Raw genomic sequence first — 56,804 nt, forward strand, 5'->3', positions numbered from 1 at the left:
GGTTTCTCGCCGCGTCTTCGCTGCCCTTCGACCGGGCGCTCGGCGACCGCAACTGCGACCAAGCACGGTACCGCTCCCGAGGTCAGATTTCGAACGGCACCCAACTTTGTGAGCCCACGCACTGACCTAGGAATGGTGATGGGGCTGTTTTGCTTGGCGGTGCGGGTGGCGGAACCTGAGCGGCTCCGTGGACTCCGTGCGCCGCTCCTTGAGTATTCGAATACGCGGCGTCCCGGCGTACTCGCCACGAAGTCGCTCAGAACCCGCGGCGGTGCCGGTTGCTCAGGTGGGTAAAGAGAAAGCACCTTCGGTGCTTGCCTGGCGGTTCTAGGCGTCGGGGTCGAGGCGGAGGGCGAGGTAGAAGTCCACTCGGGTGCCGAAGTCGGAGAGGTCGCGGCCGGTGAGCTCCTCGACCCGCTGGACGCGGTAACGCAGGGTGTTGACGTGCACGTGCAGCAGTTGGGCGCAGCGCGACCAGGAACCGTTGTTGTCCAGGAACACGCGCAGTGTTCGGACGAGTTCGGAGCCGTGCGCGGCGTCGTAGTCGATGACGGCGGAGAGCAGCCGGTCCCGGTAGGAGCGGCGCAGTTCGTCCGGCGCGGAGGCCAGCAGCACCTCGTGCGAGGCGAGTTCCACAGCGGCGGCGACCTCGGCTCGGCCGCGGCGCTGCTCGGCCAGCCTGCGGGCGTAGGCGGCCTCGTCGAGCGCGCCGCGCAGCGCGGTGGCGGCGGTGATGTCGCTGATGCCCATCGCCAGCCGCCGCTCCCCCAGCCCGGCTTCGGCGTCGGCGACGATGCACCGGAGCTGGTGCTCCAGGTCGGCGAGGTGTTCGGGGTCGTCGACGAACAGCGCGACGGCGCCGTCTCCCAGCGGGGCGGTCACCGAGGCCATGCCGGTGGCCGCCGCGATCTCGCGGAGCAGGGTCGTGGATTCGGCGGGATCTCCCACGCCCATCGCCACGGCGCGCAGCGGTTCGTCGGCCGGGAGGCCAGCGGTTTCGAGCCGGGCGGCGACCTCGGTCGGTGAGGAGCTGCCTTCGAGGAGCCTGCGCAGCGCGGCTTCGACGGAGCGGCCTGCGATGCGGCGGGCCTCGTCGACCCGGGCGCGCACCAGCGAGACGACGGTGCCCAGATCGGTGGCGACGGCTTCGCGGTGCTCGTCCCACTCCACGAGGTCGCCGCTGACCAGCGCGAACCACTGGGCCGCCGTCGGTTCGGCGCCGGTTTCGACCGGCCACAGCACGTGCGGCTCGCCCGCGCGCCAGGTGCGCGGCAACCGGCCGCGGGTGAACTCGGCGAGCGCGCCTCGGCGGGTCTGCTCGGGCAGTTCGGCGGTGCCGCCGACGACCCAGCCGGTGGCCGACAGGACCCAGCAGTCGGCTCCGAGGTCGTCGGCAGCCATCCGCAGCACCCGGTCGAGGTCGGCTCCGGCGGCGACCGCGGAGATCAGCTCTCGGCGAGGGGCGGCGCGCCACTGGATGCGTTCGGCGAGGGCGTTGAAGCTGACCGTGATCGGCACCTCGAACGCGGGCAGCCCGTGCTCGCGGCAGGCCGCCACCAGGTCGGGCGGGGCGTGGCCGAGCCGGGCCGTTCCGGCGGCCAGACCGGCGACTCCGGCGTCGACGAGGGCCCTGACGAACTGCTCGGAGTCCTCCGGCCCGCCGTGCCAGACCAGGCCGCTGAGCACCAGCTCGCCGCCGGTCAGGTAGCGGCGGGGGTCGATGAGGTCGGTGATGTAGACGCCGCGGACCGGCCGCTCCAGCGCATCCGCGTCGTTGAGCAGCACCAGGCCGAGCTCGTCGTCGGCGAGCAGATCCCGCAGGCGCACCCTCGCTCCTCCGTCAGGCGAGCGGCGGAGCCGCTCTCTCGTCACCCCACCCGAGCGAGGGGCACGCCGGAAGGGGGCCCAACCCGCACCGCCGAGTGGGGTGACCGCATTTGTAGGAACATACAACCGCACCCGTTCCGGCGGTAGTCATTTTCGGGGTTTCGCCCGCTAGCCAGGGGCTACTCGACGAATGTGTACTGGGCCACATCAGCGCACCGGCCGGTCGAGAAGGAGTACGACGTGGAATTCCTCCGCCCCGCCAGCTGGCGGGAAGCGCTCGAAGCCAAGGCCGCGCATCCGGACGCCACACCGATCGCGGGCGGGACCGACGTGATGGTCGAGCTGAACTTCGACCGGCACCGGCCCGAGGTCCTGCTCGACCTCACCACCGTGCCCGAGCTCGCCGAGTGGGCGCCGGACGGTGACGTGCTGCGCATCGGCGCGGGCGTCCCCTACGCGCGGCTCATCGAGGAGCTGGGCTCCCGAGTACCCGGTCTGGCGATGGCCAGCCGGACCGTGGGGTCCCCGCAGATCCGCAACCGCGGCACCGTCGCGGGCAACCTCGGCTCGGCCTCTCCTGCCGGAGACGCCCACCCACCGCTGCTGGCGGCCGGGGCGGGCGTCGAGGTCGAGTCCGTGCGCGGATCGCGGGTGATCCCCGTCGACGAGTTCTTCACCGGCCCGAAGCGCAACGTCCTGGAAGCCGACGAGCTGATCGCCGCCATCCGGATCGCGCCCGCCGCGGGCCCGCAGCAGTTCTCCAAGGTCGGCACCCGCAACGCGATGGTCATCGCGGTGTGCACCTTCGCGATCTCGCTGGACCCGGCGGGCAAGACCGTCGGCACCGGCATCGGCTCCGCCGCGCCCACCCCGATCCGGGCGCGGGAGGCCGAGGACTTCCTCGCCGCCGAACTCGACTGGGACGCCCCGCTGGAGGACTCCGTGGCGCGCCGGTTCGGCGAGCTCGTCGCACAGGCCGCGTCCCCGATCGACGACGTGCGCGGCAGCGCCGACTACCGCAGGCACGCCCTGGGCGTGCTGGCCCGCCGGACCCTGAACTGGACCTGGCACGAGCACCGCTCCGGGAGGCAGGAATGCGCCTGAAGTTCACCGTCAACGGACGCCGGCAGGAGGCCGACGACGTCTGGGAGGGCGAGTCCCTGCTGTACGTGCTGCGCGAGCGGCTCGGCCTGCCCGGTTCGAAGAACGCCTGCGAGCAGGGCGAATGCGGTTCGTGCACGGTCTACCTGGACGGCGTGCCCGCGTGCTCGTGCCTGGTCGCGGCCGGTCAGGCCGAGGGCCGCGAGGTGCGCACCGTGGAAGGGCTCGCCGACGAGGAGCAGCTGGACCCGGTGCAGCAGGCCTTCGTCGAGACCGGCGCCGTGCAGTGCGGGTTCTGCACGCCCGGCCTGCTGGTGCAGACCCACGACCTGCTGGAGCGCACCCCGAAGCCCTCGGACGCGGAGATCCGCGAGTCGCTGGCCGGGAACCTGTGCCGCTGCACCGGATACGAGAAGATCATGGACGCCGTCCGCCTCGCCGCGCAGCGGAGAACCGATGCCTGAGCGGATCGTCGTCGAAGGCGGATCGGTCGTGGCGGTCGATGACGCCGGGACCGAGTTCGCCGAGGGCCACGTGGTCGTCGAGGGCGACCGGATCGTCGCGGTCGGGTCGGGATCGGCTCCGCCGCAGGACGTCCCGGTGCGCCGCGTCGACGCCACCGGATGCCTGGTCACTCCCGGACTGGTCAACACCCACCACCACCTCTACCAGTGGGCGACGCGCGGTCACGCCGCCGACTCGACGCTGTTCGAGTGGCTGACCGAGCTCTACCCGGTGTGGGCGCGGATGGACGTCGAGACCGTCCACGCCGCCGCCTCGGCCGGGCTCGCGCAGCTGGCGCGGTCGGGCTGCACGACGGCCGCCGATCACCACTACGTGTTCCCGCGCGAGGGCGGCGACGTCTTCGGCGCGGTGGTCGCCGCCGCCGAGCGGATCGGCCTGCGGCTGCACGCGGTTCGCGGATCGATGGACCGGGGACGTTCCCGGGGCGGCCTGCCGCCGGACTCCGTCGTGGAGGACCGCGACGAGGCGCTGGCCGGAACGCAGCAGGCCATCGACGCCTTCCACGACCCCGCACCGGGCGCCCGCGTCCGGGTCGCGGTCGGCCCGTGCTCGCCGTTCTCGGTGAGCGCGGAGCTGATGCGGGAGGCCGCGGAACTGGCCCGGCGCAACGGGGTTCGGCTGCACACCCACCTCGCCGAGACCACCACCGAGGAGGAGCAATGCCGGGCCGAGTTCGACCGCACCCCGGTGGAGTACGCGGAGGACCTGGGCTGGCTCGGTCCGGACGTGTGGTTCGCGCACGCCGTGCACCTCTCGCCCACCGCGGTCCGGCGGCTCGCCGAGACCGGTACCGGTGCGGCGCACTGCCCCAGCTCCAACGGCCGGCTGGGCGCCGGGATCGCCCCCGTGCGAGCGCTTCTCAGCGCCGGTGCCCCCGTCGGACTGGGGGTCGACGGGGTCGCTTCCAACGAGTCCGGCGGGCTCGGCGAGGAGATGCGGCAGGCGCTGCTGCTCGCCCGCATCACCGGCGGTCCCCGGGCGATGTCGGTGCGCGAGGCGTTGTGGATGGCCACCCGGGGCGGGGCGCGCTGCATCGGCCGCGAGGACGAGATCGGTTCGCTGGAACCGGGCAAGCTCGCCGACCTCGCCGTGTGGCGTCTCGGCGGGCTCGACCACACCGGCATCGCCGACCCGGTCGCCGCGCTGGTGCTGGGCCGGTTGCCGCAGGTCGAGACGCTGCTGTGCGGCGGAAGAGAAGTGCTCACCGGAGAAGACGTCGTCGAAGAGCTGGACCGGGCGAGCGCCCGGCTGCGCCTGGTGGAGGTGTCGTGATCATGACCAACCGACCGAGTGCCCAGGCACCCACGCGGACGCCGCAGCGGCTCGACGACGCCATCGACGGCGGCATCGGGGAGTCCCCGCTGCGCCCCGACGGCGCGTTGAAGGTGCGCGGCGAGTTCGCCTACGCCTCCGACCTGTGGGCCGAGGACATGCTGTGGGGCGCGACGCTGCGCAGCCCGCACCCGCACGCGCGGATCCGCTCCATCGACGTCGGCGCCGCCATGGCCGTGGCCGGTGTGCACACGGTGCTGACCGCTGAGGACGTGCCGGGCGAGAACCTCTACGGCCTCAAGACCGTCGACCAGCCGGTGCTGGCCTCCGACGTGGTGCGCTACGTCGGCGAGGCGGTGGCGCTGGTGGCCGCCGACCACCCGGAGACCGCGCGGCGCGCGCTGGAGCGCATCGTCGTCGACTACGAGGTGCTGACCCCGGTGCTCGACGCCGAGCGGGCCGCGCACGACGAGGACCTGCCGAAGCTGCACCCGGACGGCAACGTGGTGCGCCACCAGCGGATCCTCAAGGGCGATCCGGACGCGACAGCCGAGGTCGTCGTCTCGGGCGTCTACACCGTCGGCATGCAGGACCAGGCGTTCCTCGGCCCGGAGTCCGGTCTGGCGATTCCCGCCGAGGACGGCGGCGTCGACCTGTACCTGGCGACCCAGGACCTGCACTCCGACCTCAAGCAGACCGCCCGCGCGCTGGGACTTCCGCCGGAGAAGGTGCGGATGACCATGTCCGGCGTCGGCGGTGCGTTCGGCGGTCGCGAGGACCTGTCGATCCAGGTTCACGTGTGCATGCTCGCGCTCCACGTCGGCAAGCCGGTGAAGATGGTCTACAGCCGCGAGGAGTCGTTCTACGGCCACGTGCACCGGCACCCGGCGAAGATGTACTACGAGCACGGCGCGAAGCGCGACGGAACGCTGGTGTACGTCAAGGCCACCCAGTACTTCGACGGCGGCGCGTACGCCTCGAAAACGCCCGTGGTGGTGGGCAACGCGACCACGCTGGGCGTCGGCCCGTACGTGGTGCCCAACGTGCGCATCGACGGCTGGGGGCTCTACACCAACAACCCGCCGTGCGGCGCGATGCGCGGACTGGGCGCCGTGCAGCCGACATTCGCCTACGAGTCGCAGATGGACAAGCTCGCCGCCGAGCTGGGCATGGACCCGGTGGAGCTTCGGGTGCGCAACGCGATCTCCCAGGGCGGGACCATTCCCACCGGCCAGGTGGTGGACTCCCCCGCGCCGGTCGCCGAGCTGCTGGAACGCGTCCGCGCGCTGCCGATGCCGGCCGAGCGCGACACCACCGACATCCGCGAGCTCCCGGGCGGGGCGTCCAACACCACGCACGGCGAAGGCGTGGTGCGCGGGATCGGCTACGGGGTGACGATCAAGAACATCTGCTACTCCGAGGGCGCCGACGACTTCTCCACGGCCCGGGTGCGGTTGCAGCTCCTCGGCGGCGAACCGGCCGCCATGGTGCACACCGCCGCGGCCGAGGTCGGGCAGGGCCTGGTGACCGTGCAGCAGCAGATCGCGCGCACCGAGCTGGGCGTGGAGCGGGTGACCATCCACCCCAACGACACCTCCGTCGGACCGGCCGGTTCCAGCTCCGCCTCCCGGCAGACCTACATCACCGGTGGCGCTGTGCAGGCCGCCTGCCAAGCCGTTCGCGAGGTGCTGTTCGACCGGGTCGTGGAGCGGTTCGGGACCGCGGTCGGGCTGTCGCTGCAGGGCGGCAAGGTCATCTCCGCCGAAGGCGTCGTCGCCGACCTCGCCGAGGTGCTGGGCGAGGACGTCATCGAGGAGACCCGCGAGTTCCACCACCGCCAGACCTCCCCGATGGACGCCGACGGGCGCAGCGATCTGGTGCAGGTGCAGCACGCGTTCTCCGCGCACCGCGCGGTCGTCGACGTCGACACCGAGCTGGGGCTGGTCAAGGTCGTGCAGCTCGCCTGCGCCCAGGACGTCGGCAAGGCCGTCAACCCGGAGGCCGTCCTCGGCCAGATCCAGGGCGGTTCCGCGCAGGGCCTCGGCCTGGCCGTGATGGAGGAGGTCCTGGTCAGCGACGGGAAGATCCGCAACCCCTCGTTCACCGACTACCTGATCCCCACCATCCTCGACATGCCACCGATGGAGATCGACGTCATCGAGCGCGGCGACGACAACGCGCCCTACGGGGTTCGCGGTGTCGGCGAGCCGCCGACGATCTCCACCACGCCCGCGGTCGTCGCGGCCATCCGCGCGGCCACCGGCAAGAACCTCACGCACACCCCGGTCGCTCCTGAGCACATCATCTGAGCACCGCCGAAAACCCTTGGAGTGAACCGATGTCCGTGGATGTCGCAACCCAGCAGGAGCAGACCTGGATGGCTCGGGCGATCGAGCTGGCCACCGCCAGCGTGCACAGCGGCGGCGGCCCGTTCGGCGCGGTGATCGTGCGCGACGGCGAGATCGTGGCCACGGGCGCCAACCGCGTCACCACCGACCTGGACCCGACCGCGCACGCCGAGGTCGTCGCGATTCGCAACGCCTGTCGCGAGCTCGACGCCTTCTCGCTGGCCGGCTGCGTGCTGGTGACCTCGTGCGAACCGTGCCCGATGTGCCTGGCCTCGTCGATGTGGGCCCGGGTGGACCGGATCCTGTTCGCCGCCGATCGCGACGACGCGGCAGCGGCCGGATTCGACGACCGCGCCTTCTACGACGCGATGACCGACCCCGCCAAGAACCCGACCGCCATCGCGCGGATCGAGATCCACAACCGAAACGAAGCGTTCGACGCCTGGCGAGCAAAGACCGACCGCGTCGACTACTGAGCGGACAATCCCGCGCACTGCACGGCGATGACCGGGTCGCCACCTAGAACGGATCGCGCACCAGCGGTCCGCATCAGCTAAAAACGCCCCGCACCAGGCATTCGGCGAATTCTCGCCGGGCTCAACCCTGCCCGGAAACCGACGTCCCGGGGGCGCCCACCGGCATGGGAGGACGCATGACCCAGCAGTTGACCACCAGACCCGACAGCGGTCTGGACCGAATCTTCCGGATATCCGAACGCGGTTCCACCCTCTCCCGCGAACTGCGCGGCGGCCTGACCACGTTCGTCGCGATGGCCTACATCGTGATGCTGAACCCGCTGATCCTCGGCTCCGGAACCGACGTCACCGGCGCGAAGCTCTCCCCCGAGCAGCTCACCACCGCCACGGCCGCCACCGCCGGTGTGATGACGATCGTGATGGGCCTGGTCGGCAACGCCCCGCTGGCCCTGGCGACCGGACTCGGCGTGAACGCGGTCGTCGCGTTCACCATCGCCCCCACCATGACCTGGGCCGAAGCGTTCGGGCTGGTGGTGCTCGAAGGCGTCGTGATCGTGGCGCTGGCGGTCAGCGGCGTCCGCGAGAAGATCATGAACGCCATCCCGGAGCCGCTCAAGATCGCGCTCACCGTCGGCATCGGCCTCTACATCGCGCTGATCGGCCTGGTCAGCGCCGGGTTCGTGACCCGCGTGCCGGACGCGCAGGAGACGACCGTGCCGGTGCAGATGGGCACCGACGGGCACCTGTCCGGGATTCCGATCGTGGTGTTCTGCGTGACGCTGCTGGTGATGATGGGGCTGATGGCCCGCCGCACGCCCGGCGCGATTCTGCTGGGCATCGTGGCCGGGACGGTGATGGCGCTGGTGGCCAACGCGGCGCTGGACGTCGCGCCCGACGAATGGGGCACGGTGGTCCCGGAACTTCCCGCTCAACTGGTCGGCACCCCCGATTTCGGCCTGTTCGGGCAGGTGGACCTCTTCGGCGGATTCGCCGCCGCCGGCGGGGTGGCCGCGACGGTGTTCCTGTTCACCCTCGTGCTGTCCGGGTTCTTCGACGCGATGGGCACGATCACCAGCGTCTCCTCGCAGGCCGGGCTGGTCCAGGGCGGCAAGGTTCAGGGCATGGGACGGATCCTGGCCGTCGACGGCGTCGCCGCCGCGGCGGGCGGGCTGACCGGGGCCGCGCCGAACACGGTGTTCCTGGAGTCGGCCGCGGGTGTCGCCGAAGGCGCCCGAACCGGCCTGGCCAGCGTGTTCACCGGCCTGCTGTTCTGCCTGACGCTGCTGGTCACGCCGTTGGCGTCGGTGGTTCCGGCGCAGGCCGCCGCGCCTGCTCTGGTGATCGTCGGCGGGCTGATGATGTCGCAGGTCCGGTTGATCCCCTGGGACGACCCGGACTACGTGATCCCGGCGTTCCTGACGCTGGCCGTCATCCCGTTCACCTACATGATCACCAACGGCATCGGTGCCGGTCTGATCGCCTTCGCGGTGATCAAGCTGGCCCGGGGCAAGGTGCGGGAGATCGGCTGGCTGGTCGGCTCGCTGGCGATCGTCTTCGCGGTCTACTTCCTCGTCTCCGGCCTGACCGGGGTCTGAGCCCGCGGGTCCGGGGGCGCCGCGGCGCGTCCCCGGACCAGTACGGTCGATTCGTGACAGCACCAGCAGGAGTCGTTCTCGCGGCGGGCGCGGGCCGCCGCTTCGGGATGCCGAAAGCCCTGGTCGACTACCGAGGAGCGCTCCTCGTCGACCGCACCGCGAAGGTCCTGGCCGACGCCGGGTGCGACCCGGTGCTGGTGGTCCTCGGCGCCGCCGCCGACGAGGTCCGCGAGCGCGCCGAGCTCGTGGGCGTGACCGCGGTGTTCAACCCCGACTGGGCCTCCGGCATGGGTTCCTCGCTGCGGACCGCGCTGGAGGCCCTGCGCGAGTCCGACGCCCCGGCCGCGGTGATCCTCCCGGTCGACATGCCGGGCATCGGCCCGGAAGCAGTCCGCCGCGTCGCTGCCCTCTCCTCCCCCGACGCGCTGGCCGCCGCTTCGCACGACGGACACCGCAGTCACCCGGTGTTGCTGGGCAGGAACCACTGGACCGGTGCAGCCGAGTCCGCGACGGGTGATGCCGGCGCTCGTGACTACCTGAAACAACGCACGGTGACGATGGTGTCCTGTGACGACGTATCGGACGGCTTCGATGTCGACCGGCCTGAAGATCTGGACCGACCCGCCACGTAGAGTGCCAGGACGACCGAGAGGCGCTGCTGAGAGCCAGTGCACCTAGCATTGTCTTCCGGTCAAGAGCTCGAACGCCCGAGCAAAGTGGAGAGCGGAGGCATTCATGGCTGGCGGTCATATCACCGCGAACTACGTACCCCAGGGCGATGATTGGCAGATCACCGTCACGGATGGTGACGGCAAGAAGACCGCGCGTGCCCCCGGGCTGATCGCCGCTCGGGACCAGGCCGATCAGCTGATCGAGCAGCTCTCGCCCGGCAAGTCGGGCCGCGTGGTGATCCACCTGCTCGACGGGGACGGCTTCGCCTTCACCACCGCCTACCTGCAGGCCAGGCACGGCCTGTCGGACGAGGCGACCCAGCGCGCGGCACGCGCCGCCGCAGCCCACGCACCCGCCCAGTAGCACTGCGGTCTGACCGGAAACCCACTGGTCGGTGACTCTTCGCGACCCACCGATCACGCGCGCCGGAGACCTGCCGCCGGGGACCTTAGGATGGCGTCGTGAACGCGCCGACCAGTAGTGCACCCCAGGAGGAAGCAGCGGTGGCCAGCCTCGAACCGAGCAGGCCGCCCGCCGGCCGGGGACGCCCGCGGGACGCCTCCCGCGATGCCGCGTTGCGCCAGGCCGCGATGGAGGTGCTGGCCCAGGTCGGCTACCGGGCGCTGACCATGGACGCCGTCGCCGCCCAGGCCAGAGCTGGGAAGGCCACGATCTACCGCCGCTGGGACTCCAAGCTCGACCTGGTCATCGACACCTGCAACGAGCTCGTCCAGCGCCGCATCCCGGAGCCGGACCTGGGTTCGGTCGCCGACGATCTCGGCGAGTTCCTGCGCGCTTTCGCCACGCTGCTGACCGGACCGGTCGGCAAGGCCGCGCAAGCGCTGGTCGGCGAGCTGCCGCACGAGCCCGAGCTGGCGCTGAAGTTCCGCGAGTCGTTCCTGCTGCCGCAGCGCGACGTGCTGCGCCGGATCATGGAGCGCGGTGTGCGGCGCGGCGAGATCGGCCCGAACGCCCCGATCGACACGGTCGGCGAGCTGGCCGGTGCCGGCCTGATCTACCGGCTGATGCTGGCCGACGAGCCGCTGGACACCGGATTCGTGGACCGGTTGCTCAACGAGGCGCTGCTGCCGCTGTTGAAGCGCTGATCGTCTGTTTCACGCGATAGGGTGGCCTCGCCCTGGGGAAACGGAGGTCGGCTCGTGTCCGAGGTTCTCACGCTCAATCGCTGGCCGGTGAAGTCGCTGCGCGGCGAGCAGCTGTCCGCCGCGCGCTTCGACGAGCGCGGCGTGGCGGGCGACCGCGCCTACGCGCTGCTCGACGAGCGGCCGAACCGCGCGGGCAACATCCTCACCGTCCGGCAGAACCAGACCCTGCTGTCCTGGTCGGCGAGCTACGGCGATCTGCCGGAGCCGACCGGGCCACCGACCCTCAACGGCCCCGATGACCAGCGGTTCTCCTGGGACGACCCGAAGCTCGCCGACGTGCTGGAGCAGTCGCTGGACATCCCGGTGAGCCTGCGCGCGGCCGACGGCCAGCAGGACCGCGGCCCGACGGTGCTGGTCACCTTCGAGTCATCGCTGCGCGGCCTGAGCGAGGAGATGGGCGCGGAGGTGGATCTGCGGCGCTTCCGCACGAACCTGCACGTGGACGCGGATCTGCCGCCGTTCGCCGAGCAGGACTGGGAAGCGGGAGCCACGATCACCGCGGGCGAGGTGGAACTGGCCGTGGCCGGCGAACACGCGGGTCCGTGCATCCGCTGCGCGGTGCCGAGCTGGGACGCCGACGGGCGCGAGCGCTGGCGGGAACTGCAAACTCACCTGATCCAGCGACACGAGAACAAGTTCGGCGTGATCATGCGGGTGACCCGGCCGGGAACGGTGAACGTGGGCGACGCGGTCCGGGCGGGTTGAGCGGGTTCCGGTGTTCTGGGGCCAGGTCCGAGACCCCAGAACGACCGGCACCTCACCTGAACAGCTTGCGCATGACCACCACGGTGACCAGTGCACCGACCCCGATGAGCGCGTAGCGCACCTTGGGATCGTTCAGCTTCTCCATGACGCTGGCTTTGCCGGCGTCGACGAACCGCTGCGGGTTCGCCTGCACGCTCAGCCTGTCCAACGTGTCGGCCAGCGCGTCACGCGCCTGCTCGATGTCACGCTCGATGGCATCTTGATCACGGGCCACGTGTCCTCCTCACGTTCACCTGGCTGCCCACACCGTAGTTCACCGCGGATTCCGCGCCGCATCAGCCGCGCCCATGTCGCCTGCTCGGGTCTCCTCAGCCGCCTCAAGAACAAGATCGACGAGCGCGATACGCTGTGCACACCGAGGGGCCGTAGCCCAATTGGCAGAGGCACTAGGTTTAGGTCCTAGACAGTGAGGGTTCGAGTCCCTCCGGCCCCACCACACCCCCCACGCCCTGCCCGAGCTCCTTCACCTCAGGGAGCCAGGTGTCCGAGGGCAACGACGTTGACGCCGTCCTCCCGGGTGTAGCTCGTGTTTCCAGCGGTCAGGACGTTCAGGGACGTCAACTCGCTCGCACGCTGCTGCGACACCTTCTTCTCCAGAGCTCGCAGGTTGCCGGCTGCCATGTCGATGTTCTTGCTGCCACCCAGCTTGACCTCGAAGGCCGCCCACCGACCGTCGTTCAGCTCGACGATCGCGTCGACCTCAAGACCGTTCTCATCCCGGTAGTGGTAAACCGCGCCACCGAGCGGCTGCGACAGGACGCGCAAATCGCGGATGCACAGCGACTCGAACAGCAGACCCAGCGTGTTGAGGTCGCCGAGCAGGGCGTTCGGACCTGCGCCGAGCGCAGCGGCTGCGAGCGACGGATCGATGAAGTGCCACTTGGGGTGAGTGCGCAACCTGACCTTCGACCTCAGGTGAGGCGCCCAAGCCGGTTGTTCCTCGATCACGAACACCCGGGTCAACGCATCGAGGTAGCGCCGCACCGTCTGGGCCGACACCTCGGCTCCGGACTCGCCGATCTTTGCTTCCGCGCTGAGCTTGGTGGCTGAGACCTCGGTCGAGGTGTTGCGCGCCAAGGCGCGAACCAGGGCTCGCACGCGCAGCGGATCTGACTGAACCTCGACTCCCGGCAGATCGACGCGCGCGATGTCGTCCAAGTAGCTCCCCAGGTAGTCCTGCGGTGAGCGGTTGGTCTGCGCGACGAGGACCGGCCATCCGCCGCGGACCAGGATGGACGCGTAGTCCTCGACCGTCGGCCCGCCAATACCAGCGATGGCATCGCCCGAGAAGAGCTCGGTGAAGCCGACCGCACCCGCGGACTCGCCGCTCTCCCCCAGCGTCATCGGCCGCAGCGTGATTCTGCGGAAACGGCCCGCTCCGCTGTGCCTGGTGATGTCGTCGGGCGGAGTCGCCGACCCGGTCAGCACGAACTGTCCCGGGACCGATCGCTGGTCGACCTCGTGTCGGACCGCGTTCCACAGCGTGGGGGCGAGCTGCCACTCGTCGATGAGCCGTGGGGTGTCTCCGGACAGGACGACGCCGGGTGAGGTTTCCGCGATCGACGGCAGCTGCGGATCCGAATCCAGCCGGACCGAGCTGTTCGCGACCTGCAAGCCCGTCGTGGTCTTACCCGTTGCCCTCGGGCCTTGGATGATCACAGCGCCGAACGTGTCCAGCGACTTGCGCACGAGGTCGTCAACAAGCCGATTCCGGTAGGTCTCCACCAGCGCATTATAACTCCTGCGGGTAAGCCAGTATCACTTTTGCGTGCAGCTCGGCATCACTTTTGCGCTTGATCGACTATCACTTTTGCGTGCGGTGGAGCATCACTTTTGCGGGTTCGGTCCGGTCAGGGGTGGGAGATCACCAGGAATAAGCCCTGCACGTAGGGGTCTTCGAGAGCGCGCCTCTCGTCAGCGGATCCCGCCGCTCGGATGCGGCCGTGAACAGCATCCGGTCGACGACGCCGAGGTCGACCAGGTCGGAGACGTCGTGCGTGATCGCGAGAACGGCGGCGCCGGTGTCGGCGTACCTGCGCAAGCTCCCCCAGACCGCGTGAGCGGTGGCGGTATCGAGCGAGGCGGTCGGCTCGTCCACGACGAGCAGTCTCGGCGCGGACAGCAGTGCGGCGGCCAGCGCGGCTCGCTGGACCTGCCCGCTCGAGTGCTGACCTGGGAGCAAGTGCTGCACGTCAGCCGGGTAGGAAGCCGCCGCGCACGCCTGCTCGACGCTGCGCGCGCCGCGGAGATCGTGCAGCCGTCGCAGCTGCGCGCCGACCGCCACCTCCGCGTCGAACGGGCAAGGCCCGACTGCGGCAGGAAACCGATGGTGCTCGCGCGCAGCCGCCGCCACTGCCGCTGATCAGCCATTGGCGTGCCCGCGATGAGCACCTCGCCGGTGCTCCGCGCGGTCGCGGGCAGCTGGCCCGTCAGCGCAGCGGCGGCCAGCGACTTGCCGCACCCCGACTCGCCCAGGAGGGCCGTGACCTGCCCCTCCGCCACCGCGAAGCTCACGGATTCGAGAACGGTCCCGCTCCACCGACCGGTATCGACGTGGACGGTCATCTCCCGCAGCTCAGCGACCGGCCCGCCGCACTCCCCCACGCGATCAACCCCTTCACCAGGCCACCCGCTCGACGATGGCACGTCCACGCGCCGAAATCACCACCCGCGAGTCCAGCATCGCGGAGCTTGACCTGGCCCCAAGGACACGGTCTGAAGTGGTGGCGAGTCGCAGCGACACCACCGAACGGGAGCGCACGATGACCAGCACAGCGGAGCACGGGTATCGAATCGAGCAGCGGGGTGGGGACTCGCGTTGGTTCCGCAGGCCGTTCCAGATCATCCGGGCGAACCTCCGCGCCTACCTGGCGCTGAACGCGATGGCCTACGGGTTGTTCCTGGTCGGGATGGGTGTGGGTCTGATGCGGCCCGAGCTCACCGGGGCGAACGTCGTGTCGCTGGAGCAGGACGGGACGTCGGAGCTGGTCACGTGGGCGATGTCGAACGCGTGGCTGTTCAGCCTGATCATCCTCGCGGTGAACGCGATCGGGTTGAGCCTGGTGCACGTCCTGCTGCCCTCGGCGATCGTCCCCTTCGGAGGCATCGCCGTCTTCGCCTACTGGGCCTTCGACACCGGGGTGACGTTGGCGCCGGTCAACGAGGTCACGGCGTTGACGATGATCCCGCACTCGCTGACGGTCCTCGTCGAGTTCCAGGCGTACGTCCTGGTCCTGCTCGGCGCCTACCGGCTGGGGATGTCGTGGCTGCGCCCCCGGACGGTCGGTGCCCGCAACCGCCGCCAGGGCTACGTCCACGGGCTGCGGCAGGTCGGCTGGCTGAGCCTGCCCGCGCTGGCGCTGCTGGTCGTCGGCGCGATCTACGAGGCGCTCGAGATCATCCACCTGGTCCCGCTGCTGCTGTCTTGACCGTGCCCTTGGGGCAGGGTGTGGACTGGTTTCGGACATCGCGCGCCGAATGGGGGACGAACGATGGCGTGGAGCACTCGGCAGGTAGCCGATCTCGCGGGCACCACGGTGAAGGCCGTTCGGCACTACCACGAGATCGGGCTGCTGGACATGCCCGAACGCTCGTCGAACGGGTACAAGAAGTACGGGGTCTCGCACCTGATCCGGCTGGTGCAGATCAAGAGGCTGAGCGATCTGGGGCTCCCGCTGTCGCAGATCGCGGCGATGGGCAACGCCGGTGAGGACCCGACCGAGGCGATCACCGTTCTCGACGCCGAGCTGGAAGCGACGATCCAGCGGCTGACCCGGATCCGCGCCGAACTGGCCGTGATCCTGCGCCACCGCGCGTCACCCGAGGTGCCGCCCGAGTTCGCGCCGCTCTCCGGGGACTTCTCCGACAGCCAGAAGGCCCTGCTGACGGTCTACTCGACGGTCTTCAGCGACGAGGACCTGACGGAGTTCAGCCGTGCCTTGGCCGTTCGGGACGACGTCCACGACGATCTCGAAGCGCTGCCCGAGGACGCCGACGACGAGGCCGTCGAAGAACTCGCCCGGCGCCTGGCGCCGCTCGTCCGCCGCATCCGTGCGGAACACCCGCGACTGGCGAACCTGGCGGCGAACTCACCGCACGGCGAGAAGCTGGCGACGAACGCGCTGGCCCACGCGGTCGTGGAGTTCTACAACTCCGCGCAGATCCGCGCCCTGCAACGCGCCAACGCCCTCCTCGAGCAGGAGGACGACTTCAGCTGAACCGACTCCCCGGTCAGCACCCCGCAGGTACCGTTCGGCCGCGTCGGCACTGATCAGGGGGAGAGTGCGCCCATGACCGCTCTGCACATCAGCCCGGAGTTCCCGTCGGTCCTCCACCGCATCGACGATCTCGGCGAGACGCTCCGGACGAGCGCGGACGCCGCCGAGCGGCGCGGGACCCTCGACGAGGACGTCGCTCACGGCCTGCTGGCGGCCGGGGCCGTCCGGGCTTCCCTGCCCGCGAGCCTCGGTGGTCACGAGTTCGCTCCGCACCAGCTGATCGAGATGATCGAGCGGATCAGCCACCACGACGCGGCGGCCGGTTGGACGATGATGGCGTTGCAGCACATCACCGGCACCACCGCCGCGTACCTCGACACCGCTGCGGCGGATGCTCTGTGCCCCGACGTCGCCGGCGGGGACCACGCGTTGCTGGCCGGGCACGGCACCAGACCGGGCCGTGCCGTCCCGTTGGACGGCGGCTACCTGGTGAGCGGCAGCTGGCAGTTCGCCTCCGGCATGGCGCTGGCCAGTCACGTCCACAGCCTGGTCGTGGTCGAGGGCAGCGGCGAACCGCGAGTGCTGGCGATGCCGAAGTCGCAGGTGACGCTGGTCGACAACTGGGACGTGCACGGGCTGCGCGCCACGACCAGCATCGACTACCACTGCACCGACGTGTTCGTCCCGGCGGAGAACACCTATTCCGCCACGACGACCGCGCCCGCGAACGGCGGCGCGATGTACCGCGTCGGCCTGGTCAACATGGCGGCGATCGGGCACACGGGCTGGGCGCTCGGCGTCGGACGCCGACTGCTCGACGAGCTGAAGTCGTGCGCAGCGCCCAAGTTCGACACGCCCGGCGCTGCGGTCAACACCGCGCAGTTCCACGCCGAGTTCGCGACCGCCGAAGCCGCGCTGCGCTCCGCTCGGGCGTGGGCGATGCAGGTGTGGCAGGACGTCGAGCACACACTGGACACCGGTGAATCCCAGACCACCGAGCAGGACACGATGATCCGGCTCGCCCTCGGCAACGCCACGCGAACCGCGCAGGACGTCGGCCGGACCGCGCACCGCTGGGCGGGCACGGCGGCGATCCGCCGGGGACCGATCAACCGCTGCATCCGCGACCTCGACACCGGAGCCCAGCACGTCACGTCCAGCCCGGTGGTCCTGCAGAACTGCGGAAAGTGGCTCAGCGGCGCACAACCTCAAGCCCGCTGGCAATTCCTCGACCTGGTCCAGTGATCGCCGCGTTCGCCGGGAATGGACGCCGGGCTCTCGGCAGAGGTCACCAGCCACTTCCCCGCGGTGACCACGGGCACACGCGATCGCGGTATACCGTGGTCGGCGTGGTGTTTCCGTGGTTTGGGGGTCGTGGCCGGTGAGCGTCAAGGTTGCTCTGCTGGATGATGAGGACTTGGTGCGGTCCGGGATTCGGATGATCCTGGAGTCGGATCCGGAGATCGCGGTGGTGGCCGAGGCCGTCAACGGGGTCGGGATCGTGGACCTCGTGGCGAAGTTCTCGCCGGACGTGGTGCTCACCGACATCCAGATGCCCGAGGTCGGGGGCCTGGAGGTGACCAAGCGGCTCGCCGCGTTGCCCGATCCCCCCGCCGTGGGCGTGCTGACGACCTTCGACGTGGACGAGTACGTGCACGAAGCCCTGCAGAACGGGGCGGCCGGATTCCTGCTCAAGGACACCCGGCCGCACGAACTGATCGCCGCCGTGCACACCCTCGCCGGTGGTGAGGCGATGCTCTCGCCGCGGATCACCCGGAAGTTGCTGACGACCTTCTCCTCCGGCGGCGGCGCCGCGCAGTCGGCGAAGTCCAAGATGGACAAGCTGACCGCGCGGGAGCGCGAGGTCGCGGTGGCGGTCGCGCAGGGTTCGAGCAACGCCGAGATCGCCGCCGACCTGTACATGAGCCAGTCCACCGTGAAAGTCCACATCGGACGGATCATGCACAAGCTCGACGCCGTCAACCGAACTCAGGTCGCGATCATCGCCCACGACGCCGGCTTGGCCTAGTACGCCTCGCGCCGCCGGTAGGCGTCCCGGCGCCCGATCAGGAACCACCCCACCGGCCCCAGGAAGGGGGCCGCGAAGGTGATGATGATCCACACGATCGTCATCCCGAAGCCCAGCGGCGAGCCGAGGATGCTGACCAGCGCGCAGATGAACAGCGCCACGGCGCCGAACATCACCAGCGCGAGCAGCCCCAGGCCGCCCATCGCGAACAACTGCTCCGGGTTGCTGAAGAGCTTGCCCAAGTCCATTTCGCTTCCTCCCACGAGTTGCGTCGTCGTTCGATCAACAACGCTATGGGCCAGCGGCCGCCGCGACGTCCTTCCTCCCGCTCGTCCGAACTTGGCCGAAAGTCGTACCCACCTCGGCCGGTAGGCGAACGTTCCGCGCGAACGGCGCGGCTAGAGTCGGCCCGGTGCGTGAACTCCTCGACCGAGAGCACCTGCTGTCCTGGTGGGACGGCAAGGTCCACCGCCTGCTGATCGACCTCGCCGTCGCCCTGACGTTCAGCGGGGTGCTCAGCACCCGGGCCACCCCGTGGGAGTTCTTCCTGTACTCCGCCATCGGCGTCGCACTGCTCGTGCGCCGGCGGTTTCCGCTGGTCACCGCCGGAGCCTCGATCGTGCCGGTCGCCCTCATGCTCCACCCGGCGCCGTCGTGGGTCGCGCTGTACACCTACGCCCGGCGTCACGGTGGCGCGCCTTCGACGTGGCTCGTGGGCATCGCGATCATCGGGACCGGGGTGACGGCGAACCTGATCCGCTACCCCGGCCAGCAGTTGTTCCCGACGCTGCTGAGCATCGGCGTGAACTCCGCGCTCTACACCGTTCCCGCGATGCTCGGGTTGTGGCTGCACCAGCGGCGGGCTCTGCTGACCGCCGCCCGCGAGCGCATCGAACGCGCCGAGCGGGAGCGCGCGCTGCTCACCGGGCGGGCCGTCACCGAGGAGAGGCGGCGGATCGCGCGCGAGCTGCACGACGTGATCGCCCACCGCGCCAGCGTCATGTCGCTGCAGGCCGGCGCGCTCACCCTGCACGCGAAGGACGAGGGCACCGCTCAGACCGCGGAGATCATCCGCGAGAACAGCGCGAAGGCGCTCACCGAGCTGCGCGGCATGCTGCGGGTGCTGCGGGAAGGCCCGTCCGACCTCTCCGAAGCGCCGACCCTGGCCGACATCGCCGAGCTGGTGCGCGAAACCGGGTCCGGAGTGCGGTTGAGCATGCCCGACGAACTCCCCACGACCTCCGGGAGCACCGGTCGCGCTGCCTACCGGGTGGTGCAGGAGGCGCTGACCAACGCGGCGCAGCACGCACCCGGCGCGTCGGTGTCCGTCGTCGTCGAGGACGGCGACGAGCTCCGCGTCACCGTCACCAACGGCCCCGGTGCGCAGGCGTCGACCGCAGGGCCCGGGTACGGGCTGCTCGGGATGCGGGAGCGCGTGGCGCTCGCGGGAGGCTCGCTGGAGGTGGGGCCGATGCCGGACGGGGGCTTCCGGGTGGCGGCCGCGCTGCCGCGGTGACCGAAAGTCGTACCCGGTCATAGCTGGAAGTCAGACGCCCTGACTCCATCGGATTCGCGATTCTCGTTGTCATGCGAGACATCCGATCCGACTTCGAGGAGCAGGGTTGATCACCATCCGGGAACTGACCAAGCGCTACGGCAACAAGCTCGCCGTGCACGACCTCACCTGCACGATCCGGCCGGGCGTGGTGACCGGCTTCCTCGGCCCGAACGGGGCGGGCAAGTCCACCACGATGCGGCTCATGCTCGGGCTCGACCGCGGCGAGGGCGAAGTCCTCTTCAACGACCGCCGCTACCGCGACCTGCCGAACCCGGTGCGCAGCGTGGGCGCGCTGCTCGACGCCGGGGCCGTGCACCCCGGTCGGTCGGCCCACCAGCACCTGCGGATGATCGCCGCCGGAGCGGGGATCTCCGAGCAGCGGGTCCGCGAGGTGCTGGCGGCCGTCGGCCTCGACGAGGTGCGGTCCCGCCGCGTCGGCGGCTTCAGCCTCGGGATGCGGCAGCGCCTCGGCATCGCCGCCGCGCTGGTGGGAGACCCCGAGTACGTGATCCTCGACGAGCCGACCAACGGGCTCGACCCCGAAGGCGTCCGCTGGATCCGCTCGCTGCTGCGCAACCTCGCCGACGAGGGCCGGACCGTGTTCGTGTCCTCGCACCTGCTGTCCGAGATCGCGCAGCTCGCCGACGACCTCGTCGTCATCGGCGAGGGCCGGTTGATCGCCGCCCAGCCGGTGCGCGACTTCATCGCCGCGCACACCCGCACCCACGTCGTCGTCCGCACGCCGGATCCCGAGCGCTTCCGGAAGTGGCTGCAGCAGGCGGGGTTCCAGGTCGAGCCGGAGGACGTCGACGCGCTCGTCGTCGACACCCCCAACGCCGACGCGGTCAGCTCCGCCGCACGCCAGGCCGGGGTCGCGATCCGCGAACTGCACACCCGCCGCAGCAGCCTCGAAGACGCCTTCTTCAACGCCACCGCCAACGCCACGACCTACCGGGGAGAAGCAGCATGACCACCACCCTCGAAGCCCGTCCCCAGGCCGACCGCGCGCCGGGATTCGGCCGAGCGCTGGCCTACGAGTGGGCCGCGTTCCGGACCGTGCGGTCCAACTGGCTGCTGATCGGGGCGGCGCTGCTGGTGCAGCTGCTGCTCACGGTGTTCGCGCACGACTCGCGCGACCACGGCGACGTCACCTTCGACAAGGTGCTCTCCGTCGGGTGGTTGTTCGGGGCGCTCGTGGGCGCGCTGGGCGTCAACTCCTTCGGCACCGAGTACCGGTTCCGCACGATCACCACGACCGTGCTCACCGCCCGATCGCGGACGCGCGTGCTGCTGGCCAAGATCGCCGTGGTCACGGCGGCCGCCGTCGCCGCCGAGATCGCGGTGCTCGCGGCGTCCTGGCTGGTGCTCGCGGTGTTCTTCGCCGCCGCGCCGACGGTGTCGTCCTCGCTGGTGATGGGCACCGGTGTCGTCGTCTACACCGCGCTGATGACGCTGATCGGGCTCGCGCTGGCCGCGCTGCTGCACGGATCGGTCGTGCCGATCGCGTTCCTGGTGGTGTGGCCGGAGGTCGAGATGTTCCTGATCAACCGGCTGGACCTGCCGGAGTGGCTGCTCGTCGTGCTCCAGCCGTTCTACTCGGCCCGCCGGCTGATCAGCGAGACGCCCGAGTGGCCGCACGTGCTGCCGATGCTGGGACTCGCGGCGGTGCTGCTCGGCGCGGCGGGCATCGTCCTGACCCGCCGCGACGTGTGAGTACGGTGACGGACGTGCAGGTCGAACAGAAGCGCTCGTGGTTGTCGTGGTGGGACGGTTCGCTGCGGTCGCTGCTGTTCGACCTCGCCGTCGCGGCGGCCCCGGTCGCGGGTGAGTTCTACGCGCACGGCGGGCGCCTCGGCGACACCTCTCCCCTGGCGATCGCGGCGCTGATCACCGGATTCCTCGCGCTGGTGGTGCGGCGGCGCTTCCCGTTCGCCGTCGCTGTGGTGCTGGCCGCGGCGTCGACGCAGATGGTTGGCGTCATCGGGGCGACGGAGGTCGCGCTGTACACGGTGGCGAGCAAGTGTGGACCGCGGCTGACGACGTGGCTGGCCATCGGCGCTCACCTGCTGGCGCTCGTGCCGATGGTGTGGCGGTGGGACGGGTTCCACCCGGGGCCGTTGACGACCATCGTCGTGACGAGCGTGGTCGTACCGGTGCTGATCGGGCTGTGGGTGTTCGGGCGGCGGCGCGTGCTCGTCGACTACCGGGAGAAGGCCGAGCAGGTCGAGCGCGAGCGAAAGCTGCTGGCGGAGCAGGCCGTGGAGGCGCAGCGGCGAGAGATCGCCCGCGAGATGCACGACGTCGTCGCGCACCGCATCGGCGTGGTGTCGCGGCACGCCGACGTGCTGGCCGCCAACGCCACCGACGAGCGCAGCGCCGAGCTCGCCGAGATCATCCGGTCCACCAGCGCCACCGCGATGTCCGAGCTGCACGAGATGCTGCGCGCGCTGCGCGACGACGCCGAACCCGAACCGGCCTCGGCGAGCACGACCGGCATCGCCGACCTCGTCTCCGGTGCCGTCGAGTCCGGGGCGAACGTGCGGCTCGACATGGCCGAGCCCGCCCCGGACGTCCCGCCCGAGGTGGGACGGGCCGCGTACCGCGTGGTGCAGGAGGGGCTCACCAACGCCGCCAAGCACGCCCCGAACGCGGCCGTGCAGGTCACCGTGCGGTCCGACGGCGACGAGCTGGCGGTGACGGTCACCAACCGCCGCAGCCCGCGCGGCCACGACGTGGCGCTCCCCAGCTCCGGCTTCGGCCTGGTCGGGATGCGCGAGCGCGTCGCGCTCACCGGGGGCAGGTTGCAGACCGGCCGCACCGAGGACGGCGGCTACCGCGTCCACGCCACCTTCCCGCTCCACTCCGACGACACCTCGTCCGAGTGACGCGAACGCCGGGCGGTCGACACCGTCGGCCGATGAGTTCTCGGGCCCCGCTCGGTCTGAACGTGGAGACCTGCGGAGAGAGGACTGAGCGATGTCGGATCTGATGGTGGACTTCATCATCTCCCTCGACGGTTACGCGGCCGCCGAGGGATGGCCCGGTTTCTGGGGGATGGAGGGGCCCGAGTACCTCGGGTGGATCGGGAGCGAGTCGGAGCTGGAGCACGTCACGCTCATGGGGGCCACGACGTACCGGCTGATGTCCGGGTTCGCCGCCGAGGCACCCGAGGAGGCCGGGCTCGCCGAGCTGACCGCGATGCCCAAGGTCGTCTTCTCCTCCACCCTGAAGGCGCCGCTGAGCTGGGCGAACAGCGAGCTCGTCACCGGGGACGCCGTCGAGGCCGTGCGGGAGCTCAAGCAGCGCGAGACCCGCCCGCTGCGCACCGTCGGCAGCCTCAGCCTGAGCCGGTCGCTGCTCGAAGCCGGGGTCGTGGACCGCTTCCGCGTGGTCGTCTTCCCGGTCATCACCGGCAAGACCGGCCAGGAACGCATCTTCGACGGCTACCCGGACATCGAGCTCGACCTGATCAGCAGCCGCACCTTCGACGGCCGGCTCCAGCTGCTCGAATACGCCCCCACGATCCTCGACGGCCCGCCCGGCGCGTGATCGTCAGCGACCGCTGACGGCGCGTTCGACGGCGGCGACGTAGTCGTCGAACTCGGCGGTGGGCACGCCGTCCTTGACGAGGGCGTCGCGCTGAGCCCGGGTGAGCTCCAGCTGAACGCCCTTGCCCCGGGTGTTGAGGTTGCCGATGTTGTCGGGGCTCTCACCCGCGAGCCCGTCGGGGACGGTGTCCGGCGCGTCGAAGCCCTCTGCCCGGAGTTCGGCGCGCACGGCGTCGCGCAGCTCGGTGTCGAGGCCGCCGACGTAGGTCGTGGCGGTGTCACCGGCGGCTCCGTGCCAGGACACGGTGTAGGTCGAGCCGGCGACGAGCTCGCGGATCTGAGGCTCGTCGAAGTTCGTGGACGTGATGTGCAGGACGCTGTTGCCCGACGGCTTGAGCCCCTCGAACGTGCCGAAGCCGTGCCCACCGGCCTTGGCGCCGGCGTCGGCGAGTTCGGTGGTGGGACGCTCGATGCCGCCGCCGTGGATGGCGATGTGGACGAGGTCGGTGTCGCCGGTGCGCACCTCGCGCCGGTAGTCGACGCCTTCGGTCTCGTTGGCGGCCAGCTCGGCGTAGTCGGCGTAGGTGTCCTCTGCCGCCGCCACCGGAGTGACGACGAGCGCGAGCAGCGCCGCGGTGGTCGCCGTTGCGGTCCTGATGATCATCTGTGTCCCCTCAGCACGAGTGCGTGATCGCAGCCGAAGGGTATGGGCCCGACCGCCTCGCGTGGGCCAACGGCGGGAAAACGCCGTCAGTCGGCGAGCACCACCTCGATGCGGTGCTGCTCGACGAGTTCTTCGTAGTCCGAGGGGTCGGCCTCGACCAGCACCGCCGGACGTCCCGTCACCTCGCCGATGGGACGCAGGAGTTCGAGCGCCTTCTCGCGGGTGGTGAGCACGCCGACCACCAGGGCCGCCCGATCGGGATCACCCGCGTCGTCGGCGACGCCGAGGCTCCACGGGATCTCGCACGGGCCCCGGTGCCACTCGTCGGGGCACAGCAGGTGCGCGATCGGGTCCTGCGCCCCGATGGCTTCGGCGAGGTTCGCGAATCCGTCGACCCGGATCTCGTAGACGCGCGCGTGGTTCATCCGTTCCCCCAGGTGATGTGGCCGTGTGAACCAGCATCGCGCCGGAGAGCGGACGGCGATTCCGGGGCCTCCCGGAGATTTCCCCGAGAGAGCCCCGGAATCAGCCTCTAGCCGAGGTCGAGGATGGCGTAGCCGAAGGCCGGGACCGTGACGGTCCGCCCCTCGACGCGGACACCGCTGTCCTCGACCGGGCGGGCCTTCGCCAGCCGGTCGTCGGCGACGTCGACGGTGACCTGCTCGCGGCTCGGGTTGATCGTGATCAGGAAGCGGTCGCCGCGCAGGTAGGTCAGCGGGTAGCCGTCGTGGAACACCTCGACCGCGCCGCCGCTGCCGAGCTCGGGGTGCTTCGTGCGCAGCGCGATGACCCGCTGCACGAAGTTCAGCAGCGAGCCCTTGTCCGCGAGCTGACCTGCGACCGTCGGCCGGTTCGGGTCCGGGTCCTGCGGGATGTAGAGCTCGTCGGCGGGAGCGGTGGAGAACCCGGCGTTGGGCCCGTCGTTCCACTGCATCGGCGTGCGGTTGTTCTGCCGACCGTTGCTGCCCTCGACGTCCGGCAGGCCCTCGATCAGCCGCATCCCGATCTCCTCGCCGTAGTACAGCGTCGGAACGGTCGGCCAGGTCAGCCAGAACGCGAACGCGGCGGGGATCTCCTCGGGCGTGCGCACGCCGTTGTTCAGCCGCAGCGCGCCGTCGTGGTTGGCCGAGGGCAGCAGGATGTGCCCGGGGCTCCCGATGGTCTGCTCGGTCTGCTTCCAGGCGTCGACGAAGATCTTGGCGCAGCCGGTGCCGTCGGCACCGAAGTACGGGTTGTCCTGCCACAACGACTTCCACGGCGCACCGTCGCCGGGTCCGTTGACGGGCAGGAAGAAGTCGCCGTCGAAGCCCGCGGGGACCGAGGTCGCGGGGTCTCCCCACTCGGCGATCATCACGGCGTCGGGGTGGTTCTCGTCCATCCACGCCCGCATCTCGCCCCACAGCTTGCCGGTCTCGACCCAGCCCGGGTCGTCCTTGACCAGCGTGGCGGCCAGGTCGCAGCGGAACCCGGAGACACCGAGCTTCAGCCAGTGGTCCATGACCTCGCGCATCGCTTCGCGGTTGCGCTTGGGGCCTTCGGCGTCGACCGGCTGCCGCCACGGCTCGTCCGGGTTCATCCGCGCGTAGCCGTAGTTGATGGCCGGCTGCGTCTCGTAGTAGTTCTTCAGGAACGCGCCCTCGCGCGGACCGGGCGAGGCGACGAAGTCCTCCGGCAGGCTGCCGTCCGGCGGCAGCTGGTCCGGGGTCGCCCACACGTAACGGCTGTCGGTGTCGTCCTGCAGGGACTGCAGGAACCACGGGTGCTGGTCGGACGTGTGCCCGGCGACCAGGTCGAACAGCACCCGGATTCCGCGGGCTCTCGCCGCGGTGACCAGCTCGGCGACGTCCTCCCGGGCGCCGTAGCGCGGGTGCACGCCGACGTAATCGGTGATGTCGTAGCCGGCGTCGGTGAAAGGCGACGGGAACACCGGGTTGACCCAGATCGCGGTGACCCCCAGCCACGCCAGGTGGTCGAGGTGCTCGGTGATGCCGCGCAGGTCACCGATGCCGTCGCCGTTGGTGTCGGCGAAGCTCTGCGGATACACCTGGTAGAGCACGGCGTCGGCGAGCCACGAGGGCTGACCCGACGCCGCAGCGGGACTCACCCGCGAGATCGGCAGCACAGCGGCCCCCGCGAGCACCGCACCTGCACCGATCATGAACGACCGCCTCGACACCAATGCACACAGCTCCGTCCTGAATACGTATACACAAAGCGGCGCTGAATGTACTCCACCCGAGCGATCCGCAAAAGACGCCGACCGGCACCGCTCGTTCCCAGAACTCGGGTCCCGCCGACCGGCGCGGCACCCGGTGGTCGCCGGGTGCCGCGGGGTTCAGCGGAGGTCGAGCACGGCGTAGCCGAAGGCCGGGACCGTGATGTCCTGGCCGTTGATCGTCACACCGCTGTCCTCGACGGCGGTGGCGTTCGCCAACCGTTCGTCGGGGACGGCGACCGTCACCGCGTCCCGGCTGGGGTTGACCGTCACCAGGAACCGGTCACCGCGCAGGTAGGTCAGCGGGTAACCGTCGTGGAAGACCTGCACGTCGGCGGCGGTTCCGAGCTCGGGGTTGGCCTGGCGCAGCGCGATGAGCCGCTGCACGAGGTTCAGCAGCGATCCCGGATCGTCGCGCTGCGCCTCGACGTTCGGCCGGTTCGGGTCGGGATCCTGCGGCAAGTAGAGGCTCTCGGCAGGAGCGGTGGAGAACCCGGCGTTGGGCCCGTCGTTCCACTGCATCGGTGTCCGGTTGTTCTGCCGACCGTTGCTGCCCTCGACGTCCGGCAGGCCGTCGACCAGCCGCATGCCGATCTCCTCGCCGTAGTAGATCAGCGGGACGATCGGCCAGGTCAGCCAGAACGCGTACGCCGTCGGGATCTCCTCCGGCGTGCGGACGCCGTTGTTCAGCCGCAGCGCGGTGTCGTGGTTGGCCGAGGGCAGGATGACTCCCCCGGGCCGCCCGATCGCGTCCTCCGCCTCGCGCCAGGCGTCGATGAAGATCTTGGCCGTGCCGGTCCCGTCGGCACCGAAGTACGGGTTGTCCTGCCACAACGAGCGCCACGCCTCGCCGGTCTGGAAGAAGAAGTCGCCGTCGAACCCGGCCGGGACCGCGACCTTCGGATCACCCCACTCGGAGACCAGCACCGCGTCGGGGTGGTTCTCGTCCAGCCAGGCGGCCATCTCGCCCCAGAGCTTGCCGGTTTCGACGAGGTCCGGGTCGTCCTTGATCAGGCTCCCCGCCATGTCGCAGCGGAATCCCGAGATCCCCAACTTCAGCCAGTGGTCCATGATCTCGCGCATCGCTTCGCGGTTGCGCTTGGGACCTTCGGCGTCGACCGGCTGGCGCCACGGCTCATCGGGGTTCATCCGCGCGTAGCCGTAGTTGATGGCCGGCTGGGTGTCGTAGAAGTTCTTCAGGAACGCGCCTTCTCGCGGGCCGGGAGAGGCGACGAAGTTCTCCGGCAAGTCGCCGTCGGGGAACTGGTCCGGGCTCGCCCAGATGAAGCGGTCGTCGGAGAAGTCCTGCAGCGAGTTGAGGAACCACGGGTGCTGGTCGGAGGTGTGCCCGGCGACCAGGTCGAACAGGATCCGGATGCCGCGCTTGCGCGCTTCCTCGGTCAGCCGGGCGACGTCGTCCTGCGTGCCGTAGCGCTCGTGCACGCCCACGTAGTCGGAGACGTCGTAGCCGGCATCGGTCAGCGGCGACGGGAAGATCGGGTTCATCCAGACCGCGGTGATGCCGAGCCACTGGAGGTGATCGAGGTGGTCGATGATGCCCTGCAGGTCACCAACTCCGGTGCCGTCGGTGTCGGCGTAGGTCTGCGGGTAGATCTGGTAGAGCACGGCGTCGGCCAGCCACGAGGCGTCCGCGCGGGCCATCGGGGGACGTAACTCGGAGATCGGCAGCACGGTCGCTCCCGCGACCAGCGCTCCGGTGGAGATCATGAACGATCGCCTGGACACCGCCATATCCGCTTCCCCAATCGGAATACGTATGAAAATGTCAGGCCGAAGCTACGCCGCTCGATCGCCCGCCGGAACGTGCAAGAACGCGTTCAGACCCGAGTGGACCAGACCATCCCGGTTGCCAGATTTATCCTGGACATCTAATATCCGGGTTGTGCGGATGAACGAGGGCGTGGAGTGGGCGGTGCACAGCTGCCTCAACCTCGCATGGCTGGGCGAGGACCGGGCCGTGCCCGCGGCGAAGCTGGCCGCGTTCTACGAACTCCCCGCCGCGTACATGAACAAGCAGCTCCAGGCCCTGGCCCGGGCCGGGATCGTCACCTCGACCTCCGGGCCGCGCGGCGGTTTCCGGCTCGCCCGCCCGCCGGAGAAGATCACGCTGATGGACGTGGTCGCGGCGATCGAAGGTCCCGAGGAAGCGTTCCGGTGCACCGAGATCCGCCACCGCGGCGGCTCCGGCAGCGGTTCCGGCGGCGGAGCCCGCGGCGAAACCCCTTGCGCCATCAACACCTCCATGCGCAAGGCCGAGCTCGCCTGGCGCCGGGAGCTGGCCTCGCAGTCCATCGCCGACATCGCGGCCACCGTGGACGACCACTCCCCGGCCGCGGCCGAGCGGGTCCGCCGCTGGTTCGGCGACACCCGCACCTGATCGAACCCCTCCCCAGCAGGGGTTCTGGCAGCAACCAATTCTGGATATCAGATGTCCGAGATAAGGAGATGACGATGCAGGGACGGATCGACGACCTGCCCGCCAAGGCGGGCGACGGCTACGCGGCGATGAGCTCGCTGGAGGTATTCCTCGCAGGCAGCGGAGTTCCGAAGAACCTCCAGCACCTGGTCAAGCTGCGCGTCAGCCAGATCAACGGCTGCGCCTTCTGCGTCGACATGCACAGCAAGCACGCGAAGCAGGGCGGCGAGACCGACGAGCGGCTCTTCGGCATCGCGGCCTGGCGCGAATCGCCGCACTTCACCAACGCCGAGCGCGCGGCGCTGGACCTGGCGGAATCGGGAACCCGCCTGGCCGACAACCCCCACGGCGTGCCCGACGAGGTCTTCGAGAAGGCGCGAGAGGAGTTCGACGAGGCGACCCTGACCGCGCTGGTGATGCTCATCGCGGCCATCAACGCCTGGAACCGCATCAGCGTCATCAACCGGACCGTGCCCGGTTCGCACACCCCGCGCTGAGGATCCGCCGGGCGGCCTCCCACGGGGCCGCCCGGCGAAGACCTCAGTCCACCAGCAGGTCCTCGATGGTGATCGGGATGTGACGGACCCGGATCCCGGTGGCGTTGTGGACCGCGTTGGCGACAGCGGCGGCCATGCCGACCGTGCCGATCTCGCCGAGCCCCTTGGCGCCCACCGAGTTGTGCAGCGTGTCCGGGTACTTCACGAACTCCACGTCCACCTCGGGGATGTCGGCGTTGACCGGCAGCAGGTAGCTCGCGAAGTCGCCGTTGGCCAGCCGACCGCCGCCCTCGACCTCCATGGCCTCGTGCAGCGCCGCCGAAACACCCCAGATCATGCCGCCCTGGAGCTGGCTGGTGGCCAGCTTGTCGTTGATGATCCGTCCGCAGTCGAACACGCCGAGCATCCGGGACACCCGGGTCTCGCGAGTCCACTTGTGCACCTTGACCTCGACGAACTGCGCGCCGAACGAGCTGAAGGAGTGCTTGGTCAGCTCCTCGCCGGGTGCGGACGAACCGCTCACCGACACCGAGTCGCGGCCCAGCTCCCGCAGCAGGTCGCCGAAGGCCATCGACCGCCCGTCGGCGAACAGCTCGCCGTGGGCGTAGGTGACCTCCTCGCCCTCGAACGGCGCACCCGGCCCGGAGGCCAGCGCGGTGAGCTCGTCGACCGCCGCGGTGCCCGCGAGCTGGATCGCGGTGCCCACGCTGGCCGTGGCCGTGGAACCACCCGACAGGCCGCCCGGCGGCAGCGCCGAGTCACCGAGCTGCGGGGTGATCCGGTCCTCGGGCAGGTCCAGGGACTCCGCACCGATCGTCGACATCACCGTCAGCAGGCCCGTCCCCGGGTCCGCACCGCTGGTGGAGACCACGGCGGTCCCGTCGGCCCGCAGTTCGATGCCGACCGTGGCCGGGAAGCGCAGCGCCGGGAACATCGCCACGGCCACGCCCATGCCGACCTGCCAGTCGCCCTCGGTGCGGCCCTGCGGGCTGCGGTTGGCCCAGCCGAAGCGCTGCGCACCGATGTCGAAGCACTCGTCGAGGTGCTTGCTGGACCACTGCAGGTCCTTGCCGGGCGGGGCCGTCGAGTTGTTGCGCTTGCGCAGCTCGATCGGGTCGATCCCCAGCTCCACCGCCAGCTCGTCGATCGCGCTCTCCAGCGCGAACGAACCCGGAGCCTCACCGGGAGCGCGCATGAAGGTCGTCGGCGGCACGTTCAGCGGCACGATCCGCTGCGACACCGCGAGGTTCGGCGTCGCGTACCACTCCAGCGAGGTCCCGTGGGAGGTCGGCTCGACGAACGAGCGGGCCGAGTCCGTGGTGCACCACGAGTCGTGCTGAACCGCGATCAGGCGGCCCTCGCGGTCGGCGCCCAGGGCGACCTTCTGCCGGGTGGCCGCACGACCGGCGGTCACCGTGAACACCTGCTCGCGGGTCAGCACGGCCTTGACGGGCCGGCCGAGCGCGCGGCTCGCCGCCGCGGCGAGGAACGCCGGCGTGGAGGTCTTGCCCTTGCCGCCGAAAGCACCGCCCACGTAGGGGTTCACGACGTGGACCTGCGAGACGTCGACGCCCAGCGCGGTGGCCACGTCCGCGGCGACCATGTGCGAACCCTGGTTCGGCGTGTAGAGCGTGAGCTCGCCGCCCTCCCACAGCGCGACCGCCGAGTGCGGCTCCATCGCGGCGTGGTTCTGGGTCGCGGTCGAATAGGTGTTGTCGACGACGACCGGGCTGCCCGCGAAGGCGTCCGCGATGGACTCGAAACCGGCGTCGGCGTCGAGGATCTCCAGGTCTTCGCGGTCGGGTGCCGCCTCGGCGTCGGCCAGCCCCTCCTCGAACGAGGTCTTCGCGGGCTTGGCCTGGTAGCCGACCTCCACCAGCGACGCGGCGTCGCGGGCCTGCTCGAAGGTCTCGGCGATGACGAGACCGATCGGCTGGCCGTAGTAGGCGACCTCGCGGTTCTGCAGCGGAACCCAGGTCTCGCCCAGCATCGAGCTCGGCGTGGCCAGTTCCAGCTTGTCGAACGGCGTGTACACGCCGAGCACACCGGGCGCGCTCTTGGCCGCGGTGACGTCCATGCTCTCGACCTCGCCGTGGGCGATCGTGCTGAGCACGAGGTAGCCGTAGACCATGCCGGGGAAGTTGTTGTCGGCCCCGTACTTGGCCTGGCCGGTGACTTTCAGCGGGCCGTCCAGCCGAGCAGTCACAGCTGCATCCCTTCGGTGGTTTCGAGCAGGGCGCGGACGATGGTCCGCTTCAGCAGGGACACCTTGAACGCGTTGCCGGACAACGGTTTCGCCCCTTCGGCGGCGAGCGCGGCGGCGGCTTCGAAGGTCTCCTGGGTGGCGGGCTTGCCGCGCAGCACGTCCTCGACGACGCCGAGCTTCCACGGCACCGTCGCCACACCGCCCGCGGCGACGCGGGCATCGGCGATCACTCCGTCGCGGACGTCGAGCGCCACGGCGGCCGAGGTCAGCGCGAACTCGTAGGACTGCCGGTCGCGGACCTTGACGTAGGTGGAGTTGGTCGCCCAGTCCAGCTTCGGCACGACGACCTCGCCGATCAGCTCGCCCTCGCGCAGGTCGTGCTCGGCCTCGGGCGTCTGCCCCGGCTGCATGTAGAAGTCGGCGAGCTTGACGGTGCGCTCGCCGTCGGTGCTGACCAGCCGGACCTCGGCGTCGAGCGCGACCAGCGCGACCGCCAGGTCGCTGGCGTGGGTGGCCGCGCACGCGTCGCTGGTGCCCAGGATCGCGTGCATCCGGTTGGCGCCCTCGACCGCCGGGCAGCCGCTGCCCGGGTCACGACGGTTGCAGGGCATGTCGACGTCGCGGAAGTACCCGCAACGCGTGCGCTGCATCAGGTTCCCGCCGATGCTGGCCATGTTGCGCAGCTGCTGCGACGCGCTCTGCAGCAGCGCGCGCGAGATCACCGGGTACACACCGGGATTCGCGGCCACGTCGCTCATCCGCTCCAGCGCGCCGATGCGCAGCCCGTCGGAGGTGTCGATCCCGCGCAGCGGCAGGCCGTTGATGTTCTGCACCCGCTGCGGGGTGAGCACGTCGAGCTTCATCAGGTCGACGAGCGTGGTGCCTCCGGCCAGGAACGTGCCGGTGCCGCCGAGCGCCTCGTCGATCGTGGTCGGTGCGGTCAGTTCGAAGGAGCGCATCAGCCCGCCTGCCTCGCCTGTTCTACTGCCGCCACGATGTTCGGGTAGGCCGAGCAGCGGCAGATGTTGCCGGACATGAACTCGCGGACGTCGTCGACGTCCTGCTCGACCGCGGCCACGGCCGACATGACCTGGCCGGACGTGCAGAAACCGCACTGCATCGCGTCCTGGTCGAGGAAGGCCCGCTGCACCGGGTGCAGCGACTCGCCGTCGGCGAGCCCTTCGACGGTGGTCACCGGCTCCTGCACGGTGGCCGCCAGAGTGAGGCAGGACAGGACGGGACGGCCGTCGACGTGCACGGTGCAAGCGCCGCACTGCCCTCGGTCGCAGCCCTTCTTGGGGCCGGTGACGCCGAGCTTCTCGCGCAGCGCGTCGAGCAGGGTCACGCCGGGATCGACGCTGAGCTCTTCCGTCCTACCGTTGATTTCCAGTGAGAGGTCCACAGAATCTCTTCCCCGCCCTTCCGCCGTGGGCGTTGGGCGGAATGCTCGTGGTGGTGGGAGCTAGACTCGAAGGCTGAAACGGATAGTCATCCACTTCAGCTGGAATCGAAGCTACCGGATTATTATCCGCTTCGCAACGAGCGCGAGTGTTCTCACCCTCAAGACTGCCCTGGTCCGGCGAGCGGTGCACTACATTCCGGGTGAAGACCAGGTAGCCGACCGGGGAGGGACGATGACGACGGGCTCTGTGAACCCCCGGCGCGCGGACACCCGGCGCAACCACGAGGCCATCCTCAACACCGCGGCCCGGTCGCTGGCGTGCTCGGAGCAGGTCTCGTTCAACCACATCGCCAAGCAGGCGGGCGTCGGCGTGGGCACGGTCTACCGGCACTTCCCCACCACCGAAGCGCTCATCATCGCCGTCTACCAGCGCGAGCTGGACCACCTCGGCGAGGTGGTCCCGGAGCTGCTGGAACGGCACGAGCCCGAACGAGCGCTCCGCACCTGGGTCACCGACCACCTCGCGCACTACATGATGACCAAGCGCGGCCTGGCCAAGGCGCTCGTCGCCGCCACGTCCTCCCCCGCCGAACTCCCGGTCAACGCCCACGAAACCCTGATCGAGGCGATCACCGCCCTGCTGCGCGCCAACATCGAGGCCGGCAACGTCCGCTCGGACGTGAACCCGGAAACGGTGCTGCGCGGCCTCGGCGGGCTCTTCTACCTCAACCCCAAGCACAACTGGCGCGAGGAAACCGCCGAACTCCTCGACCTCATCTGGCGAGGCATGAGGGTCTAGCGCGGCTCGATCGGGGTGTTGGGCTCGAAGGCGTTCTGGATCAGCTCGGCCGCGTCCAGGCAGAGGTCTTCCCGGTACATCGGGCCGATCACCTGCACGCCGCGCGGGAAACCCGACGCCGTGCCCGCCGGCACCGCCACCGCCGGGACGCCGACGAAGCTGCTCGCGGTGCACAGCGCCATCGACCTGCTGTAGGCGCGGAACTCCTCCAGCCCCCGGGACTCCTCCTCCGGCTCGAACGACAGCCTGGTGCTGACCGGCCCGAGCAGCAGCGGGAACCGCTCCAGCAACTCCGCCCACGAACGCCTGATGCCCAGCCGCACTCCGGTGAGCGCCACGTACTCCGGCAGCTCGACGGGCGCTCCCTCCATCATGGACAGTTCCATGTAGCGCGCCGCGTCGGGACCGATCAGATCGCGGATCGTCGGCCAGCCGGGCGCGAACTCGGTCATGACCATCTTCCCGTAGGCGTCGAGGGCCTCCTGCAGCCTGGGCACCTCGACCTCGACGACCTCGTGACCCGCCTCGGCGAGGGCGTCGGCAGCGGCGAGGATTCCCGCGCGCACCTCGGCATCGACCCCGCCCCCGGTCGGGTCGACCACCACGCCCACCTCGACCGGGCGCTGGGGCGCCGGGCCCTCGGCGGGAACCGGAACCGCGCGCGGATCGCGCGCTTCGGTCCCGACCAGCGCCCGGTGCGCGACGCGCAGCTCACCGACGGTGCGGGCCATCGGCCCGTCGACCGGGAAGAGCTGCGAGCTCAGCGACGGGTCGTCCGGCCCGAACCGGTGATCCGACGGGTACCGCCCGGTGCTCGGCTTGAGCCCGCAGACCCCGCCGAACGTGGCGGGATTCCGCAACGAGCCACCGGAGTCGTTGCCCAGCGCGACCGGCGCCATCCCGGTCGCCACCGCGACGGCGTCGCCGCCGCTGGTACCGCCGGGCGTCTTCGCCGGGTCCCACGGGTTGATCGTGTGCCCGTGCAGCTCGCTGACGGTGTGCATGCCGCGCAGGGTCATGGTGGGCAGGTTGCTGTGCCCGATCGGGATCGCCCCGGCTCGGCGGAGCCGTGCGACCGGTGGTGCGTCCGCCGTGCGCACGAAGTCGCGGAACCGCGCCAGTCCGTGCGTGGTGGCGCGGCCCGCGACGTCGGTGTTGTCCTTCACGGTGAACGGAACTCCCGCCAGCGGGCCGGTTTCCGCACCTCCCGCGCGTCTCGCGTCGAGCTCGGCGGCTTCGGCTCGCGCGGTGTCGGCGAAGACCTCCGCCACGGCGTTGACCTGCGGGTTGACCGCCTCGATCCGCTCCAGGAGAGCTTCGACGACCTCGCTCGCGCTCACCTGGCGATCGGCGACCGCGGCCGCGATCTCGGTCGCGGTCCACCTCCACAGCTCCTCGTCCCCCATGCGATGAGGGGATCACAGATCCGCGGTGCTGTCTCCGAATTATCCGGCGAGCGCGTCCAGTTCGGACCTGGCTTCGGCGCTCAACCGCACGTCCCCGGCCGCGATGTTGTCGTCGAGGTGGGCGGGATCGGCGGTGCCCGGGATGAGCAGGGTGTTGTCGTAGTGCGCCAACTCCCAGGCCAACCCGACTTGGGCAGGGGTGGCGCCCAGCGCGGCGGCGATGCCCACGACGACGGGGTGGTCGGTGACCTTCGGCGTGCCCGGGAACGCCGAGCCCAGCGGGAAGAACGGCACCCACGGGATGTCGTGCTCGCGGCAGATCTCCAGGACCGGTTCGGCGCGGCGGTCCAGGACGCTGTGCGCGTTCTGGACGCAGGCGACACCGACCGGCAGCGCCTGCTCGACCTTGTCCGGGCTGACGGCGCTGAGGCCGATGGCGCCGATCTTGCCCTCCTCGCGCAGCGCGGAGAGCTCGGCGAGCTGGTCGTCCAGGTCGACCAGCTGATCGCCTTCGGCGACGACCCCGGGCGGGACGTCGGTGCGGCGCAGGTTGACCACCGGGATCTGCTCCACGCCGAGCTGGGCGAGGTTCGCCTCGACGCCGGCGCGCAACTGCTCCGGACGCTGCGCGAGAGCCAGCCCGATCTCGGTCTCCGGAGCGTGCTCGGCACCGACCTTGCTGACCAGCACGAGGTCCTCCGGGTAGGGGTGCAGGGCCTCGCGGATCAGCGCGTTCGCCTCGCCGGGTCCGTAGAAGTGCGCGGTGTCGATGTGGTTGACGCCCGCGTCGACCGCGCGGCGCAGGACCGCGGTCGCGGCGTCCCGGTCCCGCCCGGGCAGCTGCATCGCGCCGTACCCGACGCGGGCCACGGGACGTCCCGCCAGGACCGCAGTGGTGGATGTGGTCATGGTGCGCTCCTGCCATAGTGGAGAGCTAGGCGGAGGACCCTCCGCTTCGACCAACGCTACCAGAGAAGCGGAGGACCCTCCGATTAGTCCTCAGGAGATGCGCGCCGACGCGCGCCGGAACCGGGACCGCCTGATCGCGGCCGCGCGGGAGGCGTTCGCCTCGGGCGAGGCGAAGGTGTCGCTGGAATCGGTCGCGCGCACGGCAGGCGTCGGCATCGGCACCCTCTACCGGCACTTCCCCACCCGGGAGGCGCTCGCCGAAGCGGTCTACCGCACCGAGTTCACCGCGCTGCGCGACAGCGCCGCCGAACTGCTCGCCGAACTGCCGCCGGACGCCGCGCTGCGCGCGTGGATGGACCGGTTCGCCGACTACATCGCCACCAAGCGGGAGATGGCCGAAGCGCTGCGCGCGGCCATCACGGCCACGTCGCTGCCGGAGAAGCGAGCGGAACTCGCCGAGGCCGCCCGAGCCGTCCTGGAGGCCGGTGCCGCCGACGGATCGCTGCGCGCGGACGTGCCCCCCGAGGACGTCGTGGCCGGGATCGTCGGTATCTTCCTCTCCTGCGGCGCCGACCGGCCCGACCAGGCCGGTCGGCTGCTCGACCTGCTGATGGACGCCCTGCGCCCCTGATCACACGGCCGCGCGCTTCGGCGTCAGCCAGGTCTGGACCGCCGGAGCACCGCGGAACATCCACACGGCCAGGATCGGGTCGCAGATGGCGCAGCCGAGGGACGAGTGCTCGAAGGCCGGGATGATCGGCGCTCCCTTGACGTGGTGCACGACGTCCCACGCGGTGTGCAGCAGCCACGCGAGACCGATCCAGCGGTAGTCCGAGAGCCCCTTGTACGCGCAGAAGGTCAGCACCGCGCCGAACGCCAGCTCCCAGGCGCCCATCCCGCCACCGGAGGTGTAGACGGCCCCGGCTCCGGCGATCATCAGCGCGTTGAACTTCTGCCTGGTCGGCTCGGACAGCAGCGAGCACAGCGCGATGTAGACGACGGCGATGATCACGGGCGAGATCAGGTTGATCGCGGTATCCACGAGTCCTCCTAGTTTCAGCCTGGCTGAAACTGTAAGTTACAGCCAGGCTGCAACCGCGACAAGGGTGGGAGGATGGTCCGGTGAGCTTCCCCGAGGGCGCACCGCCGCCGAGCCCGACCTTCCTGATCATGAACCTGGGGCGGAAACTGCGCGAGGAGGTCGAGCGCGAGCTCCGCACCAGCGGCATGTCGCTGCGGCACCTCTCCGCGCTCGGCCACCTCGCCCGCGAGCCCGGGCTGTCCTACAGCGAACTCGCCCGCCGCGCCGGCGTCACCGCGCAGAGCATGCAGGCCACCCTCAACCAGCTCGAAGCCCTCGGCGCCGTCGAGCGCACCACCGAGGCGGGCCGCGGCCGGACCGCTCGGCTCCAGGTCACCGAGCACGGCGAATCCCTCCGCGCGACGGCCCGAAACGTCATCGCGGAGACCGACGAGAAGCTCCTCGCTACCGTCCCGGCCGACGACCGCTCCGCCCTGACCCGGGCGCTCATCAACGCCTTCGCACCACCGCAGGAGTGAAGCGGCGGAAATTCAGTTGTCGCAGGCGCGTTCGTCCTGAAGGCTGCGCGGGTGGAATTCGTGGAGATCCCGGTCGGCGAAACCGGGTGCGGGCCTTACGGGGTCGCGGCGGGTCCGGACGGTGCGATCTGGTGCACGGAGGTGCACCACGGCCGGGTCGGTCGGCTCGATCCCGACGGGAGCTACCGGGGATTTCCGGTCGGCCCGGCGGATTCCCGACCGACGGTGATCGTCGCCGGACCTGACGAGTCCTTGTGGTTCACGCTGTACCAGGGCAACCGGATCGGGCGGATCGGCACCGACGGTTCCGCGACCGGGTTCGACGTGCCCGGCGCCAACCCGTACGGGCTCGCGGTCGGTCCGGATTCCGCGTTGTGGTTCACGGCGATGAGCACCGACCGGATCGGCCGGATCACCGTCGACGGCGAGATCACCGAGTACGACCTGCCCGAGGCGGGCGGGTTCCCCTCGATCATCACCAGCGGTCCGGACGGGGCGTTGTGGTTCACCCTGAACCAGGCCAACGCGATCGGGCGCATCAGCACCGGCGGCGGCGAGGTGGAGGTCTTCCCGCTGCCCACCGAGAACGCGGCCCCGGTCGGGCTCACCGCCACCGAGGACGCGTTGTGGTTCGTCGAGATCGGTGCTGGTCAGGTCGGCCGCATCCGGCCCGGCGGCGACATCGCCGAGTTCCCGCTCCCCGACCGCGCCGCCCGGCCGCACGCGATCGTCGCCGCACCCGACGGGACGTGCTGGTTCACCGAGTGGGCCGCGGGCCGCCTCGGTCACGTCACCCCCGATGGGCACGTCGAGACCCACGCGCTCCCCGATCCGTCCTCCGAGCCCCACGGACTCACCCTGGCTCCCGACGGAACGCTCTGGGTCGCCCTGGAATCCGGAGCCCTCGCCCGCGGCAGTTCGGTCCGAGCTGACCCGGCATGACGGACATCGATCCCGGGCGGTTGCCCCGGTGGCTCAGGCGAGCCACTCGAGGGTGGCCGCGGTGAGGGCTTTGACGCCGGTGGTGAGGGTCGGTTCGATCTCCGGGGCGAAACCCGGTGAGTGGTTGGCCGGGACCTCCTGCGCCACCCGGTCCTCGGCCAGGGCCCGCTGGAAGCGGCCGGGTTCCGTGCCGCCGAAGAACCAGTAGCACGTGGGAACTCCCGCCGCCGAGCCGAACAGGCCGACGTCCTCGCTGGCCATGGCGGGCGGCAGGTCGAGCACCGCGTGGTCTCCCAGCGCGGCGCGCAGAGCACCGGTGGTCCGGGACGTCGCGTCGGGGTCGTTGACCAGCAGCGGGAACCGGGTCAGCTGCTCGAACTCCGGTTCTCGCTCGGCACCGGACGCGATCGCCTCCGCCCGGACGATGCGGCGGACGGCCGCCAGGACCCGCTCGCGCACGCGTTCGTCGAAGGACCGGATGTTGACCAGCAGCTCCGCCTGATCGGGGATGATGTTCTCCTTGGTTCCCGCGCGGATCGAGCCGACGGTGACCACAGCGGTGTCATCACCGGAGACCTCGCGCGAGACGACCGTCTGCAACCGCATCACCGTCGCCGAGGCCATCACCACCGGATCGATCGCGTTCTGCGGCTGCGACCCGTGCCCGCCGCGACCGAACATGGTGATCTTCACGCTGTCGGCGGCCGACATGCTCGGCCCGCTCATCATGCCCACGAACCCGCTCTGGAACGGGAACACGTGCTGCCCGAGGCAGACGTCCGGTCGCGGGAAGCGCTCCAGGAACCCGTCGTCGAGCATCGCCCGCGCCCCCGCCCCGATCTCCTCGGCCGGCTGGAACACCGCCACCACCGTCCCCGACCAGCGAGAACGCGCCGCGATCAGCAGGTCCAGCGCGCCCAGCAGGCTGGTGACGTGCATGTCGTGACCGCAGGCGTGCATCACCGGGACGTCCGAGCCGTCGGCGGCGGTGGCCCGCTGCGTGCTCGCGTAGTCGAGCCCGGTCTGCTCCAGCACCGGCAGCGCGTCGAAGTCCGCGCGCAGCAGCACCGTCGGCCCGGTCCCGTTGCGCAGCACCCCCACCACGCCGGTTCGCCCGACGCCGGAGGTGACCTCCAGCCCCAGCGCCTCCAGCCGCCGCGCGACCTCGGCAGCCGTGCGGTGCTCCTGGAACGACAGCTCAGGATGCGCGTGCAGGTCCTTGTACAGCGCCGTCAGGTCCTCGCGGATGTCATCCAACCGCCGAAAAACCTCGTCCATGAGCCCTCCGATCAGTTCAGCTCAGCCACACGATTGCGGACCGAACGGCTGGCCGGAAGGCCACACCAAGCCCACCTGGACCGGCCGACCATCGGGTTCCAGCCGCAAGATCGGCATCGCCTTGTCCACGGGGTTGCCTTGAACCGCGGGATCGGTCTTGTAAGCGATTTTGCCGGTCACCCCGAGGTACGGCTGGACGCAGTCGAACTTCTTGATCCAGTCCGCAACGTTGGTCGTGTTCGTCATGACGGACGGGACCATGCGCGCTGCGGCTGTGGCGACCAGCACCGCATCGTGGGTGGACATCGCGTAGCCGTTCAGCAGATCGACCTCGGCGTTGAAGCCGAGCTGCCCGAAGACCTCCTCGAATTCCTCGTACCTGGCGCGGTTCTCCTCCTGCCCCGGACCGTTCCACTGCCCGCGCGTGGCAACGCTGGTGTAGAACAACCGCACCCCCGAATCGGTGAGAGCGGGCAACGGCTGAGATACGACGTTGCTGGCGTCGTCACTGGTCAGGATGTCCACTTCGGGCCTGTCGCACTGCCCGTTCTGCGAGAGGGTCTGCAGGAACGGCCGCAGGTCGGCACCCCGGCCGGCGAAGTAGACCAGGTCCGGATCCTCGAGACATATCCGCGCGTGAGTGTCGGCGAACATCTTCTCCATGTACTCCGCGCGCGGGATGTCGCCGCTGTCCTTCGGTGAGGTGTATGTCAGCACATCGGCGATGTCGTGGCCGAGAAGTTCCTTGTACGAGTCTCGGAAGGCCCGGCCGAGCGTGAGCGAATAGATATCGGCCGGGTTCGTGTCCTGAACCAGCATGACCTTCTCGTATCCGCTCTGGTGCACGTGGGTCGCGGCAGCTCGACCGGCGTCGACGTTGGTCGGGGTGATCCGGAAGAAGCGCCGGATGTACCTTCCGGTGTCATCGACGTGCTGGTTCATGTTGTCGGCGCTCGCCATCGAGCTGACCACGGCGATACCGGCCTCGGACAACGCCGCGGCTGCCGCTCGTGTCGTGTTCAGGCTCTGCCCGAGACCGACGACCGCGACGATGTGCGCACTGTCCTTGGCAGCGACGATCTCGCGCACGGCGTCGGCGTGGTGGACCGCTCCGTTGCCGTAGTTCGCGAGTTGCAGCTTGACCCGCGGAAGCTTTCCGTTCGCCACGAGCGAGTTGTTGGCCCGCCACGCAGCCGTGAGCGCACCTTCGACCCCATGCCGCACGTTGGCCTCGCCCAGGCTGTCCTGCTCCACGTCCGGCGTCATGTTGTCCAGCACGACGACGGTCACGAACTCCGGTCCGGCGACCTCCGCGTTGTGCTGCTTCACCCTTTCCCGCAGAAGCTCCACGGCGTCGTGCGCGCCGAACGACGAGCCCTCCAGGTTCAACCCGACGCAGATGTGCGGTGAGCCCTCCGCCTGCATCCCGGGGCCGCAGGGTTTCCAGGGCTGCCAGACCGCCAGGCCGGCGGCGACGAGCACGACGACCGCTGCGGCGGCGATGAACTTGTGGCGGTGCAGCCAGGATCGGGGCTGCACCGGGGCGGAGGAGGTGGAGCTTCGGAACAGGGGCATGACCGGTCCAATCCGAAGGGTCAGAACAGCTGGTCAGCTCGGCGCGCGGCTTCGTAGAGCGCCGCGACGTCCGGGCGGTGTGACAGTGGTGCGAGTTCGTGGAAGCTCTGCACGACGATGTTCTTGCGCTCCCGGTCGGGACCGGCCAGCGGATTCGCGATCAGCCAGTACGCGGCGATCAACCGGGCGAGCACGTTGCGCACCTGGTCCCGCTCGGCGGGTCCGTCCCGCAGGTCCTGCTCGACGAGGTCGGCGTAGACCTGGGCGTTGTCGCGCTGCAGCGGTTTGTCGTCCGGGGCGCTGGTGACCAGGATCAGCAGGTCGACCCACTTCTGGTGCGGCATCTGGTCGAAGCGTTCGCGCAGGGTGTCGACGACCTCGCCGAACCGGCCGAGCGCGAGCAGGCAGTAGGAGGTGCGGGCGAGGTCGCGCCGGGTGTGCGGATCGTTGAGCAGCGCCTTGAACTGCGTCTCGTACGAGCCCCCGTCCTGCTCACCGCGCGCGTTGAGGGCGAACAGCAGCGTCCGGGCGATCCACGGGTGCAGCAGGGACTGGTCCTCGGTCCCGCTGTCGCGATCCGGGGCGATCACCCACAGCGCGCTGCGCAGCTCGGTGAGGATGCGGCCGGTCTGCGGCAGCGAGACGAGGCTGGTCGACTCGGCCGGGACGAGCCACGGCGCGGTCGCGAACGGAGCCGCGTTGACGAATTCCGCGAGGTCCACGTCCTGCAGCTGCTCGGAGACGCGCAGATCGGTGAGGCGTTGCTGCCACGCCTCGGGGGTCGACTCGGCGGGTTCGAGGATGTCGCGCGTGCCTTCCCGCAACCGGGCGGTGGGCAGCATGTCGGAGACCGCTTCGACCGCCTTCGGGAGTCCGGCGGTGGCGCGCTGGGCCAGCTTCGCCTCGCTGAAGTACGGGCTGCGCCCGATCAGACCGGCGGTCTCCTCGATCTCCAGCGGTTCCAGCAGCACCGGGTGCACGGGCGCCTGCGGTCTGTCCACTTCGGAGTTGTTGCGCCAGTGGCCCGCGTCGCGGCAGCGCGGCACCACCAGGACCTCGTCGGATCTGGTGGCAGCGGACTTCCACGGTGCGTGCCAGTGCGATTCCCACTCGGGGTTCCACCGGCCGCTGGTGCCGATGAACAGCAGCGGATCGTGCTCGTTGTGCTGCCTGAGATGTCGTTCGCGCGCGGCGATGACGTCGCTGAGGAACTCGTACCCGCCGGGGTGGTCGAGGTTGTCCAGCAGCACCACCCAGTTGTGCGAGTGGGTCTTGCCGGCCTCGTTCTCGCAGGAGCACGGGCTGCCCAGTTCCGGGCGCGCCATGACCGGGTGGCTCTCCCGCACGTCGGCCAGGAAGGCCGAGGTCAGCCAGGCCGTCATGGCCTCGGGTTCGCTGCGGGCCCGACGGCTGAGCTGGATCAGCGCGTCCAGCGGTTCGGCGCCCTCGGCCTCCGGGATGTCGGCGTGCCAGCGCTTGGCACCGGCCAGCGACCTCCGGCCGATCGTGCGGATCAGCCGCGGAAGCACCAACTTCGCCGCGGTGACCAGCACCGGGTCCAGCAGCGGTTCGGCCGCGTCGGCGGTGGAGTCCACCTGAACTGCGATGTCGTTCGCACGCGGGCTTTCGGCGAACTCGCGCAGCGCGGCGCTCATCTGGGCCCTGGCCTTGACCCGGTCGAAGGTGTCGAGGTTGGCCTGCACCGCGACCAGCCCCAGCGCGAAGCGGGTGAACTTCGCGCTGCGCCGTGCTCGCCAGCGGCGGGAGAGGTCTTCGGAGATGGCGGCCAGCGCCACGACCGTGGTCGCGGGCTGCTCGCGCTCGAAGTCGAACGGCTGGGCGTGCACCACGCCGCTGCCGCAGTCCTGCGAGATGGACTGCAACGCGCGGGTTTTGCCCGAGCCGGTCGGTCCGAGCAGCACCATGATGGGCTGAGCGCTGGAAGGTTCGTCAGTTGCCCGGTTCCACAGGAGGCGTCGGGCGAGCATGGCGCTGTCGGTCAACCGCACGGGCTCCGTCATCCGCATCCCCCTCGCCTCGGACACCGCTGCCCGAGTAAGCCGTCGATTCTACGGGGGCGGGGAGACCGCGTGGGGCCGTTTCGACGAGAAAGCCCTGCGGCGAACGACTCAGCGGTGGGCGGGGAACTCGATGACCTGCTGGTAGGTGGGGCGGTTCTGCCAGGAGATCTTGTCCTGGTCGATGCCGCCGACCTTGGTCTGCACGATCGAGTCCGCGCACCACTGGTCGCCGGGGTCGCATTCGGCGTCGCCCGGGTAGGTCTCCTCCGACGGGGTCGCGGCGGCCTGGGCGAGGGTGTCGAGCAGCATCTGCCGGCACGCGCCCAGATCGCCACCTCCGCACAGCGGTGCGCCGAAGCCGCCCGGGACCTGCTCGCCGAGAACGGCCCGGATGTCCTTGGAGACCTGGCCGAACCAGCCGAACTGGAACGTCGAACCCTGGTGGCCCTGACCGACGTGCAGCCCGGGTTCGCCGTTCTGCCAGCCCGACGGCGACTCGTTGATCTGCATCATCGCGGTCATCGCCTGGTACGCGGGAGTTCCGACGGCGGGTTCGAACTCGCCGCGGACCAGCAGCGGCCACCACGCGTCGAACAGCTCGATGGCCTCGGCGTGCGCGTAGGTCTTGCTGCCCGGCGAGGTCTCGGTGCGCTTGCCGCCGTCGGCCAGCCACGCGCGCAGCTCATCGACCAGCGGTTTCGAGCGCTCGTCGGGTTCGCCGACGACGCGCAGCAGGTCGGGCAGGACCCGTTCGGCGCGCAGGTCGGTGACGGCGGCGTCGGCCATGGCCCGCACGAGCTCGGCGCGGCTGAACTCGTCCCCCGAGGCGATCTGCTCGCGCACCCGGCGATCGAGCAGATCGCCGCGCTGCACCGCGCCCTTCTCCGCGCGGTCGCCCGCGGTTCCCGGGGCCTGCTTGTTGTTCCAGCTGATGTAGTAGTCCTGGTTGACGGAGTTCGGGTGCTCGGCGAAGGGCTGGTAGGTCGCCGTGTTGGTCCCGGGGTCCCAGCCCGGCCACTCGTGGGCCGGGTCCGAGACGACCGGCATGCTCGGGTCGACGTGGGGCCGGCGCACCACGTTCGCCCCGGAGTTGAAGTACGCGGTGTCGCGGGAATCGGCGTAGAACCAGTTGAACGTGTAGTTGATGTCGTGCGCCGCGCGCTGGAAGTCCTCCGCCGAGGACACCGCCGACGGGTCGTTGAACTTCTGGAACCCGATGATCGAGTCCACCTCGTGCAAGAACGTCGACCGGGCGGTGGTGTAAGCGACCGGCTTTCCGTCCACAGTGGCCCGATGCGTCACGGGCCCGTAGCGGGTGCGGAAGGACACCAGCCGGTAGGAGCCCTCCGGGGTGTCGTCGCCGAGGTTGGGCTTCCAGGAGTTCTGCCGCTCGACGGTCTGCATCGGCAGGCATTCGCCGCGGAAGCGGTAGGAGTTCGAGTCCTGCGTGACCGGGCCGCCGTCGGGCGAGCACAGCTCGACCGCGTAGGTGTCGATCATGTCCTGCGAGGCGGTGGTGGCGCTCCACGAGTAGTCCTGGCCGCGGCCGAGCAGCGTGTAGAAGCTCAGGCCCGCGAACGAGGCGCCCTTCGAGGAGATGCCCGGTCCCTGCAGCTCCTGCAGGGTCAGCAGCTGCGGCGAGAAGTAACCCGTCTGCGGGCCGAACACCGCCACCGGGTGGCCGCTCTCGGTGTGCGCGCCGGAGACCACGAGTGCGTTGGACATGCCCCGGCGCTCGGCCATGTCGGCGGGCAGGACGCCGTCGTCGAACATGCCGCGCAGCGGGTCCTCGGGGTCGACGACCGGCCGCGAGGGCTTCTCGTCGGGTTGGGTCGCCGAGCCGGTCGGGTCGAAGACGAGCTGCTGGTCGGTGACCGATCCCGGGTCCGGCAGCGCCACGCCCTCCGGGTTCGCCGGGGCGTTGCCGTACTCGAAGGAGCTCCCGTCGTGGATCGTGCTGATGGCCTCCGGGTCGTTCTCCGCGCGGAAGGCGGCCCAGACCTGCTCACCGCGTTCGGGACCGAAGCGCTCGTGCAACGCCATCCTGGCGACGGCGTTCTGCACCTCTCCCCCGCCGCCACCGCCGAACTGGGCCCCGATCAGCGACGCCAGCACCACCAGGTCGGTGAGCTCGAACGGCTCGATGCGGCCCTCGTTGGTGACCGGGTCCACGTGCCCGGTCGCGACGTACTCGCCCGGGAAGTAGCGGCCGCGGTGGGACTCCTGGATGTAGGCGTTGATGCCGTCGACGTAGGACTGCGCGTCCTGCAGCGCGATCCGGCCGCGCTCGCCCTGGGCCGCGACCCGGTCGATCTGGTCCTGCAGCTCCGCCTCGGTGTAGGGCGAGACGGAGAAGAAGCTCTGCTCCAGCTTCCGGTTGGCGGGCGCGCCCCCGGCGAACGGGGTCACCTCGCCGCGACCGGCGTGGCGCAGCGCGTCCATCAGGAACAGCTTGTCCTCGGCGGTGGTGTAGCCGGCGCCGAAGGTGGTTCCGGAGCGGGTGTCGCCGTAGACGTGCGGGACGCCGGCGGTCTTGTCTCGGACGACGGTGACGTCGGCGCGCGGCCGGTAGGTGCGCTCGACGTCGTCCGGCCGCACGCCGAAGGAGTGGTCGTTGAAGAAGTTCTGAATGGTGCCGGTGGTCAGCTCGCGGTACCCGCCCGCCAGCGCGGCGTACTCGTCGAGCTGGTCGTCGGAGTGCTTCGGGCGGGTGCCCAGCAGCATGTGCGAGACCAGCTCGGCGAAGGTCGCGTTGCCGTTCTGGCCGGGCGGGAGGATGTCGTGGCACTGCTGGCGGCAGTAGTCCTCAGGCGGCTGGGCGTCGGCCCCGGGGACGATCAACAGGGACCCCGCGATGGCCGCCACGAGGGTGACGACCGGTGAACGTCGCGCCATGCCACGCCCTTTCCGATGCGGAACTGCTCCGGCACCGGCACGCTAGCCACCCCGACGGCGAATTGAAAGATATTCACATTGGTGTTGATCCGATCGGCCCAACGTCAGGCCGACTTCACCCCGCTGCGCTGACGGCCGAGCCCGTCGATCTCCATCTCGACCACGTCGCCCGGCGCCAGGAACGGGAAGCGCCCGGACATCGCCACGCCCTCCGGCGTGCCGGTGATGACCAGGTCTCCCGGTTCCAGCGTCAGGTACTGCGAGAGGTGGCGGACGATCTCGCCGACGCCGAAGATCATGTCGGCGGTGCTGGAGTCCTGCCTCGGCTCGCCGTTGACCCAGCTGCGCAGCCGCAACCCCTGCGGGTCGGCGACCTCGTCGGCCGGGACGAACCACGGACCGACCGGGTTGAACGTCGGCGCGCACTTGCCCTTCGACCACTGGCCGCCGGACTGCTCCTTCTGGAACGAGCGCTCGGAGACGTCGTCGGCCAGCACATAACCGGCCACGTGCGACAGGGCCTGCTCGGCGCTGTCGAGGTAGCTCGCGCGCTGCCCGATGACCACGCCGAGCTCGACCTCCCAGTCCACCTGCTCGGCGCCGCGCGGGATCACCACGTCGTCGTGCGGACCGACGACGGTGTTGGGGTGCTTGAAGAACAGGATCGGCACTTCCGGCGGCGCGGAGCCGGATTCGGCGGCGTGGGCCGCGTAGTTCTGACCGATGCACAGCACCGCCATCGGCCGCGCGATCGGCGCGCCCACCCGCATCCCCGTGCCGTCGGCCGGGTCGTCGACGGCGGTGAGCTCGCCCGCGGCGAGCGCTGCGCGGGTGCGGGCGACGCCGTCACCCGCGAGGAACGCGCCGTCGACGTCGCCGGTCAGCGGGCTCAGGTCGAACAGCCGCCCCCGATCGTCGAGCACGTGCGGGAGCTCCTGCGAGAACGCCCCGAGCCTCAGGAACTTCATGACCGACCCCGTTTCGCCTGTGTGAAACCCGTTCAAGCAAGCGAAATCCGATCAGCGCGGACGGAGCGCGTCAAGACCCGCGCAGCTTGCGCGAGACCACGCCCAGCGCATCGGTGAGCGCGCGCAGCTGGTCGCGGTCGAGCACGTCGATGAGATGCTCCCGGACCAGCTCGACGTGCCCCGGCGCGGTCTCCTCCAGCTTGCGCCTGCCGGCTTCGGTCAGGTGGGCGATGACGCCGCGATCGTCGGTCTCGCAGGTTCGGCGACCCACGAGCCCGGCCTTCTCCAGCTGCGTGACCTGGTAGGTCAGGCCGCTCTTGGAGGTCACCACGAGCTGGGCGAGCTCGGACATGCGGATCTCACCCTCGGGCGCCGCCGAGAGGCGGACCAGGATCTCGTACTGCGGGTGGGACAATCCCGCCCGTTCGCGGAGCTGTTGCTCGACGCGGCGGTTCACGAGGTTGCCCGCCTCGACGAAGGCGTTCCAGGCGGCCATCTCGTCGGCGTCGAGCCAGCGCGGTTCGGTCACTCCCCCATTCTAACTTGTTCGAATTTGAACTACGAGGTACATTTGGTTCAAATTCGAACTAGGAGGTTCCCGATGGCCGAGCGCATGCCCACCCTGTACCTCAGCCACGGCGCCCCGCCGCTGGCCGACGACGATCTCTGGCCCGGCGAGCTGGCCGCCTGGTCGGCCGACCTGCCGCGCCCCAAGGCGATCCTGATCATCTCCGCGCACTGGGAGGAAGCGCCGCTGGCCATCGGCGCGACCAGCACCGTTCCGCTGGTCTACGACTTCTGGGGCTTCCCCGACCGGTACTACGACGTCCGCTACGCCGCCCCCGGAGCTCCGGCCCTGGCCGAGCGGGTGCGCGCGCTGCTCGGCGGCGCCGAGACACCGGTGGTCGACGTGCCCGATCGCGGCCTCGACCACGGCGCCTACGTGCCGCTGAAGGAGATGTACCCCGACGCCGACATCCCGGTCCTGCAGATCTCGATGCCGACCCTGGAGCCCGCGGCCCTGATGCGCGTGGGCCGGTCGCTCGCACCGCTGCGCGACGAGGGCGTGCTGATCGTCGGCAGCGGGTTCTTCACCCACAACCTCTCGGCCCTGCGCTCGAGCTCGACGCCGAACTGGTCGGTGGAGTTCGACGACTGGGGCGGTCGCGCCCTGGCCTCGCGCGACATCGACGCGCTCCTGGACTTCGAGCACAAGGCCCCGGCCGGCCGCCTGGCCCACCCGCGCACCGAGCACTTCGCGCCGCTGTTCGTCACCCTCGGGGCAGCGGACGAGGACCTCGACGCCCAGCGCGTCCCGATCGAGGGCTTCTGGTGGGGCCTGGCCAAGCGCTCGGTGCAGTTCGGCTGACCGGACGGGCAGTTCTGGTCCGAACTGACCGGGCAGAACGGATTTCGATCACGCGCGGGTTCGGACCAGACCACCCCGGGTCCGGGGATGTGACGCGGGCCAGGAGCTGTTGAGGAAGGCGGCGGAGCCGCTGTTTCAGGTGTGGGACTCAGCCCGCACCGCCGCGGGTTCTTCAGCGCCTTCGTGGCGAGTACACCGGGACGCCGATGTCCCCCTGGGGTAAGCGGAACACATCAGGAGCGGCGCACGGAGTCCACGAAGCCGCTCAGGTTCCGCCACCCGCACCGCCACGCAAAGCAATTCCTCAACAGCTTCCAGGTCAGTGGCGGAGTTGGCGGTGGACCGCGTCGACGACCTCGGTGAGCGGCGCCCGGGTCTCCTCGGTCCAGTTCTCGCCGCAGCGGGGGGTCGGGGCTGAGACCGACATGCCCGCGACCACCTCGCCCGCGTGGTCCCGGATCGGGACCGCCAGGCAGCGGCAGCCGATGATGTACTCCTCGTCGTCGACGGCGTAGCCGTCGCGGCGCACCTCGGCGAGCTGGGCGAGCAGCTGCGGCAGCGCGGTGATCGTGTTGTTGGTGAAGCGCTCCAGCTCGACGTCCTCGTAGCGGGCCACGACCTCGTCGTCGCTCAGGCCGGCCAGCAGCGCCTTGCCGAGCGCGACGGAGTGCGCGGGCAGCCGCATGCCGACGGCGGAGACGAGCTTCATCGGCTGCGGGGACTCGGCGATGGCGATGTAGACGTTCTCGATGCCGTCGAGCCGGGACAGCTGCACGGTCTCACCGGTCTGCTGCGCGAGGCGTTCCATCAGCGGCAGCGCCAGGCCGACGATGTCGCGGTGCCCGGTGTAGCCCTGCCCGACGGTCCAGGCCTTGAGCCCGAGGCCGTAGGTGCGGGTGGTGGGGTCGAACTCGGCGAAGCCGCGGTGGACGAGGGTGCCGAGCAGGCCGTGCACGCTGGACAGGGGCAGCCGCAGCGTCTCGGCGATGTCGCTGAGCCGGTGCCTCCCCCGGGAGAGCAGTTCCAGAATGATCAGCGCGCGGTCCGCGGACTTCACCAGGTTGTGCCCGTGCGTGCTGGCCGCTTCGTCAGCCGTCACCCCTCGAATCCTCCTGCTTCCTCGTCGTCCCGGGCGGGACCTACCGAACAGTACAGCGAGCGCGAAGCGACCGCGCGGCTCCACCATGGGGGCATGAGATCGGCTTCTCCGTTCCACCCGCTGGCCTCGGCGATCGATCTGCCCGAGGCCGAGCGGCGGCGCATCGAGTGGTGGCGCGAGCACCGGATCTTCGAGCGGAGCCTGGAGCAGACCGCCGACGGACCGCTGTGGGTGTTCTACGAGGGCCCGCCGACGGCCAACGGCACGCCCGGCACGCACCACGTGGAAGCCCGGGTGTTCAAGGACGTGTTCCCCCGCTTCCGCACCATGAAGGGCTTCCGGGTGCCGCGCCGGGCGGGCTGGGACTGCCACGGCCTGCCGGTGGAGCTGGCGGTGGAGCGGGAGCTGGGGCTGACCGGCAAGCCTGACGTGGAGCGGCTGGGCATCGCCGAGTTCAACGCGCGCTGCCGGGAATCGGTGCAGCGCTACGTCGGCGAGTTCGAGGCCGTCACGACGCGGATGGGTTACTGGATCGACCTCTCCACCGCCTACTGGACCATGTCGGCGTCCTACGTCGACAGCGTGTGGTGGGCGCTGCGGCGGATCTTCGACGCCGGGCTGCTGGTGGAGGACTACCGCGCCGCGCCGTACTGCCCGCGGGACCAGACGACGTTGTCCGCGCACGAGGTCGCGCAGGGCTACGAAACCGTCGAGGATCCTTCGATTTTCGTGCGCCTGCCGCTGGAAGAACCGCTGGCGGGCCATGATGCCGAGCTGCTGGTGTGGACGACGACGCCGTGGACGCTGGTGTCCAACACCGCCGTCGCGGTCCACCCGGAGGTCACCTACGTGCTCGCGCGCGGTGAGCGCGGCACGTTCGTGGTCGCCGAGTCGCTGGCCGACGTCGTCGGGGGCGAGGTGATGGCCCGGGTTCCGGGCCGCGATCTGGCAGGACTCGCCTACCGCCCGCCGTTCGACCTGGTGGACGTCCAGGACGCCCACCGCGTGGTGCTCGCCGACTACGTCTCCACCACCGACGGCACGGGCCTGGTGCACCTGGCTCCGGCGTTCGGCCCGGACGACCTCGCGACGGGCCGCGCGAACGGGCTCCCGGTGGTCGACCCGCTGGGCCCGGACGGCCGCTTCGACCCGGCGCTGCCGCTGGTCGGCGGCATGTTCTTCAAGGACGCCAACCCGGTCCTGGTCGAGGACCTGCGGCGGCGGGACGCGCTGGCCGGCGAGGGGACGATCGAGCACGCCTACCCGCACTGCTGGCGCTGCCACACACCGCTGATGTACCGCGCGCAGCCGTCCTGGTACATCCGCACGACCGCGATTCACCCAGCGCTGCAACGGGAGAACGAGAACACCCGCTGGTACCCCGAGCACGTCAAGCACGGCCGGTTCGGCGACTGGCTGGCGGGCAACGTCGACTGGGCGCTGTCCCGCAACCGCTACTGGGGCACCCCGCTGCCGCTGTGGCGCTGCACCGACGGGCACGTGACGGCGATCGGGTCCCGCGCTGAGCTGGGCGAACGCACCGGCCGCGATCTCTCCGGGCTCGACCCGCACCGGCCGCACATCGACGAGATCACCTTCGCCTGCCCGGAGTGCGGGCAGCGGGCCGCGCGGGTGCCGGAGGTGGTCGACGCCTGGTTCGACTCGGGTTCGATGCCGTTCGCGCAGCTGGGCTACCCGCACGCACCGGGCAGCGCGGAGGCGTTGGCGCGCAACTACCCGGCGGACTACATCTGCGAGGCGCTGGACCAGACCCGCGGCTGGTTCTACACGCTGATGGCGATCGGGACCCTGCTGTTCGACCGCTCCAGCTACCGGAACGTGGTGTGCCTGGGGCACATCCTGGCCGAGGACGGCCGGAAGATGAGCAAGAACCTGGGCAACGTGCTGGAGCCGCTGCCGCTGATGGACGCCCACGGCGCGGACGCGCTGCGCTGGTTCATGCTGTGCAGCGGTTCTCCCTGGTCACCACGCCGGGTGGGGCACGAGGCGCTGCGCGAGATCGTCCGCAAGGTGCTGCTGACCTACTGGAACACGGCGTCGTTCTTCAACCGCTACGCGGCGCTGTCGGAGTGGGCCGAACCCGATCCGCCCGACGAGCGGGCAGTGCTGGACCGGTGGGTGCTGGCGCGGCTGAACCAGGTCGTGCGGCAGGTGGATTCGCGCTTGGAGGACTACGACACCGCCGGGGCCGGCCGGGTGCTGGCGGAGTTCGTCGACGACCTGTCGAACTGGTACGTGCGCCGTTCGCGCCCGAGGTTCTGGGACGGCGAGGTCAACGCCCTGCGCACGCTGCACGAATGCCTGGACGTGCTGACCCGGCTGCTGGCCCCGTTCATCCCGTTCCTCACCGAGGAGGTCTGGCAGCGCACCGTTCGCCCGGGTTCTCCGGACGTCCCGGATTCCGTGCACCTGTCGGCCTGGCCCGAGCCCGGCCCGGTCGACGAGGAGCTGCTGTCGCTGGTCGACGTCGAGCGCAGGCTCGCGGTGGTGGGCCGGTCGTTGCGCCGCGACGAGGCGCTGAAGGTGCGGCAGCCGCTGGCGACGGCGGTGATCAGCCCGGACCTGCCCGCCGAGCTGCGGGCGGATCTGGCCGAGGAGATCAACGTCACCGAGGTCGTCACCGGTGACGTCGCCGGGACCGGGTGGCCGTCGGAGGAGCAGCGGGAGGTCTCGATCGCGCTGGACACCGCGATCACGCCGGAGCTGCGGCTGGCCGGGCTGGCGCGGGAGATCATCCGGTTCGTGCAGAGCTGCCGCAAGCAGGACGGCCGGGAGATCACCGACCGGATCTCGTTGCGCTGGAGCGGTTCCGCGGAGGTCGGGGCGGCGCTGAGGGCGCACCGGGACGAGATCGCCGGGGCCGTGCTGGCGACCGAGGTCGTCGAGAGCGACGACGCCGACGAGCACACCGACGCCAAGCTGGGCATGTCGGTAACGCTGGTCCCGGCATAGCGAAAGGCCGTGGACGGCGAGCGAGCGTCCACGGCCTTTCCTTCACCTAGAGCGGACCCGGCCTGGGCCAGCGGGATGACAACCCCGACCGGGTCGCTCGTCAGGAGTTGATCTGCTCGGTGATCACGTCGTTGTAGGCGCCGACGCGGGCGTAGACACCCGGGAAGCCGGGCTGCGCGCAACCCTGACCCCAGGACACGACGCCGATCAGGCGACCGTCGGCGACCATCGGGCCGCCCGAGTCACCCTGGCAGCTGTCGATCCCGCCTTCCGGCACACCGGCGCAGACCATCGACTGGTTGCTGTACTCCGGGTACGCCTTGGAGCAGGTGTCGTCCGAGGTCACCGGCAGCTGAGCCATCTGCAGGTGGTCGGCCTGCTGGCCGCCCTCGGAGGTGTTGCCCCAGCCCAGGATGGTGGCCTGGGTGTCGGGGGCGTAGGCCGCGTCGTCGGCGGTGGCGAGCTCGATGGGCTGCTCCTGCACCGGGGCGCCGAGGGTCAGCACGGAGACGTCGAAGCCCTTGGTGGCGTCGGTGTACTCCGGGTGGATCCAGACGTTGGTGACGTCGGAAACCGTGCCCTCGGTGGTGCTCATGGTGGTGCGGCCGCTGACGATCTTGATGTCGGCGGGCTGCTGACCGGTGGTGCAGTGGGCGGCGGTGAGGACCTTGGTCGGGGACACCAGCGAGCCACCGCAGAACTGCTGACCGTCGGGCGTGGTCAGCGCGACGGTGAACGGGTGGTCCGCGATCTCGGCGTCCTGCCCGCCGACGATGTACGGGTTGACGTCGGCCGGGGCCGCCTGGGCGACCGAAGCCGAGGTGAGCGCGGCGACGGCGATCGCGGCAACACCGGCCATCCGAGCGAGGCGACGTGGGGCATCGACCATCGTGAATCTCCTTGTCCGAAGGTCTTGCCGCGAGAACTCGAACCGAGGGCCTGCCTTCCCCCAACCCGGCGCCCCGCAGCAATCTTGATCGAACACTAACCAACAGAAGAACAACCGCGAAAGAGAAGGATTTTGCCGCTTTTCCCCATTAACCCGCAGGTCACAAGCCCAGTGGACTAAAAAGCAATACCGAGGCGAAAACTGCTCAACCAGAAAGAACCAACGTCAGGCAAGCGACGAAGTCGCTTTCTCCGCACCCCACCAAAGCAACTCGCACCGCCGCGGGTTCTCAGACGCCCTCTGGGGAGGACGCCGCGACGCCGCGTATTGGCATACATAAGGAGTGGCGCCCGGAGCCAGAGGGCGTCTGAGGTTCCGCCACCCGCACCGCCAAGCAAAAGGACCACAGGAGAAAGATGCCCTCGGCGCACCCCGATTGCGCCGAGGGCACCCTCGTTGCGGCCGGACCCCTCCGACCGGTGCGCCATCGATCCCCGAACCGACGGCGCTGACGCGTTCCCGGCCCCGACAACCGTTCGGAACGCGTCACCTATGGTGTACCGATCTTGGGTGGAATATTCCAGAGCCAATCGGTGGAGCTCACTCGATTGATCGTTAAACCTGTTGGACCAATCCACCCGGATGGCCTAACGATCATGCAGGTCCGAGCGTCAGCGGGGCACGAGGCCCGCGTCGTAGGCGAGGAGCCCGGCCTGCAAGCGGTTCTCGCAGTCGAGCTTGACCAGCATCCGCGACACGTAGCTCTTCACGGTCGCCTCCGAAAGGTGCAGCCGCGCGGCGATCTGCGCGTTGGACATGCCGCGACCGAGGCAGGTGAGCACCTCGATCTCCCGCTCGGTGAGCTCGCGGGTCAGACCGACTGCGCGTTCCCGGGCGCTCTGCTCCCCGCCGGTGGCCGCCAGCAGTCGCCGCTTCGCCTCCTCCGAGAGGACCGTGTGCCCGTCCGCGGCGACCCGCACCAGGCCGATGAGGTCCTGCGGCGGCGTGGACTTGACCAGGAACCCGACCGCCCCGGCCCGCAGCGCGCGCAGCACGTACTTGTCGGCGTCGAAGGTGGTCAGCGCGACCACGGCGGGTGCGTCGGGCATGGTGCAGATCCGCTCGGTGGCGGTGAGCCCGTCGACGCCCGGCATCCGCAGGTCCATCAGCACGACGTCGGGCCGGTGCCGCACGACGGCTTCCACGGCGGCGGCGCCGTCCTGCGCCTCGTCGACGACCTCGATGTCGGGCGCCGAGCCGAGGATCGTGCGCAGGTGCGCGCAGACCATCGGTTCGTCGTCGACGACGAGCACCCGGATCGTCTCAGGCATCGGCGGTCTCCTCGGTGGGCACGTACCCGGGCAGTATGGCCTCCACCTCGAACCCGTCGCCGTCGGTGGCGCCGGAGCGGAAGGTCCCGCCAACCAGCTCGACGCGCTGCTGCAACCCGAGCAACCCCACTCCGCCTCCGCTGCCGGCGAGTTCGGGCGCGGGGCCGGTGGGGGCGGTGTTGCGGACGCTCACGCGCACCCGGTCGTCGCTGTAGAGCACGCGGACGTGCACGTCGGCGCCGGGCGCGTGCTTGTGCGCGTTGGTCAGCCCTTCCTGCACCACGCGGTAGGCGGTCCTGCCGACGGCCGGGGTGACCGGCGCGGGGTCGCCGTCCGCCGTGAAGTGCACGGACATGCCCACGGCCTCGGACTGACCGATGAGCTCGCGGAGGTCCGGAACGTCGCTGGGCGCGTCCGCGTGGGGCGCGTCGGCGCTGGAATCGCCGCGCTCGTCGTCGCCGCGGCGGAGCACGCCGACCAGGTCGCGCAGTTCGGCGAGCGCTTCCCCGCCGCTGGCGCGCAGGTCCTCGGCCGCGCGGTGCACCGCCGGGTCGTCGCTGGCCACGCCGAGCGCACCGGCCTGCAGCACCATCAGGTTGACCCGGTGGGTGACCACGTCGTGCATCTCCACGGCCAGCCGGGCACGCTCGTCGGCGCGGGCCTGCTCGGCGAGCAGTTCGCGCTCGTGCTCGGCGCGCTCGGCGCGTTCCCGCAGCGCGTCGGCGAGCCTGCCGCGCTCCGCGGCGTAGAGCCCGAGCACGATCGGGAACACCGTCCAGGCCGCACCGGTGATCACCACGTCCGGGTGGGGCGCGTGGCCCAGCCGCAGGCTGATCGCGGTCACCACGAGGATCAACGCCCAGGCGAGAGAGCGGTGCCCCCGCCCGTGGACGATCACCGCGTAGAGCACCCACGGCGTGACGCCGGGGACCCAGGGGTCGGTGGACACGTTGATCTGCAACAGCGGCCCGGGGCCGAACTGAATCAGCAGCGCCTGCGCGACCGAGAGCGCGGCGACGACCCACAGCAGCACCATCGGGTAGCGGCGGCGCACCAGCAGGCCCAGGCACAGCAGGTCGTTGGCGACGTGGCTGAACCACAGCCCGCCGATCCAGTCGTAGGTGCCCGGCAACGCGTCGGTCGGGTAGTAGCCCGCCACCATTCGCGGCAACACGAACAGCACGATGACCAGGCAGATGTCGAAGACGGCCTCTCGCGGGGTGTTCCAAAGAAGCCGCCAGAGCGGTCGTTTCACCAGGCCCACGTTAGGGCCGCCGAGCCCGGTTGCGAAGCCGGACACCACCGCAGGTCACCCAGGTCTAGACGAAAGTTGCACCGGGCGTGAGCGGGCACAACCTTCGTCGCCGCAGAACTCGACCAATCGCGGTGTTGATCAGCGCGCGTTCCGAGTTGACTGGTGGCACACCGAAGATTCCTGGGGGAATTCATGCTCATCGATGAACCGCACACCCGGCGCAGAGCGCCGCGGACGCTGCACCCGTCGGCGACGTGGCCGGTGCTGGGCATCGCCGGTGTCCTCGCCCTGGCGCACGCCGTCGCGGGCGCCTTCGGGGACTACTGGATCGACGAGGTCTACATGCTCGCGGCCGGGAAGTTCCACCCGAGCTGGGGTTACGTCGATCAGCCGCCGCTGACGCCGATGATCGCCGCCGCGATGGACTTCCTCGCGCCGGATTCGATGTTCGTGCTCCGGCTGCCCGCCGCGCTGGCCTCCGGCGGTGCGGTGGTGCTGATCGCGCTGCTGGCCCGCGAGCTGAGGGCGGACCGCCGCGCGCAGACCATCGCGGCGCTCGCCGGCGCGACCGGGCTGTGGAGCAACCTGGTCGGGCACTGGGTGGCGCCCTACACCTTCGAGCCGCTGCTGTGGACGGCGCTGCTGCTGCCGCTGGTGCGCTGGCTCCGGCAGCACGCGCAGGGCGTCGCCGACGACCGGCTGCTGCTGGTGTTCGGCGTGCTGCTGGGCATCAACCTGCAGCTGAAGTTCCAGGTCGTGCTCCTCTGCGCGGCACTGCTGGTCAGCGCCCTGGCGGTGGGTCCGCGAGCCGTGCTGACCCGGCCCCTGCTGTGGGCCGGCGCCGGGATCGCGCTGCTGATCGGTTCGCCGACGCTGATCTGGCAGGCGCTCAACGGGTGGCCGCAGCTGGCGATGTCGTCGATCGTCGCGCAGGAATCCCCGATGCTCTCGGGCGGTCGCGGCGGGACCGCCGTGCAGCTCGTCCTCTACGCCGGGGTGCTCGGAACCGCGCTGG

General features: G+C 70.4%; 53 protein-coding genes, 1 tRNA gene and 1 pseudogene (1 of these 55 running past the window's edge). 29 read left to right on the forward strand and 26 right to left on the reverse strand.

Features of this window, described 5'->3' with window-relative positions:
• Positions 1-327 precede the first annotated feature (327 nt).
• The gene (locus E1181_RS18220) at positions 328-1,827 is read right to left on the reverse strand and encodes a PucR family transcriptional regulator (RefSeq protein WP_132676362.1); all 1,500 of its coding nucleotides are present in this window, start codon (positions 1,825-1,827) and stop codon (positions 328-330) included.
• 240 nt (positions 1,828-2,067) lie between these two features.
• Here E1181_RS18220 and E1181_RS18225 point away from each other — a divergent pair, with 240 nt between their 5' ends.
• From E1181_RS18225 to E1181_RS18270, 10 genes are all read left to right on the forward strand, one after another.
• On the forward strand, positions 2,068-2,931 hold the full coding sequence (locus tag E1181_RS18225) for an FAD binding domain-containing protein (RefSeq protein ID WP_132676364.1): 864 nt from the start codon (positions 2,068-2,070) through the stop codon (positions 2,929-2,931).
• Positions 2,922-3,392, forward strand: a complete 471-nt coding sequence (locus tag E1181_RS18230) for a (2Fe-2S)-binding protein (protein WP_132676366.1) — start codon at positions 2,922-2,924, stop codon at positions 3,390-3,392. Before E1181_RS18225 ends, E1181_RS18230 begins: the two co-directional genes overlap by 10 nt.
• Positions 3,385-4,725, forward strand: a complete 1,341-nt coding sequence (locus E1181_RS18235; RefSeq protein ID WP_132676368.1) for an 8-oxoguanine deaminase — start codon at positions 3,385-3,387, stop codon at positions 4,723-4,725. The genes E1181_RS18230 and E1181_RS18235 overlap by 8 nt, the downstream gene beginning before the upstream one ends.
• A gap of 2 nt (positions 4,726-4,727) precedes the next feature.
• Positions 4,728-7,034: a xanthine dehydrogenase subunit D gene (pucD, locus tag E1181_RS18240; protein WP_132676370.1), complete on the forward strand. Its 2,307-nt coding sequence runs from the start codon at positions 4,728-4,730 to the stop codon at positions 7,032-7,034.
• Positions 7,035-7,102: 68 nt separating this feature from the next.
• Positions 7,103-7,549 carry a nucleoside deaminase gene (locus E1181_RS18245; protein WP_408010144.1) on the forward strand — a complete coding sequence of 149 codons (447 nt, stop codon included), beginning with the start codon at positions 7,103-7,105 and terminating at the stop codon, positions 7,547-7,549.
• Positions 7,550-7,725: 176 nt separating this feature from the next.
• Positions 7,726-9,144, forward strand: coding sequence for an NCS2 family permease (locus tag E1181_RS18250; protein ID WP_132676374.1), 1,419 nt, complete (start codon positions 7,726-7,728; stop codon positions 9,142-9,144).
• A 53-nt stretch (positions 9,145-9,197) separates the two neighbouring features.
• Complete coding sequence (locus tag E1181_RS18255) at positions 9,198-9,776, forward strand: nucleotidyltransferase family protein (protein WP_207922202.1); 579 nt, start codon at positions 9,198-9,200, stop codon at positions 9,774-9,776.
• 103 nt (positions 9,777-9,879) lie between these two features.
• Complete coding sequence (locus E1181_RS18260; RefSeq protein ID WP_132676376.1) at positions 9,880-10,179, forward strand: hypothetical protein; 300 nt, start codon at positions 9,880-9,882, stop codon at positions 10,177-10,179.
• A 98-nt stretch (positions 10,180-10,277) separates the two neighbouring features.
• On the forward strand, positions 10,278-10,922 hold the full coding sequence (locus tag E1181_RS18265; RefSeq protein WP_235876859.1) for a TetR/AcrR family transcriptional regulator: 645 nt from the start codon (positions 10,278-10,280) through the stop codon (positions 10,920-10,922).
• A 54-nt stretch (positions 10,923-10,976) separates the two neighbouring features.
• Positions 10,977-11,687, forward strand: coding sequence for an MOSC domain-containing protein (locus E1181_RS18270; protein ID WP_132676378.1), 711 nt, complete (start codon positions 10,977-10,979; stop codon positions 11,685-11,687).
• A 52-nt stretch (positions 11,688-11,739) separates the two neighbouring features.
• Here E1181_RS18270 and E1181_RS18275 read toward each other — a convergent pair whose 3' ends face one another.
• On the reverse strand, positions 11,740-11,961 hold the full coding sequence (locus E1181_RS18275; RefSeq protein WP_132676380.1) for a DUF3618 domain-containing protein: 222 nt from the start codon (positions 11,959-11,961) through the stop codon (positions 11,740-11,742).
• Positions 11,962-12,106: 145 nt separating this feature from the next.
• On the opposite strand from E1181_RS18275, the gene E1181_RS18280 reads away from it, so the two are divergent.
• Positions 12,107-12,183: transfer RNA gene (locus E1181_RS18280), tRNA-Leu, on the forward strand.
• A 32-nt stretch (positions 12,184-12,215) separates the two neighbouring features.
• On the opposite strand, the gene E1181_RS18285 is transcribed toward E1181_RS18280, so the two are convergent.
• The 3 genes and pseudogenes from E1181_RS18285 to E1181_RS32805 form a co-directional block, all read right to left on the reverse strand.
• Complete coding sequence (locus E1181_RS18285) at positions 12,216-13,472, reverse strand: ATP-binding protein (protein ID WP_132676382.1); 1,257 nt, start codon at positions 13,470-13,472, stop codon at positions 12,216-12,218.
• Positions 13,473-13,611: 139 nt separating this feature from the next.
• Positions 13,612-14,031, reverse strand: a complete 420-nt coding sequence (locus E1181_RS32800) for an ATP-binding cassette domain-containing protein (protein ID WP_328590898.1) — start codon at positions 14,029-14,031, stop codon at positions 13,612-13,614.
• A gap of 65 nt (positions 14,032-14,096) precedes the next feature.
• A pseudogene (locus E1181_RS32805) lies at positions 14,097-14,312 on the reverse strand (ATP-binding cassette domain-containing protein); the annotation flags it as partial.
• A 197-nt stretch (positions 14,313-14,509) separates the two neighbouring features.
• On the opposite strand from E1181_RS32805, the gene E1181_RS18300 reads away from it, so the two are divergent.
• From E1181_RS18300 to E1181_RS18315, 4 genes are all read left to right on the forward strand, one after another.
• Entirely contained in the window at positions 14,510-15,175 is a 666-nt protein-coding gene (locus tag E1181_RS18300; RefSeq protein WP_235876860.1) for a stage II sporulation protein M, read from the forward strand.
• 63 nt (positions 15,176-15,238) lie between these two features.
• Positions 15,239-15,964, forward strand: a complete 726-nt coding sequence (locus E1181_RS18305) for a MerR family transcriptional regulator (RefSeq protein ID WP_132676386.1) — start codon at positions 15,239-15,241, stop codon at positions 15,962-15,964.
• 72 nt (positions 15,965-16,036) lie between these two features.
• The gene (locus E1181_RS18310) at positions 16,037-17,209 is read left to right on the forward strand and encodes an acyl-CoA dehydrogenase family protein (RefSeq protein ID WP_132676388.1); all 1,173 of its coding nucleotides are present in this window, start codon (positions 16,037-16,039) and stop codon (positions 17,207-17,209) included.
• A gap of 136 nt (positions 17,210-17,345) precedes the next feature.
• Positions 17,346-17,993: a response regulator gene (locus E1181_RS18315; RefSeq protein ID WP_132676390.1), complete on the forward strand. Its 648-nt coding sequence runs from the start codon at positions 17,346-17,348 to the stop codon at positions 17,991-17,993.
• Here E1181_RS18315 and E1181_RS18320 read toward each other — a convergent pair.
• Positions 17,990-18,241 carry a PLD nuclease N-terminal domain-containing protein gene (locus E1181_RS18320; RefSeq protein WP_132676392.1) on the reverse strand — a complete coding sequence of 84 codons (252 nt, stop codon included), beginning with the start codon at positions 18,239-18,241 and terminating at the stop codon, positions 17,990-17,992. The genes E1181_RS18315 and E1181_RS18320 overlap by 4 nt on opposite strands.
• A 164-nt stretch (positions 18,242-18,405) precedes the next feature.
• On the opposite strand from E1181_RS18320, the gene E1181_RS18325 reads away from it, so the two are divergent.
• The 5 genes from E1181_RS18325 to E1181_RS18345 all read left to right on the forward strand — a co-directional run bounded on the left by E1181_RS18325 (position 18,406) and on the right by E1181_RS18345 (position 23,100).
• Entirely contained in the window at positions 18,406-19,509 is a 1,104-nt protein-coding gene (locus E1181_RS18325; RefSeq protein WP_132676394.1) for a sensor histidine kinase, read from the forward strand.
• A gap of 106 nt (positions 19,510-19,615) precedes the next feature.
• Positions 19,616-20,521, forward strand: coding sequence for an ABC transporter ATP-binding protein (locus tag E1181_RS18330; protein ID WP_132676396.1), 906 nt, complete (start codon positions 19,616-19,618; stop codon positions 20,519-20,521).
• Positions 20,518-21,264: an ABC transporter permease gene (locus E1181_RS18335; protein WP_132676398.1), complete on the forward strand. Its 747-nt coding sequence runs from the start codon at positions 20,518-20,520 to the stop codon at positions 21,262-21,264. Before E1181_RS18330 ends, E1181_RS18335 begins: the two co-directional genes overlap by 4 nt.
• Positions 21,265-21,278: 14 nt before the next feature.
• Complete coding sequence (locus E1181_RS18340; RefSeq protein ID WP_132676400.1) at positions 21,279-22,436, forward strand: sensor histidine kinase; 1,158 nt, start codon at positions 21,279-21,281, stop codon at positions 22,434-22,436.
• Positions 22,437-22,527: 91 nt separating this feature from the next.
• Positions 22,528-23,100 (forward strand): dihydrofolate reductase family protein, encoded by a 573-nt coding sequence (locus E1181_RS18345; RefSeq protein ID WP_132676402.1) that lies wholly within the window; start codon positions 22,528-22,530, stop codon positions 23,098-23,100.
• Positions 23,101-23,103: 3 nt separating this feature from the next.
• Here E1181_RS18345 and E1181_RS18350 read toward each other — a convergent pair whose 3' ends face one another.
• The 4 genes from E1181_RS18350 to E1181_RS18365 all read right to left on the reverse strand — a co-directional run bounded on the left by E1181_RS18350 (position 23,104) and on the right by E1181_RS18365 (position 27,724).
• Positions 23,104-23,763 (reverse strand): poly-gamma-glutamate hydrolase family protein, encoded by a 660-nt coding sequence (locus E1181_RS18350; RefSeq protein WP_132676404.1) that lies wholly within the window; start codon positions 23,761-23,763, stop codon positions 23,104-23,106.
• A gap of 86 nt (positions 23,764-23,849) precedes the next feature.
• Positions 23,850-24,188, reverse strand: coding sequence for a hypothetical protein (locus E1181_RS18355; RefSeq protein ID WP_132676406.1), 339 nt, complete (start codon positions 24,186-24,188; stop codon positions 23,850-23,852).
• 107 nt (positions 24,189-24,295) lie between these two features.
• The gene (locus E1181_RS18360) at positions 24,296-25,921 is read right to left on the reverse strand and encodes an alpha-amylase family glycosyl hydrolase (protein WP_132676408.1); all 1,626 of its coding nucleotides are present in this window, start codon (positions 25,919-25,921) and stop codon (positions 24,296-24,298) included.
• A 177-nt stretch (positions 25,922-26,098) separates the two neighbouring features.
• A complete protein-coding gene (locus E1181_RS18365; RefSeq protein ID WP_207922204.1) occupies positions 26,099-27,724 on the reverse strand; it encodes an alpha-amylase family glycosyl hydrolase in 1,626 nt (541 codons plus the stop codon).
• 163 nt (positions 27,725-27,887) lie between these two features.
• Between E1181_RS18365 and E1181_RS18370 the strand changes: the two genes are divergently transcribed.
• Positions 27,888-28,376: an RrF2 family transcriptional regulator gene (locus E1181_RS18370; RefSeq protein WP_328590899.1), complete on the forward strand. Its 489-nt coding sequence runs from the start codon at positions 27,888-27,890 to the stop codon at positions 28,374-28,376.
• Between the two features lie 74 nt (positions 28,377-28,450).
• Positions 28,451-28,912, forward strand: coding sequence for a carboxymuconolactone decarboxylase family protein (locus tag E1181_RS18375; RefSeq protein ID WP_132676412.1), 462 nt, complete (start codon positions 28,451-28,453; stop codon positions 28,910-28,912).
• A gap of 43 nt (positions 28,913-28,955) precedes the next feature.
• Here E1181_RS18375 and E1181_RS18380 read toward each other — a convergent pair whose 3' ends face one another.
• From E1181_RS18380 to E1181_RS18390, 3 genes are read right to left on the reverse strand one after another with little or no spacing between them, the layout of a single operon-like run.
• Entirely contained in the window at positions 28,956-31,118 is a 2,163-nt protein-coding gene (locus tag E1181_RS18380; protein WP_132676414.1) for a xanthine dehydrogenase family protein molybdopterin-binding subunit, read from the reverse strand.
• Positions 31,115-32,077: an FAD binding domain-containing protein gene (locus E1181_RS18385; RefSeq protein ID WP_132676416.1), complete on the reverse strand. Its 963-nt coding sequence runs from the start codon at positions 32,075-32,077 to the stop codon at positions 31,115-31,117. Before E1181_RS18385 ends, E1181_RS18380 begins: the two co-directional genes overlap by 4 nt.
• Positions 32,077-32,520 (reverse strand): (2Fe-2S)-binding protein, encoded by a 444-nt coding sequence (locus E1181_RS18390; protein ID WP_132676418.1) that lies wholly within the window; start codon positions 32,518-32,520, stop codon positions 32,077-32,079. The genes E1181_RS18385 and E1181_RS18390 overlap by 1 nt, the downstream gene beginning before the upstream one ends.
• Before the next feature lie 232 nt (positions 32,521-32,752).
• Between E1181_RS18390 and E1181_RS18395 the strand changes: the two genes are divergently transcribed.
• Positions 32,753-33,319 carry a TetR/AcrR family transcriptional regulator gene (locus tag E1181_RS18395; RefSeq protein ID WP_132676420.1) on the forward strand — a complete coding sequence of 189 codons (567 nt, stop codon included), beginning with the start codon at positions 32,753-32,755 and terminating at the stop codon, positions 33,317-33,319.
• On the opposite strand, the gene E1181_RS18400 is transcribed toward E1181_RS18395, so the two are convergent.
• Positions 33,316-34,725: an amidase gene (locus E1181_RS18400; RefSeq protein ID WP_132676422.1), complete on the reverse strand. Its 1,410-nt coding sequence runs from the start codon at positions 34,723-34,725 to the stop codon at positions 33,316-33,318. The genes E1181_RS18395 and E1181_RS18400 overlap by 4 nt on opposite strands.
• 39 nt (positions 34,726-34,764) lie before the next feature.
• On the reverse strand, positions 34,765-35,634 hold the full coding sequence (locus E1181_RS18405; protein ID WP_132676424.1) for an aldo/keto reductase: 870 nt from the start codon (positions 35,632-35,634) through the stop codon (positions 34,765-34,767).
• A 97-nt stretch (positions 35,635-35,731) separates the two neighbouring features.
• On the opposite strand from E1181_RS18405, the gene E1181_RS18410 reads away from it, so the two are divergent.
• Positions 35,732-36,265, forward strand: a complete 534-nt coding sequence (locus E1181_RS18410; RefSeq protein WP_132676426.1) for a TetR/AcrR family transcriptional regulator — start codon at positions 35,732-35,734, stop codon at positions 36,263-36,265.
• Here E1181_RS18410 and E1181_RS18415 read toward each other — a convergent pair whose 3' ends face one another.
• Entirely contained in the window at positions 36,266-36,676 is a 411-nt protein-coding gene (locus E1181_RS18415; protein WP_235876861.1) for a DUF6010 family protein, read from the reverse strand. It lies immediately after the preceding gene.
• A gap of 80 nt (positions 36,677-36,756) precedes the next feature.
• Here E1181_RS18415 and E1181_RS18420 point away from each other — a divergent pair, with 80 nt between their 5' ends.
• Positions 36,757-37,194 (forward strand): MarR family winged helix-turn-helix transcriptional regulator, encoded by a 438-nt coding sequence (locus E1181_RS18420; protein WP_235876862.1) that lies wholly within the window; start codon positions 36,757-36,759, stop codon positions 37,192-37,194.
• 51 nt (positions 37,195-37,245) lie between these two features.
• Positions 37,246-38,136: a Vgb family protein gene (locus tag E1181_RS18425; protein WP_132676428.1), complete on the forward strand. Its 891-nt coding sequence runs from the start codon at positions 37,246-37,248 to the stop codon at positions 38,134-38,136.
• 33 nt (positions 38,137-38,169) lie between these two features.
• On the opposite strand, the gene E1181_RS18430 is transcribed toward E1181_RS18425, so the two are convergent.
• The 6 genes from E1181_RS18430 to E1181_RS18455 form a co-directional block, all read right to left on the reverse strand.
• Positions 38,170-39,414 (reverse strand): amidohydrolase, encoded by a 1,245-nt coding sequence (locus E1181_RS18430; protein WP_132676430.1) that lies wholly within the window; start codon positions 39,412-39,414, stop codon positions 38,170-38,172.
• Between the two features lie 21 nt (positions 39,415-39,435).
• Positions 39,436-40,896, reverse strand: a complete 1,461-nt coding sequence (locus E1181_RS18435; protein WP_132676432.1) for an ABC transporter substrate-binding protein — start codon at positions 40,894-40,896, stop codon at positions 39,436-39,438.
• Between the two features lie 113 nt (positions 40,897-41,009).
• A complete protein-coding gene (locus E1181_RS18440; protein ID WP_132676434.1) occupies positions 41,010-43,010 on the reverse strand; it encodes a hypothetical protein in 2,001 nt (666 codons plus the stop codon).
• 108 nt (positions 43,011-43,118) lie between these two features.
• Positions 43,119-45,905: a penicillin acylase family protein gene (locus tag E1181_RS18445; protein ID WP_132676436.1), complete on the reverse strand. Its 2,787-nt coding sequence runs from the start codon at positions 45,903-45,905 to the stop codon at positions 43,119-43,121.
• Between the two features lie 104 nt (positions 45,906-46,009).
• Positions 46,010-46,873: a fumarylacetoacetate hydrolase family protein gene (locus E1181_RS18450; protein ID WP_132676438.1), complete on the reverse strand. Its 864-nt coding sequence runs from the start codon at positions 46,871-46,873 to the stop codon at positions 46,010-46,012.
• A gap of 70 nt (positions 46,874-46,943) precedes the next feature.
• Entirely contained in the window at positions 46,944-47,402 is a 459-nt protein-coding gene (locus E1181_RS18455; protein ID WP_132676440.1) for a MarR family winged helix-turn-helix transcriptional regulator, read from the reverse strand.
• 72 nt (positions 47,403-47,474) lie between these two features.
• Between E1181_RS18455 and E1181_RS18460 the strand changes: the two genes are divergently transcribed.
• On the forward strand, positions 47,475-48,242 hold the full coding sequence (locus E1181_RS18460) for a dioxygenase family protein (RefSeq protein ID WP_132676442.1): 768 nt from the start codon (positions 47,475-47,477) through the stop codon (positions 48,240-48,242).
• Between the two features lie 319 nt (positions 48,243-48,561).
• Here E1181_RS18460 and E1181_RS18465 read toward each other — a convergent pair whose 3' ends face one another.
• Positions 48,562-49,341, reverse strand: a complete 780-nt coding sequence (locus E1181_RS18465) for an IclR family transcriptional regulator (RefSeq protein ID WP_235876863.1) — start codon at positions 49,339-49,341, stop codon at positions 48,562-48,564.
• A 93-nt stretch (positions 49,342-49,434) separates the two neighbouring features.
• Between E1181_RS18465 and ileS the strand changes: the two genes are divergently transcribed.
• Positions 49,435-52,314: an isoleucine--tRNA ligase gene (gene ileS / locus E1181_RS18470; protein WP_132676446.1), complete on the forward strand. Its 2,880-nt coding sequence runs from the start codon at positions 49,435-49,437 to the stop codon at positions 52,312-52,314.
• 100 nt (positions 52,315-52,414) lie between these two features.
• Here ileS and E1181_RS18475 read toward each other — a convergent pair whose 3' ends face one another.
• From E1181_RS18475 to E1181_RS18485, 3 genes are all read right to left on the reverse strand, one after another.
• Complete coding sequence (locus E1181_RS18475) at positions 52,415-53,203, reverse strand: S1 family peptidase (protein WP_132676448.1); 789 nt, start codon at positions 53,201-53,203, stop codon at positions 52,415-52,417.
• Between the two features lie 671 nt (positions 53,204-53,874).
• Positions 53,875-54,534: a response regulator gene (locus E1181_RS18480; RefSeq protein ID WP_132676450.1), complete on the reverse strand. Its 660-nt coding sequence runs from the start codon at positions 54,532-54,534 to the stop codon at positions 53,875-53,877.
• Positions 54,527-55,789: a sensor histidine kinase gene (locus E1181_RS18485; protein WP_132676452.1), complete on the reverse strand. Its 1,263-nt coding sequence runs from the start codon at positions 55,787-55,789 to the stop codon at positions 54,527-54,529. Before E1181_RS18485 ends, E1181_RS18480 begins: the two co-directional genes overlap by 8 nt.
• A 192-nt stretch (positions 55,790-55,981) precedes the next feature.
• Between E1181_RS18485 and E1181_RS18490 the strand changes: the two genes are divergently transcribed.
• On the forward strand, positions 55,982-56,804 hold the 5' portion of the coding sequence (locus tag E1181_RS18490; RefSeq protein ID WP_132676454.1) for an ArnT family glycosyltransferase. 674 nt of this gene lie beyond the right edge of the window; only the first 823 of its 1,497 coding nucleotides appear in the window; it begins with the start codon at positions 55,982-55,984; its stop codon lies off the right edge, out of view.

Origin of the sequence: Saccharopolyspora terrae (assembly GCF_004348435.1) — a bacterium.
Taxonomy (GTDB): domain Bacteria; phylum Actinomycetota; class Actinomycetes; order Mycobacteriales; family Pseudonocardiaceae; genus Saccharopolyspora; species Saccharopolyspora endophytica.

Coding starts and splice junctions, on each gene's coding strand:
- E1181_RS18230 (WP_132676366.1), top strand. CDS start 2,922: ATGCGCCTGAAGTTCACCGTCAACGGACGCCGGCAGGAGGCCGACGAC.
- E1181_RS18235 (WP_132676368.1), top strand. CDS start 3,385: ATGCCTGAGCGGATCGTCGTCGAAGGCGGATCGGTCGTGGCGGTCGAT.
- pucD (WP_132676370.1), top strand. CDS start 4,728: ATGACCAACCGACCGAGTGCCCAGGCACCCACGCGGACGCCGCAGCGG.
- E1181_RS18245 (WP_408010144.1), top strand. CDS start 7,103: ATGGCTCGGGCGATCGAGCTGGCCACCGCCAGCGTGCACAGCGGCGGC.
- E1181_RS18250 (WP_132676374.1), top strand. CDS start 7,726: ATGACCCAGCAGTTGACCACCAGACCCGACAGCGGTCTGGACCGAATC.
- E1181_RS18260 (WP_132676376.1), top strand. CDS start 9,880: ATGGCTGGCGGTCATATCACCGCGAACTACGTACCCCAGGGCGATGAT.
- E1181_RS18300 (WP_235876860.1), top strand. CDS start 14,510: ATGACCAGCACAGCGGAGCACGGGTATCGAATCGAGCAGCGGGGTGGG.
- E1181_RS18305 (WP_132676386.1), top strand. CDS start 15,239: ATGGCGTGGAGCACTCGGCAGGTAGCCGATCTCGCGGGCACCACGGTG.
- E1181_RS18310 (WP_132676388.1), top strand. CDS start 16,037: ATGACCGCTCTGCACATCAGCCCGGAGTTCCCGTCGGTCCTCCACCGC.
- E1181_RS18320 (WP_132676392.1), bottom strand. CDS start 18,241: ATGGACTTGGGCAAGCTCTTCAGCAACCCGGAGCAGTTGTTCGCGATG.
- E1181_RS18335 (WP_132676398.1), top strand. CDS start 20,518: ATGACCACCACCCTCGAAGCCCGTCCCCAGGCCGACCGCGCGCCGGGA.
- E1181_RS18345 (WP_132676402.1), top strand. CDS start 22,528: ATGTCGGATCTGATGGTGGACTTCATCATCTCCCTCGACGGTTACGCG.
- E1181_RS18350 (WP_132676404.1), bottom strand. CDS start 23,763: ATGATCATCAGGACCGCAACGGCGACCACCGCGGCGCTGCTCGCGCTC.
- E1181_RS18355 (WP_132676406.1), bottom strand. CDS start 24,188: ATGAACCACGCGCGCGTCTACGAGATCCGGGTCGACGGATTCGCGAAC.
- E1181_RS18360 (WP_132676408.1), bottom strand. CDS start 25,921: ATGATCGGTGCAGGTGCGGTGCTCGCGGGGGCCGCTGTGCTGCCGATC.
- E1181_RS18370 (WP_328590899.1), top strand. CDS start 27,888: ATGAACGAGGGCGTGGAGTGGGCGGTGCACAGCTGCCTCAACCTCGCA.
- E1181_RS18375 (WP_132676412.1), top strand. CDS start 28,451: ATGCAGGGACGGATCGACGACCTGCCCGCCAAGGCGGGCGACGGCTAC.
- E1181_RS18385 (WP_132676416.1), bottom strand. CDS start 32,077: ATGCGCTCCTTCGAACTGACCGCACCGACCACGATCGACGAGGCGCTC.
- E1181_RS18395 (WP_132676420.1), top strand. CDS start 32,753: ATGACGACGGGCTCTGTGAACCCCCGGCGCGCGGACACCCGGCGCAAC.
- E1181_RS18400 (WP_132676422.1), bottom strand. CDS start 34,725: ATGGGGGACGAGGAGCTGTGGAGGTGGACCGCGACCGAGATCGCGGCC.
- E1181_RS18405 (WP_132676424.1), bottom strand. CDS start 35,634: ATGACCACATCCACCACTGCGGTCCTGGCGGGACGTCCCGTGGCCCGC.
- E1181_RS18410 (WP_132676426.1), top strand. CDS start 35,732: ATGCGCGCCGACGCGCGCCGGAACCGGGACCGCCTGATCGCGGCCGCG.
- E1181_RS18430 (WP_132676430.1), bottom strand. CDS start 39,414: ATGGACGAGGTTTTTCGGCGGTTGGATGACATCCGCGAGGACCTGACG.
- E1181_RS18440 (WP_132676434.1), bottom strand. CDS start 43,010: ATGACGGAGCCCGTGCGGTTGACCGACAGCGCCATGCTCGCCCGACGC.
- E1181_RS18445 (WP_132676436.1), bottom strand. CDS start 45,905: ATGGCGCGACGTTCACCGGTCGTCACCCTCGTGGCGGCCATCGCGGGG.
- E1181_RS18450 (WP_132676438.1), bottom strand. CDS start 46,873: ATGAAGTTCCTGAGGCTCGGGGCGTTCTCGCAGGAGCTCCCGCACGTG.
- E1181_RS18460 (WP_132676442.1), top strand. CDS start 47,475: ATGGCCGAGCGCATGCCCACCCTGTACCTCAGCCACGGCGCCCCGCCG.
- ileS (WP_132676446.1), top strand. CDS start 49,435: ATGAGATCGGCTTCTCCGTTCCACCCGCTGGCCTCGGCGATCGATCTG.
- E1181_RS18475 (WP_132676448.1), bottom strand. CDS start 53,203: ATGGTCGATGCCCCACGTCGCCTCGCTCGGATGGCCGGTGTTGCCGCG.
- E1181_RS18480 (WP_132676450.1), bottom strand. CDS start 54,534: ATGCCTGAGACGATCCGGGTGCTCGTCGTCGACGACGAACCGATGGTC.